Below are 41,009 nucleotides of genomic sequence, written 5' to 3'. Positions count from 1 at the left end.
GGACCGCCGCGGCGGCCGGCCGGGTGCCGTGCCGGCCGCCGCTCCGCTCGGTGGCTCGGGGGCGGTCCGCGAGGGGGGACGTCGGGAGCGCGAGGGCTGCGGGAGCGCTCCCAAGGCTGATTGTAATGAACTGGAAACGATATGTAAACGGATCGTAACCTCGGAGTTCGCCGCCGGAGGGCGGAGTGTGTGCTGCGGGTGCGGCCCTCTCGACTGCCCACCCGGCGCGGGGTGCGGCCGCCCCCGGTCGGCCCCGGAAGGGCGGGCCTGCGGGCCGCCAGGGTGGAATGTCGCGAAAACCCCTCTTGTCGCGGTACGTCACCAGACGTACACTCACCGAAACCCCCACAGGGTTCGCGGAGCGCCGTCGGGGCACCGCGGGCCACGAGCTCGGTCACCCCTCCGGCGGCACCCCGGACGCGGAAGCGGTTTCCCCTCACCCCCAGGAGACTCACATGCTGCGACGCAGATCGCTGCGCCCCCTGATCGCCGCCACCGCGGCGGCGCTGGCGCTGTTCGGCGGGACGACGACCGCCGCGGCGGCGACGGGTCCGGCGGACCCGGCGGCGGCCCAGGCGACCACCCTGTACTACGACGACAGCCAGGCCGCCGAGTTCCGCTCCGCCGTCGCCGCCGGCGTCCAGGTGTGGAACGACAACGTGAGCAACGTGCACCTGGTGCGCGCCCCCGCCGGGCAGCGCGCGCAGATCGTCATCCTGGCCAGCGACGGCTGGCCGCAGGCCAACCTCGGCCCGGTCCGCCCCGGCGGACAGGTCCGGGTCTGGATGGGCCGCCAGGGGGTCGAGGAGGGGTACGACCCGGTCCGGATCGCCGCGCACGAACTGGGCCACAGCCTCGGGCTGCCCGACATCAAACCCGGCCCCTGCTCCTCGCTGATGTCCGGCTCGACCGCCGGAACGTCGTGCACCAACGCCGTCCCCAACGCCACCGAGCGCGCCCGTGTCGAGGCCAACTACAGCGGCACGCTCGCCCACCGGGAACCGGCTGACGGCCGGGTGCTGGTCGACGCCCCGTGACAGCCTGACCGGCCGCGTCCGGGGCGCCCGCCCCGGATATGACCTCGGGGGCCGCGGCGGTGCGCCGCCGCGGCCCCCGCCGGCGGACCCGGACCGGCCGGTCCGGGCCCACGGGCGGCTCACTCCACGGCCTGCGCCGCGGTCCGCAGCAGTTCGGGGAGCGCGCCGGTGAAGTCGGCGGCCAGGTGGGTCACGAGCGCCCAGGCGTCGGGCCGGCCGGCCAGGTGCTCGCGGACCAGGTCCGCCACCTCCCGGCGGGCCGGGGCGTCGAGCGGCACGGCGGTGAGGGCGGCGCCGGCCGGGCGGGCGTGCCGGACCACGTCGGCCGGCGTCAGGAGCCCGGCGCGCAGCGCTTCCTCGACCCAGCTCTGCCCGCCGCGCACGGTCAGCGGGGTCGCGGCCAGCACCTCCGCCGCGGGCCGGCCGCCGGCGAGGTCGCGCACGGCCGTGCGCTGCGCCCGGCTCAGCCGGACCCAGGGACGGCCGGCCAGCCGCTCGGGGCAGAGGTCGTCCCCCACCAGTTCGCCGGCCCGGCCCGGGTCGAGCGCACCGCGCTGGAACGCGGCGTAGAGCTCGTCCCACTCCAGGACGAACCCCTCCGTCTGGATGAGGTAGAAGTCGCTCCCCGAGGTGCGGAAGCGCTCGAGGAGGCCCCGCGTGGACTCCGCGTCGGCGACGGCCGCGCGCAGCCGGTCGAGCGCGGCGGACTCGTCCTCCTCCGCCAGGAGCTCCGCGACGAGCGCGCGCACCTTCTCGTCGAACGAGCCGGGCAGCCACCGGCGCGGCTCCTCGCGCAGCGGGGCGGTGCCGTTGCGCTCCCACAGGCCCAGGACGATGCGCAGCTGCAGGGCGGGGGAGCGGTCGGCCCATCCCGACTGGATGCAGTGGGCCGTCAGCTCGGGGTCTCCGGTGCCGAAGGCGGGGAGCAGGTCCGTCCAGGAGGTCGGCGGGTCCACCAGCTCGGCCCGCAGGTCGGCGTCGAGCGGCAGCCGGTCGGCGGGGCCGGGGCGGAGCCTGCGGCCGGTCAGCACCGCGTCGCGCAGCGGCCGGGGGAGGAGCGGCTGGTAGATCAGCGCCGCGTTGACCGCGGGATCGTCCAGCGCCGCGAGCTCGGCGGCCGCCTCCGCCGGGAGGAGGCGCCGCGGCAGGCTTGTGGCCATGCGGTTGCGGCTGACGACCTGCTGTTCGAGCTGGTGGCGCGCCACCAGCACCCGCTCCCGGCCGCCCGGCCCGCTCTCCCGCGCCCAGTCCAGCCACTCCGGCCGCCACTCGCCCAGCGCCAGCAGGTCCGAGGCGGTCTGGTCGTCGACGTGCCGCAGCAGCTGCCGCTGGACGGGGGTCGCGGCGGCGTTCAGCAGTTCCACGAACGCGGCCCGCTCGCCCTTGAGCACGCGCCAGGGGCCCGTCAGTGTCGGCATCTCCTGGGCGTCGGGCCACGGGGCGCCGACCGCCGCCTCCCCGCCGGCGGCCCGCGCCACCGCCTCCTCGACCAGCTCGCCGATGCTGCCGGGGAACTCCGCGAGCGCGGCGCGCAGCGCCCGCCAGGCCGCGGCGTCGGAGCCGAGCCGCTCCGCCACCAGCTCGGCCAGGCCGGCGCGGAACGCCTGCCACTCCCGGCGGGCGGGCTCCTCGGGGGCGCGCAGCCCCTGCGCGGTCTCCAACACGACCCGCGCCGGGCGCACCCGGTGCAGCAGGTCGGCACCGGTGAACGTGCGGCCCAGGCCGCGGTCGACCACCGCGATCAGGGTGTCGACCCGCAGCCCGTCGGCGCGCAGCGCACCGAGCAGGCCGGGCGGGGCCGGACGCTCCAGGCGGGCCAGCAGCACGTCCGGCTCGGGGTGGGAGGCGCCCAGCGGCGCGAAGGCCTCGTCCGGGCAGTCCGCGCGCTCGACCAGCGTTTCGACCATCCCGGGCGGCAGCGGACGCTTGGCGTGCGCGGCCAGCAGCGCGGTCCAGTCGAGGTCCCGCCACGGGTTGAGGTAGTCCTCGGCGGTCCCGCCCGGCGTCCCCTCGGCCTCCGCGACGGCGGCCCGCAGCTCCGCCGCGCCGTCCGGACCGGCGAGGAGGCGGGCAGCGAGGTCGGCGCAGCCGTGCCGCCGCAGCTCCCGGTCGGTCGCGGGGTCGCCCAGCGCCGCGCGCAGCTGTGCCGGACCGCCGTGGTCGTGGAGCGCCAGCAGCCCGCGGAGCACGTCCGCCCGCCCCAGGATCCCGTCAGTGGACAGGGCGCTCCGCACGAGACGCGGGAACGGCGCGGCGACGGCCGCGCGCAGGGTGTGCGGCTCGCCGTCGCGCTGCCCCGTGGTGTACTCGGCGATGAGCTTGCGGATCCGGCCGAGGCGCGCCTTCCAGGCCGGGTCCGCGGGGTCCGCGGCCGCCAGCAGCACCCGCATCTCGTGCGCCCGCCACGGCCACAGGCTCTCGAACACGGCCCGCGCGACCAGCGGATGCCCGGTGCCGGCCAGCCGCATCCGGAGCGCGGCGCTCGCCGCGACGGCCTCGGAGTTGCGCGCCAGCGCGCCGATCCACTCGTCCCCGGCGGCGAACACCGCGTCGACCAGCGCCGGCGGGACCTCGGGCGCGGTGCGCACGACCCCGGCCAGCGTCCCCGCGTCGCGCTCCAGCAGCTCCGTGAGGTCGTCCCGCCCGCCGAACTCCAGCAGCCGCTCGATACCGGGCCCGCCCGTCCGTCTCGCCATTGCCCCGCCCCTTCCGCCATCGGCCAAGGGACCGTACGGTAGCGGGCCATTGCGACGGCGCGGCCACCGCCGCAGCCGGCCCCCTCACAGCCGGCGGTGCATCACGTGCAGGCCCACGAACCCGTGCACGGGGTGCCGGAACGCCTCCGGGACTGTGGCCAGCACCGCGAAGCCGAGCGAACGCCACAGCGCCACCGCCGGGGTGTTGGTCGCCACGACCGCGTTGAACTGCATCGCGCGGTAGCCGTCGGCCCGGGCGCGCGCGATGACGTGCTCGCCCAGGGCGCGGCCGATCCCGCGGCCGGCGTGGTCGGGGTGCACCATGAAGCTCGCGCCGGCCACGTGCGCGCCCGGCCCCGCCTGGTTGGGGTGCAGCTTCGCCGAACCCATGACGGTCCCGTCGTCGGCGACGGCGACGACCGCGCGCCCGGGCGGCTCCGGCAGCCACAGCGCGCGGGCGCGGTCCTCGGTCACGTCCGGGTCCCAGGTGTAGGTCTCGCCGGCCGCCACGATGCGGCGGAGGAACGGCCAGATCTGCGGCCAGTCGGCGGGCAGGGCGTCTCGGATCAGCATGGACGCCAGCATGCCCGATCCGCGCGCCGGCGCGCCCGCGAGGAGGGGCGGCGGCAGGGGGCGCCGCGCCCGCTCCGGCCGCCGCGGGCGCTGAGGAGGGGCGGTCGCCGATGGAGGAGAGGGTGCCCATCGGCGACCGCCCGCGGACGGGGTCAGACGGTCGCGCAGGGGGTGCCGTTGAGGGTGAAGTAGTCGGGTTCGGTGACCGGCCGCTGGGTGTCGGCGTTGAACCCGAAGCCCACCGACGCGCCGGGCGCGATGGAGCCGGTACCGGAGACGGAGACACGCTTGCCGGACTGGGCGAACGTGCCCGACCAGCCGCTGGCCACCCGCTCGTCGCCGAGGAAGTACCACTCCAGGTCCCAGCCGCTGATCGCGCCGCCGCCGGTGTTGGACACGGTCACCTGGCTGGAGTAGCCCTGCGACCACCGGCTGGTGACGCGGAAGTCCACCGAGCAGTAGCCGGGGTTCGGGGCGCCGCCGGTGGTCACCGCGACCGGCGCCGAGGGCGCGGACCGGTTGCCGGCGGCGTCCCTCGCCACCACGGTGAACTCGTAGTCGGTCTCGGGGGTGAGGCCCGTGACGCGGGCCGAGGTCTGGGTGGTCGAGGCGACGACCTTGTCGCTTTCGGCGTCGCGCACCTCGTAGCCGGTCACCCGCACGTTGTCGCTGGCGGCCGGCCACTGCAGCTGGACGCTGTCCGCGGTGGGCCCGGTGGCCGTGGGCGCGCCCGGCGCGTCGGGGGCCTCGGCGTCCCCGCCGCCGTCGCCGCCGGTGAACACCACGTCGGAGCAGTTGTAGAACGCCTCCGGGCTGTCGGAGCGCTCCCAGATCGAGTAGATGATGTGCCGGCCGCTCTTCTCGGGCAGCGTGGCGTCCCAGGTGTACTCCCGGCCGTGCGGTCCCTCGCCGTCGATGGGCGGGTTGGTGACCTCGTCGAACGGCACCGGCTCCAGGTCGTCCCAGGTGAGCGGCTGGTCCGGGTCCCAGCCGTCCTTGGTGACGTACTGGTACCAGGTCCCCGGGTGCGGCGCCCACGCGTTGTACCGGAAGGTGATGCCGGCGCCGGACTCCAGTTCGGTGGTCGGCCACTCGTCGTGCGGGGCGTTGAAGGCGTCGAAGCTGTCGGAGGGACCGCACAGTTCGCCGTCGGCGATGACCTCGCGGTGCCGGCCGGCGGCGTCGCTGATGAGGTTGCCGAACCAGTTGTAGAAGGCGTACTGGCCGCCCTCCCGCAGCGCCTGGGCGCAGGCCGGGTTGGTCGGGTTCAGCGCGCCTCCGCTGCCGCCGCCGACGGCGTCGACATAGCAGGCGTAGGTGCGGGTGGCGGGATAGGTGAGCCCTCCGTGGGCCAGGGCCTCGTCCGCCGGCGGTGCGGTGACGAAGAGCCCGGTGAGCCCGGCGAGGGCGCCCGCCAGGGCGAGGCGGCGTCCGAGTCGCACGGGTCTGCTCCTTCCTGTGGTGGGGGTGCGAGCGTTCGGATGGGCCGCGCGGCCGGTCGGGGCGGCGCGGAGAGGGGGACGGGGGCTTCGGCCGGGCGCGGCGGGCCGCGCCCGGGGCCGCGCGGGCGCGGTCCGTCCGCGCGGCCGGTCGGGGGTACCTCGCTTCCGGAGCGCCGGGGCGCTCGCTCGACGGGGGCGGCGGCCGCTGGGGAGCCGCCGTCAGGACCCGGGTTCGCCGTAGACGATCCCGCGCCCGTTGGTGGACACGTAGACCCGCCCGTACACCCGCGGGTCGCCGGTGATCGCGGCGCCGGTCCACGCCCACTGGTGCTGGTCGTCGTTGATCCGCACCCAGGAGGCGCCGGCGTCGTCGGAGCGGAAGATGCCCCGCACGCCGCCGATCCTGGCGCTGGTGTAGAGGGCGGGGTAGGAGCTGCCGGGTGCGGCGCGGCCGAAGCCGATGCTGTCGGCCTCGTCCACACCGGCGACCCGGGTGAAGGAGGCGCCCCGGTCGGTGGAGTGCCACAGGCCGTACGTGCCGCCCTCGGTGCCGCCGGCCAGCCAGATGTCGCCGGCGGAGCCGGGGAGCGCCTTGAACCGGACGTCGCCGGAGCCGGGCAGCCCGGAGGCTGCCGTGGCGGTGAAGCTCCGCCCGCCGTCGGTGCTGACGTAGAATCGGCCGCCCGAGAACCCGTAGAAGACGCTGGGGTCCTCCCGGTCCGCCTCCACGACCGCGCCGGCCGGGATGCCCTGCGACGGCTGCCAGGAGTTGCCGAACCCGGCCGTGTGGTGGACGCCGGTGCCCTGCGGCGACCAGACGAACCGGCTGCCGTCGGCGGCGGCCGCCACGGTCCCCCCGCCGGTGACCCCGCCTGGCTCGGAGCCCTGGAACCAGTTCGACCCGCCGTCCGTGGAGAAGGCGACGCCGCGGTCGTTCGGCCGGGCTGATCGGTCGAAGTTACCGGACCGGACCAGCACGTTGGGGCTCTTCTCGGCGAAGTCGAGGCTGGTCGTGCTGTCGAAGTTGGGGCTGGTGAACATCCGGGCGGGCACCCGGCCCAGGTCGTCGTGCCGGAACCCGCCGATGTCGCCGAGCGCGCTGACCAGGGGAGCGCCGGCCGGCGGGCTGACCAGGTCGTTGACCGCCGTCTCCTCCAGCCCCTGGGCCATCACCTCGATGGTGATCTGCTCGTCCCGGTCCCAGGCGGTCAGGTCCCGCGAGCCGTAGACGGTGGCGCCGGTGCCGTACATCATCCGGTCGGAGTCGAACGGGTCGATCTCCAGCGACTCGGTCATCCAGCCCAGCTTCGGGGTGGTCTCCGGCGGCGCGGGGTGCTGCCCGAACGTCAGCCACGGGGCGCCCGACACGTCCATCCGGTAGCGCATGGTCCGGTTGGGGTAGTCGGCCCACTCCCAGATCGGGGACCAGGTGGCACCGCCGTCGGTGCTGCGGAAGAAGATCACGTCCGGCCACCAGGAGATCTGGGTGGCGACCATGATCGTCTCCGGGTCCTGCCGGTCGATGGTCAGCCCGCTGTAGCCGAAGTAGTTGTCCTCGTCGTCGGAGGGGACCGGGCTGATCCGGGTCCACTCGCCGGTCCCGGTGGCGAACTTCCACACGTCGCCGGCGCCGCCGTCGTAGGGGCCGCCGGTGTCACTGGTGGCGATGTAGAGGAAGCCGTTCTCGTGGTCGAGCACCCCCTTGTGCGCGAGGTACCCGGTCGGCTGGCCGGGGATCCGCTGCCAGCTCGCCCCGCCGTCGGTGGAGCGGTAGACGGTGTTCTCCTTGTCGGCGACACCGACGTAGATGTCCTGGCTGGCCCGGCCCTCCGCGCCGCTCTCCGGGTCGAAGGCGACCCAGATGACGCCCTGCCGGTCGGAGAGGTAGCCGCTGGAGTCGCCGGGGTCCTGCACGTAGTCGCCGGGGTTGGGGAAGGAGGTCACCTTCGACCAGGTGGCGCCGTGGTCGGTGCTGCGCCACAGCCCGTTGCCGCTCGGCGCGCCGAGGTAGAGGATCCGGTTGTCGTTGGGGTCGACGGCCAGCCGCTCGCCCATGCCGCGGCCGGGCATGTTGCCGCCGAGTTTGAACGGCAGGTCGGTGCGCTGCCAGGTGGCGCCGCGGTCGCTGGACCGGAGGATGGCGCCGTTGTCCGACGTCCAGTCGTTGGTGTAGGTGCCGGCGGCGGCGTAGACGCGGTCGGTGTCGACCGGGTCGGTGGCCAGGCTGACGATCCCGGTCAGGTTCCAGTCGTCCCAGCCGATCCAGTCCAGCAGCGGGACCCACCGGCCGGTGCCGGGGTCCAGCCGGTAGGCGCCGCCGATGTCGGTGCGCGCGTAGACGAGGTCGGGTTCGGACTGGTTGAAGACGATGCCGGGGACGAAGCCGCCGCCGACGATCTCGACGTTGTTCCACTCGTAGTCGCCGGCCGACGCCCCGACGGGGTCGGCGTGGACGGCCTGCACCGTGCCGGCCAGGGTGGCGACCAGGAGACCCGCCACCATGGCGGCGAGTCGCGGTCGGGTTCGCATGTGCGCCTTGCTCCTTCGTGCGCCGCCCACCACGGCCGCCGCCAGGGTGTCGTGCACCGCGTGGTAGGCGGGCTTGGGCTGGTAGGCGGTGTCGAAGGGCAGCGCCGCGCCGTAGCCCGGGAACCAGTCGGGGATCCACGAGTACTTGTCGGTGATGCCCCAGATGGTGACGCCGGTGCAGCGGCTCACCGCCAGGCAGGCCGACGTGACGGCGGCGTAGTCGCGGGCCTGCTGCTGGAGCTCCGCGGAGTCGGCCGGCGTGGGGATCCGGACGTCGAGTTCGGTGACGGCCACGTCCACGCCCAGTTCGGCGAACCGGCGCAGGTTCGCCTCGAAGGTGGCGGGCACCTGTCCGAGGATGAAGTGCGCCTGGAAGCCGACGCCGTCGATGGGCACGCCCTGGGCCTTCAACCTGCGCACCAGGTCGTACATGGCGTCGCTCTTGGCGTTGAGGCCCTCGATGTTGTAGTCGTTCAGGTAGAGCCGGGCGTGCGGGTCGGCCGCCCGCGCCCACTGGAAGGCGTCGGCGATGTAGCCCTCCCCGAGGTTGCGCGACCAGATGGTGTCGCGCAGGCTGCCGTCCTCGTCGAACGGCTCGTTGACGACGTCCCAGGCGTAGAGCTGGCCGCTGTAGCGGCCGGCGGTCACCCGGATGTGGTTCTCCAGGATGCCGCGCAGTTCGGCGGAGGTGAACTGGCCGTTGCTGAGCCAGGACGGCTGCTGGTTGTGCCAGACCAGCGTGTGGCCCCGGACCTGCTGGCCGTTGGCCCGGGCGAAGGACACGATCTGGTCGGCGGGGCCCCAGCGGTACTGGCCGCGCTGCGGTTCCAGCGAGCCCCACTTCATCTCGTTTCCGGGGGTGACGGCGTTGAACTCGCGGGCCAGGGTGTCGCGGTAGGGGGCCTCGTCGGCGAGGGGGCCGGCCTCGATGCCGGCGCCGATCTGCACGCCGCGCGCGGCGGCGTGCTGGCGCAGCGCGCCGCCCGCCGCACCGGTGTCGGCGTGCGCGGCGCCCGGCGCGAGCACGCCGAGCGCGCACACGAGCGCGGTGAGCAGGATGCCGTGCCGGCGGGAGCGGGTCCGCGGCGCGGGGGTCTCGTCGCTGTGCATCGGTCCGTCCTTCTCCGGTGCTCTCCGGTGGTGGCGGGGGAGCGGTGTGAATGTATGGGAACGCTCCCATCGGTTGCCGACGAATGTAACATTCGTTAACCGAACGTGAAAGTGGTGTTTCGCGGCGAATTCCCGCGCGGTGCGGCGGTCCGCCGCATCGGCGCCCGTTCCCGATTCCGGTTCGCGGGCGGATAGGGATCGATTTCCGGTTCCGGGCATCGAGTGCTCGGTGCGCCGTCCGAATTCCGGGTGATTCGACGGTGGAATCCGTCCCGGGAAGATCGCTGGCGGGGGTCGCGGGCGGGTCGCCAGGTGATCGGGAAATGTGCTGTTTACAGGTTGTTGCAAACTGATTACCATCCATGGAAGCGCTCCCATGACGAAGATCCGTTCCCGTTCCGGGCGTCCGCCACGGCCCGCTCCCGGTCCGAGCGACCCCCGGGAACGCCCCCGCGTCCCGTCAACCTCGGGAGGTTGTCCGCACCATGAGACCCCCACTGCCGGCGCTGCCGGCCCGGCTGCTCCGCACGGGGCTGCTGCCGGGCGCCCTGGCGGTGGCCCTGACCGCCACCGCCCTCCCCGCCGCGGCCGCCGCGGCCCCGGCCGACGCCCCGTCCCGGCCCGCCGCCGACGCCGCCCGGGACGCCGAGCCCCCGGTCGCCGTCTCCGCCTACGACGACGCCTTCCTGGAGCAGTACGAGAAGATCAAGGACCCGGCCAACGGGTACTTCCGCGAGTTCGACGGGCTGCTCGTGCCCTACCACTCCGTCGAGACCCTCATCGTCGAGGCGCCGGACCACGGGCACGCCACCACCTCCGAGGCGTTCAGCTACTACCTCTGGCTGGAGGCCGCCTACGGCCGCATCACCGGTGACTGGCAGCCGTTCAACGACGCGTGGGCGGCGATGGAGGCGTTCATCATCCCGGGCACCGCGGACCAGCCCACCAACGCCTCCTACAACCCGGCCTCGCCGGCCACCTACATCGCCGAGCACGACACCCCGCAGGGGTACCCCTCACCGCTGGACAACGGCGTGCGCGTCGGCCAGGACCCCCTCGCCGACGAGCTGAGCAGCACCTACGGCACCGACGAGATCTACGGCATGCACTGGCTGCTCGACGTGGACAACACCTACGGGTACGGCTTCTGCGGCGACGGCAGCGACGACGCGCCCGCCTACATCAACACCTTCCAGCGCGGCTCGCAGGAGTCGGTGTGGGAGACGGTGCCGCACCCGTCCTGCGAGACGTTCGACCACGGCGGCCCGAACGGGTTCCTCGACCTGTTCACCCGCGACTCCAACTACTCGCAGCAGTGGCGCTACACCAACGCCCCCGACGCCGACGCCCGCGCGGTACAGGTGGCCTACCTGGCGCACACCTGGGCCGGCGAGCAGGGCAACGCCGACGCCGTCGCCGGTCCGGTGGCCGACGCCGCCAGGATGGGCGACTACCTGCGCTACGCGATGTACGACAAGTACTTCAAACGCGTCGGCGACTGCGTGGGCGCGACCTCCTGCGCTCCCGGCAGCGGTAAGAACAGCGCGCACTACCTGATGTCGTGGTACTACGCCTGGGGCGGCGCGCTGCAGAACGCGCAGTACCCGTGGGCCTGGCGGATCGGCGGCAGCTCCGCCCACCAGGGCTACCAGAACCCGCTCGCCGCCTACGCGCTGTCCGAGGTCGACGCCCTGGAGCCGGAGTCGGCCACCGGCGCCGCCGACTGGGCGGTCAGCATGGACCGGCAGCTGGAGTTCCTCCAGTGGCTGCAGTCGGCCGAGGGCGGCATCGCCGGCGGCGCGACCAACAGCTGGGGAGGCGACTACGGCCAGCCGCCCGCCGGCTCCGCGCAGTTCTACGGGATGTACTACGACTGGCAGCCCGTCTGGCACGACCCGCCGTCCAACCAGTGGTTCGGCTTCCAGGTGTGGGGCATGGAGCGCGTGGCCCAGCTCTACCAGACCACCGGCGACCAGCGTGCCAAGGACATCCTCGACAACTGGGTGCCGTGGGCCATGGCCAACACCACGGTCGGCACCGGCGGGGACTTCCAGGTGCCCGCCGACATGCGGTGGAGCGGCCAGCCCGACACCTGGACCGGAACGCCCACCGGCAACTCCGGACTGCACGTGGAGGTGACCTCCCACGGGCAGGACGTCGGGGTGGCCGCGGGGCTCGCCAAGACGCTGCTCTACTACGCCGCCGGCTCCGGCGACGCCGACGCCCGCGCCATGGGCGAGGGGCTGCTGGACGCGCTGCTGGCCAACCGGGACGCCATCGGCATCGCCACCGAGGAGGTCCGCGCGGACTACCAGCGGTTCGACGACGAGGTCTACATCCCGCAGGGCTGGTCCGGCCAGATGGCCAACGGCGACCAGGTCCGGCCGGGTGCGACCTTCTCCTCCATCCGGTCGTTCTACGAGGACGACCCCGACTGGCCGCAGGTCGAGGCCTACCTCAACGGCGGCGAGGCACCCACCTTCACCTACCACCGCTTCTGGGCGCAGGTCGACGTGGCGACGGCCTTCGCCGTCCACGACGAGCTGTTCGGCTAGCGCGGCGGCGCAGCGGCGGCGGGCGGGCGCGCCCCGCCCGCCCCTGCCGCCGCGGCCGTACCGCCCCGCGCCCGGCACGCCGGGTGGCGGGCGCGGAAGGCCCGGAAAGTGGAGGGTATGCGGAAAATGCGAGAAGTACGATAAGTGACACCAATTCGGGTGAGATGTCGGAAGGGAGGGTCGGCCCGCGGTCCGGTCGCGGGAAAGGCGCGCCGCCGGGCGGAAACGCCGCCCGGCGGTATTCCGGTGTGTTTTCGTAAAAACAGCCGCCGCGGGGGCCTCCTACCTCATCCGCCACCGCGCTGGGAAGTCCGGTGCCCTGAACCGGCCAAAGGTTGGCACCCCGGTCCCAGCGATTGGCATTGTGTGGTGATGACCGCCGCCCAACCGGCGTACCGAGCACTCGCGAGGTGCCGCCCCGGTCTCCCAGGATCTGCCCCGTGACCTACCCGTGTCCCCACGCGGCCCTGCACGATCCGCGGTTCCACGCCGATCCGCAGGCCGTCTTCGAGCGCCTGCGCGACGTGCACGGCCCGGTCGTGCCCGTCGAGCTGGAGCCGGGCGTCCGCGCCTGGCTGGTGATCGACTACACCATGATCACCGCGTGGTGCCGCGACACCCGCTCGTTCAGCAGGGACGCCCGGCGGTGGCGGGACTGGCGTGAGGGGCGGGTCCCCGACGACGCGGGCGTCATCCCGATGCTGGCGCACCGCCCCAACGCGATGTTCGCCGACGGCGACCAGCACCTGCGGCTGCGTCGCGCGGTCACCGACGCCCTCGGCGGGGTCGACGGCCACCGGGTCGTCGCCGACGTCCGCGGGTTCGCCGGCCGGCTGGTCGACGGCTTCGCCGCACGGGGCCGCGCGGAGCTGCTCGACGACTACGCCCGCCGGCTGCCGCTGCTGGTGCTCACCCGCATGCTCGGCTTCGGCGACAACGCGGGCCGGCGGCTCGCCGCGGCACTGCGCGGCCTGTGGGACGGCACGGACGCCGAACGCGCCAACGCCGCCTACGAACGCACCCTGAGCGAGGCCGTCACCGCCAAGAGCGCGCACCCCGGCGACGACGTCCTCTCCCGGCTGATGGCCCACGACGCCGGCCTCAGCCGCGAGGAGGTGCTGCACCACCTGGTGCTCGTCTTCGGGATCGGCGACGAGTCCACCGCCAACCTCATCGGCAACACGGTGCGGCTGCTGCTCACCGACCGCGACCTCGCCGCCGACCTCGCCGGCACCCGGGTCAGTATCGACGACGCCGTCGACCGCTCGCTGTGGCGCGATCCGCCGATGACCAACTTCCCGGTCCTCTACCCCGTGCGCGACATCGAACTGGCCGGCGGCCGGACCATCCGGGAGGGCACCCCCGTCCTGCTCGGCCTCGGCGCGGCCAACCGCTTCCTGGCCGACGAGTACCGCGAGCGGATCCAGGAGACGGCGAACCGCGCGCACCTGGCCTGGGGCGTGGGGCCGCACCGCTGCCCGGCCCAGGACATCGCCCGCCTGATCGCCACCACCGGGATCGAGACGCTGATCGACCGGCTGCCCGAACTCCGGCTCGCCGTCGCGGAGTCCGAGCTCCGGTGGCGCAACTCGCCGTTCTCCCGCGGACTCACCGCGCTGCCGGTGCTCTTCACCCCGCGGCCCCCCGACCGGCTCACGGGGTACGAGAACGGGGCCGCGCCCGCCACCGCCTGGGACGCGGGGAGCGCCGGCCCCGAGGTACACGGCTCCGCTGAAGGGGAGGGGCCGGGCCGCTCCGGCTTCCTGGACCGCTGGCTGCGCGGGCGGTGACGCCGCCGGACGCCCGGCGCTGACCCACCGCCGCCGCGGCGGTGAGCCGCGGGCGGGACGAGCCGGCCCGGCCGACCCGGCGCGGCCCTCCGGCAGGCGGAGCCGCAGACGCGGTCGCGTCCGAGCGGGCGTGGTCGGCGGGGTGCGTGAGGGGCGTCGTGGGCATACGGCAGCTGCCCGCCGCGCCGGCAAGCGGCGAGGGCCCCGGCGCAGCGGCGGCCCCGAGGCCCGGCACGGTCCGCGCACATGGCCCCGGGTACGCTGGGCAGCGGCGCCGCGCGGACGGCGGCCCGGCCGCCGGGGCCCGGAGGCCGGCTCCGCGCCGGACCGCCCCGGACGCGGCGTCCGCGGCCGCCGGAGCGCGGGGCGGCGTCTCGGAGGGGAGCACAGGGTGCAACGTCCACGGACCGACCGCGTCCCGGGCACCGGGGCGCCCGTGCGCACCCTGCTCGTCGACAACTACGACTCCTTCACGCACAACCTCGCCCACTACCTGGCCGAGGTGAACGGCGTGCCGCCCGTCGTCATGCGCAACGACGACCCCGGCTGGCACCCGGACCTCCTGGCCGACTTCGACAACGTCGTACTGTCGCCGGGGCCGGGCACGCCCGAGCGCGCCCCGGACGTCGGCGTCTGCCGCGACCTCGTCCGCGAGTGCCGGCTGCCGCTGCTCGGCGTCTGCCTCGGGCACCAGAGCATCGCCCTGGAGGCCGGCGCCACCGTGGCGCGGGCGCCGGAGCCGCGGCACGGCCGGCTCTCGGCCATCCGGCACCGCGGCACCGACCTGTTCGCCGGCCTCCCCGACCCGCTCGACGTCGTGCGCTACCACTCCCTCGCGGTGTCCGGCGTCCCGCCGTCACTGGAGGTCACCGCCTGGACCGAGGACGGCGTCGTCATGGGCCTGCGGCACCGCGACCGGCCGATGTGGGGAGTGCAGTTCCACCCCGAGTCCATCCGCACGTCGCACGGGCGCGAGCTGCTCGGCAACTTCGCCGACCTCACCCGGCGGGCGGCGGGCGGGCGCCGCCGCGCCGTACCGCGTCCCAGCCCCCCGGCCGCCCCGCAGCCGGCCCGCGTGCGCCGCCTGCGGGTGCTGGCCGAGCGACTGCCCACCAGATGGGACGACGAGGTCGTGTTCGACCGGCTGTTCCGCGGCGCCGCCGAGGCGTTCTGGCTGGACGCCAGCCGCCGCGACGCGGGCGCCGGCCGCTTCTCCGTCATGGGCGACGCCGGCGGCCCGCTCGCCCGCCTGGCGCGGGGCGACGTACGGCGGGACTCCGTTGTGGTCCGCGGCTCCGGGGGCGTCCGGTTGGTGCCCGGCGGATTCCTCGACTGGCTGGACCGCGACCTGCGCTCGCTGAGGGTCGAGGTCCCGCCGCTGCCCTTCGACTTCGCCCTGGGGTGGGTGGGCTACCTCGGCTACGGCCTGAAGGCCGAGTGCGGCGCCGACCCCGCCCACCCGGCGGAGGAGCCCGACGCCATGGCGGTCTTCGCCGACCGCGCGCTGGTGTTCGACCACGAGACCGCGACCACCTACCTGCTCGCCCTGGCCGAGGACGGCGATGAGGCCCCGGCCCGCTCCTGGATCGCCCGGACCAGGCACGAGCTGCACCGCCTCGCCGGGCAGCGTCCCGCTCCCGCGCCCGGGCCGCTGCCCGCCACCCCGGTGCGGCTGCGGCACGACCGCGACCGCTACCTCGCGCTGATCGCCGAGTGCCAGGAGCTCATCGCCGCCGGCGAGACCTACGAGGTGTGCCTCACCAACATGGTCGAGGCACGCCGCGCGGTCGACCCCTGGCATGCCTACCGGTTCCTGCGCCGCACCAGCCCCGCGCCGCTCGCCGCGCTGCTGGACTTCGGACGGCTGTCCGTGCTCAGCGCCTCACCGGAGCGCCTGCTGCGGGTGGACCGGCACCGCGTCGCCGAGTCCCGGCCCATCAAGGGCACCCGGCCGCGCGCCAGCGACCCGCGTGCCGACGCCGGCCTGCGCGGGGAGCTGGCCGGCGACGAGAAGGAGCGCGCCGAGAACCTGATGATCGTCGACCTGGTCCGCAACGACCTGGGACGTTGCGCCGAGGTCGGCTCCGTCGAGGTGAGCGGCCTCTTCGAGGTGGAGAGCTACGCCCACGCCCACCAGATGGTGAGCACCGTCCGCGCGCGGCTGCGCCCGGACGTCTCGACGGTGGACTGCGTCCGCGCCGCGTTCCCCGGCGGCTCCATGACCGGTGCCCCCAAACTGCGCACCATGGAGATCATCGACCGCCTGGAGGCCGGCCCGCGCGGCGTGTACTCCGGGGCCATCGGCTACCTGTCGCTGAACGGAGCGGCGGACCTCAGCGTCGTCATCCGCACGGCGGTGGTCACCCCCGACCGCGTGCGCTACGGCGTCGGCGGCGCGATCACGGCGCTGTCCGACCCGCAGGCCGAGTACCACGAGACCGCCGTGAAGGCCGTACCGCTGCTCCGGCTCCTCGGTACCGCCTTCCCGGGACTCCCCGCCGCGGCGGAGCAGCCGGCCTGACCACCGCCCCGCGCCGCCCGCTCCCATGGCCCCGCGCCGCGGACGGGAACGCCCGGCCCGGCGAGGCGGCCGCAGGCGGACTCGCCCCCGTCCTGCGTGCGCCCGCCCCGCCGCCCTACCGCGACGCCCCGTGCAGCGGCCCCTCGAAGGGCCACCCGCACGGCTGTGGAGCAGCGCCCCGGAGCGGTGTGCCGCGGGCGAGGTTGTGGTTCTCGGTTCGGCTGCGGTGGGCGGCCCTGCTGGTAGCCATGGGCGCGGTGCGCTGACACCAGATCACCGATCGGGTTTGGGGGCGGATCGCGCCGCGGCTGCCGGCCAACCCCGGACGCGGCGGCCGCAGGCACGACCACCGCAGGAGGCTCAACGGGACGATCCGCAAACCCGCGACCGGGTGCTGCGGGCCTGCCCGGCTCGAACGCTACGGCCCGCGGTACGGCGTCCGCTGCCGCTACCGCCGTGGGGCCGGCGACGGCACCATCGACACGATCCTGGAGACCCAGGTATGTCACCAACCCCAATGGTCCATACATCTCGGGCCGATCGCCGCCCCGGTCGGCCCGAGTGCGCAGCCGTGCGGCGGTCACGCTGCTCGCCCGGCCCCCCGGGAGGTGCGGGGCGCCGGGCCGGCGCGCGGTGGAACCGCGTCCGCCGGGAGAGCCCGCCGGGACCGGCGGGCGTTCCGGGCGCCGCCGCCGGGGTGCGGCGTGCGGGCTGGCCGACTCGCCCCCACGCGGTCCGGGCGGACGGTTGCGCCGCCACCACGGGACCGGCACCGCCCACGGGCGCCGCTGGGCGCCGGCGGGCGGGACACCGTCCGCGCCACCGCCCACCAAGGCGGCGCGGCGCACCCGTGCGGCGGGCGCGGCAGTGCCGCGTCGGCCGGGGCTCGTCCGCGGCCGAGCGTGGACGGCACCGGCCGGCCAGGTCCCGCTGGTGCGGCCCTGGGAGGCCGGCCTCCCGGGGCGGACTCACCGTCCCGTGCCCCCGGCCGCCGGATCCAGGTGCCGGTCGAGGTACCGGTCGAGGTGAGCCGCCAGTTCCGCCACGGTGGGGTGCGCCCAGATCGCGTTCACCGGTATCTCCACGCCGAGGCCGGTGCGCAGCCGGTTGCGGAACTCGACGGCCATCAGGGAGTCGATCCCGAGGCTGCGGAACCCCGCCGACGTCCGGATCGCCGCCCGCGGGGCGTTGGTGATGGCGGCCACCAGGCCCGTCAGGTGGGTGCGCAGCAGTGCGCGGCGCGGTGCGCCCGTCGCCGCGGCGCGGATGGCGGTGATCTCGCCGTGGCTGCCCCCGGAGCCGGTGCCGCCCCGGGGCACCAGCGTCGAGAACAGCGGCGCCGCGGCGGTGTGCGAGAAGCCGCGGAACCATACGGCCGGCTCGAACGGCCCCATCGCGGTGTGCACCCGGTCGTGCGCGACCAGGGCCTCGAAGGCGGCCATCCCCTCCTCGGTGCTGATGGTGGCGGCACCGCGCTCGGCGAAGTCCTGTGCGAGTCCTGTCTCGCCCCACGGGCCCCACGCGATGCTGAGCGCGGGCAGGCCGCGGGCCCGCCGCCAGCCAGCGAAGGCGTCCAGCCAGGCGTTGGCGGCCGCGTAGTTGGCCTGCCCCGGGTTGCCGATGAGGGTGGACATCGAGGAGAACGTGACGAACCAGTCCAGATCGCACCCCTGGGTCGCCAGGTGCAGCTGCCACGCGCCGTCCACCTTCGGCCGCCAGACGCGCTCCACCCGGGCGGCGTCCAGGGCGGAGACCGGGGCGTCGTCGAGCACCACCGCACTGTGCAGCACCCCGTGCAGGGCCGCTCCCGCGGCCGTGGCCGCCGCGACCAGCCGCGGCGCGGTGGCCGGGTCGGCGATGTCGCCCCGCACCACCTCCACCTCGGCCCCGGCGGCACGCAGCTCGGCGATGGCCGCCCGGGCCTCGGCCGACGGCTCGGAGCGGCCGTTCAGCACGATCCGGCCGGCGCCGTGCCCGGCCAGCCACCGGGCCGCGGCCAGCCCGAGGCCCCGCAGGCCGCCGGTGATCACGTAACCGCCGCCGGGCCGCACGGCCGGCGAGCTTCCCGGCTCCGGCGCCACCCGGACCTCGCCGTCCCGCGGCATCCGCACCACCAGGCGTCCGACGTGCCGGCCGGCCGCCATCACCCGCAGCGCCTCGGTCAGCCGGCGGAACGGGAACACCCGGACCGGCAGCGGGGGCAGCCCCCCGGACTCCGCCTCGGCGAGCACCGCCTCCAGCCAGGAGCCGGCCTCGTCCGGGTGCCGCTCGATGAGCGAGGCGAGGTCCAGGGCGCTGTAGGTGGCGTTGCCGCTCAGCGCGCGCAGGCCGATCGGCGTGTTGGCCTGCAGGTCGCGCTTGCCGAGCTCGACGAACCGGCCGCGGGGTGCGAGCAGCTCCAGGCTCGCGAGCATCGCCGGGCCCGCCAGCGAGTTCAGCAGCACGTCCACCCCGCGACCGCCGGTGGCCTCGCGGACCCGCGGCGCGAAGTCCAGCGTCCGGGAGTCCAGCACGTCCCGCACGCCCAGCCCCCGGAGGAAGCCGCGCTTCTCCTCGGTGCCGGCGGTGGCGATCACCCGCGCGCCCGCGGCCCGGGCCACGTGCACCGCGGCCAGGCCGGTGCCGCTCGCGGCGGAGTGCACGAGCACCGTCTCCCCGGGCCGCAGCCGCGCCCGGTCCCGCAGCGCGGCCCACGCGGTCAGGTACGGAACGCCGAACGTCACCGCCTCCTCATCGCCGAGGCGGTCCGGTACCCGCCGGGCCAGCGCCGCGTCGACCAGCCGGAACGACCCGGTCATCCCCAGCGCCATCGCCAGCACCCGGTCGCCGACCGCGACGTGCCGCACGCCCGGTCCCGCGGCGGTGACCGTGCCGACGCAGTCGATCCCGATCGGCGAGTCCTCGCCGGCCTCCTCGGGCAGCAGCCCGAGCACCAGCATGGCGTCCCGGAAGTTCACCGACACCGCGCTCACCCGCACCTCGACCTCGCCCGGGCCGGGCGCCCGGCGCGGCCGGTCGACCAGCCGCACGCCGCCGAGCGTGCCGGAGCCGTCCGGCACCGCGATGAAGCCGTCCCGGCCGAACGCCCGGGGCGCCGTCCGCGGCGGCCGCCGCTCGGCCGCCCCCAGCGGGGCGCGGGTCACCCGGGCGACGTGCCGCTCGCCCTTGCGCCAGGCCACCTCGTCCTCCGCGGTGTCGGCGCACAGCTCGGCGACGAGCGCGTCGGGGTCACCGTCGACGTCGACCAGGCAGGGCCGCAGCTCGGGATGCTCGGCCGCCAGCACCCGGACCAGGCCGCGCAGCGCACCCTGGCCGGGGTCCGCCGGCCCGTCCGGACCGACGTCGCGCCCGCCCTGCGTGACCAGCCACAGCCGGGGCAGCGACGCGCCCTCGGAGTGCGCCCGCACCAGCGCCACGCAGGAGCTCACCCGGCGCAGCGCGCCGTCGCGGTCGGGCTCGGCGTCGGCGACGGCCGGCTGCACGCACACGACCACGCCCGCGAGACCGGCGCCGGAGCCGTGCTCCGCGGCCCCCGCGGCGACCGCCGCCGCCCAGGCGTCCGGGGCGAGGCCGGGGCCGGGCCGGACGGCGGCGGCGCGGCGCCCGGCCGCGGCCAGCCCCTCGACGAGCGCGGCCGCGAAGTCGGCCGCGCCGGGTTCGGCCACCACCAGGTATCCGCCGGTGGCCCCCTCCGCGGGCCGGGGCGGCGCCGTGGACCGCCAGGTGACCTCGAACAGGCGCTGCGGGAGCAGTTCGGCCGCGGAGGGCCGCGGCAGCCGCGCCAGCGTGATCTCGTCCACCACCGCCACCGGGACCCCGTCCTCGGCGAACAGCGCGGCCCGGCCGCGGCCCCGCTCGCCGTCGGTGTCCACCACCTCGGTGCGGCACCAGCGGATCGGCGCACCGTCGCGCAGCAGCCGGAAGCCGTCGATGCGCTCGGGTACCCAGGGACGGCCGGACGCCCCGGGGGCGCCGCCCCGGGACGCGCCGCCGTCCAGCCCGAGCAGCAGCGGCTGGAGGCAGACGTCGAGCAGCGCGGGGTCCAGGTGCACGCCGGCGCGGTGCCGACCGGCGTCGGGGACCTCCACCCGGCCGAGGAAGACCGTGCCGCCCTCGGAGGCGGCGACCCCCGAGGTGCCGGTGAAGGCCGGGCCGTAGTCCGGGCCGATGGCGGCCAGCGTCCGGTACAGCTCCTCCCGAGGCACCGTCACCGGCGCGTGCTCCGGCGCGGTGAGCGGCGGCGGCTCGGCCCGGTCGGCCGCCGCCACGCGCCGCACCCGGCCGTGGGCGTGCCGGGTCCAGCCTCCGTCGCCGCCGCGGGTGAGGATCTCGACCTCGCACGCGTCCGGCCCCGCGGACGCGGCGCAGGTGAAGACCTCGACCCGCTCGGCCAGCGCGAGCAGCCGTTCGATGCCGACGTCGTGCACCGCGACCCCGGTGGGCGCGCAGCCGAACGTCTCGCACCCGGCCGCCAGGATCATCTCCAGGAACCCCGCCCCGGGGAAGATCGGCACCGAGCGCACCCGGTGGTCGGCGAGCCACGGGTGCGCCGCGGTCCCCACGTCACCGCGCCACACGAGCCGGACGCCCCCCGGGGCCGAGGGCACGGGGACCTCGGCCCGCCCGCCCAGCAGCGGGTGCGCCCCGGTGGGCGCCGGGTGGTCGGGCGCCTCCAGCCAGTACCGCCGGCGCTCCCACGTCGTGGCGGGGACGTCGGCCAGCCGGCCCGGGAAGGCCCGCCGCTGGTCGATCCGGCCGCCGGCGCAGTGCAGCGCGGCCAGGTGCGTCGCCACCGCGGCGGCCTCGCCGCGCCCCCGGAGCAGTGTGGGGAGGGCGGTCACGCGGTGACCGGCGGCCGCGGCGGTCTCCTCGACCGCGCCGACCAGCAGCGGGTGCGGCGAGACCTCCAGGAAGATCCGGTGCCCGTCGTCGAGGAGCGCCTCGGTGGCGCGGGCGAACTCCACGGGACGGCGCAGGTTCGCCGCCCAGTAGCCGGAGTCGAACCGTGCGGCGCCGCGCGGATCGTCCAGGACGGTGCTGTAGAAGGGGACGGCCGCGGGGGCGGCGCCGAGGTCGCCCAGTGCGTCGATCAGCTCGGCCAGCACCGGCTCCACGCTCGGCGAGTGCGCCGCCACCGGCACGGCGACGGGCTGCACCTCGACCCCGGCGCCTTCGAGGTCGGCGCACACGCGCCGGAGCTCGTCCCCGTCGCCCGCCACCACCGTGCTGCCCGGCGAGGCCACGACCGCGACCCCCACCCCCGGGTAGCGCCTGCGGGCCAGCCACTCCTCGACCCGCGCGCGCGGCCACGGGACCAGCGCCATGGCGCCCCCGGAGACCTTCTCCAGCAGCCGCGACCGCACGCACACCACCCGCATGCCCTGTTCGGCGGTGAGCATCCCGGAGGTCACCGCCGCCGCGGCCTCGCCCATGGAGTGCCCCACCACGGCCGCCGGGCGCACGCCCCGCGCCCGCCAGACCGCGGCCAGGCCCAGCTGGATCGCGAACACCAGGGGCTGCACGACGTCCATGCGCGAGACGGGCGCGCCCGCGGCGATGACGTCGCGCAGGTCCAGCCCCGACTCCGACCGCGCCACCGGCCCGACCTCGGCGATGGCCTCGGCGAACGCCGGTTCCGCCGCCAGCAGCTCGCGGGCCATCCCGGGCCACTGCGACCCGTGGCCGGAGAACACCCAGACCGGGTCGGCGGCCGCGTCGGCCTGGCCGGTCAGCACGCCGTCCGCGGAGCGCCCGGCGGCGAGCGCCCGCAGCCCCGCCGCCAGCTCCGCGCGGTCGCCCGCGACGACCGCCGCGCGGCACGGCGCGTGCGAGCGCCGGGCCGCCAGGGTGTGGGCGACGTCGGCCAGCGGCGCCGCCGCGCCGCTGCCCTCCAGCCACCGCGCGACGCGCTCGGCGGTCCGGCCCAGGCCGCCCGGCGAGACGTGCGACACCAGGAACACCCCGGGCCGCGCGGCCGACGGCTCCGGGAGGGCGGCGGCCTCCGCCGGGTCCGGTGCCTGCTCCAGCACCAGGTGCGCGTTCATCCCGGTGATGCCCAGCCCCGCGACCGCGGCCCGGCGCACGCCCGGCACCGGCCACGCGGCGGCCGAGGTGGGGACGAACAGCCGCGCGCCCTCGGCGGCGCCAGCCCCGATGTCGGGGTTCCAGGTGCGGAAGTGCAGATTGGGCGGGACGATCCCGGCCCGCAGCGCCAGCACCGTCTTGATGAGGCCGATGACCCCGGCCGCGCTCTCGGTGTGCCCGACGTTGGTCTTCACGGCACCGAGGGCGCACCCCCCGCTGCTTCGGCCGTAGACGGAGGAGAGCGCCTCGAACTCGATGGGGTCGCCGGTGGGCGTGCCGGTGCCGTGCGTCTCGACCAGGCCGATGTCCTCGGGGCGCACGCCCGCGCGGCCGAGCGCGGTGCGGATCACCATGCGCTGGGCGGCGGCCGAGGGGTGCATGATGCTCTGCGACGGTCCGACGTGGTTGATCGCGCTGCCGCGCAGCACGGCGAGGACCCGGTCGCCGTCGCGCCGGGCGTCGGCGAGCCGCTTGAGGACGACCACGCCGCAGCCCTCGCTGCGGACGAAGCCGTCGGCCGCCGCGTCGAAGGCGTGGCAGCGGCCGGTGGGGGAGAGCACGCCCGCCTCGGTCAGCCCGGTGGTGCTCACCTCGTCGAGGGTGATGTTGACGCCGCCCGCCAGCGCCATGTCCGTCTCGCCGGCCTGCAGGGCGGCGCAGGCCAGGTGCACCGCGATGAGCGAGGCCGCGCAGCCGCCGTCCAGCGCGACACTGGGGCCGTGGCAGCCCAGCAGGTAGGAGAGCCGCCCCGCCACGCCGCTGAGCATGGTGCCGGTCGCCGAGTAGACCTCGGCCCGCGCCCGCGAGGTGTGCAGCATGTAGCCCAGCTGCGTCATGCCCATGTACACCCCGGTCTGACCGCCGCGCAGCCCCCGCGGCGGGACGCCGGCGCGCTCCAGCGCCTCCCACGCGACCTCCATGGCCAGCCGGATCTGCGGATCGATGAAGGCCGCCTCGCGGGGGCTGATGTCGAAGAAGGCGGGCTCGAAGTCCTCGATCCCCTCCAGCCATCCCCCCGCCGGCCGCGCGGCGGCGCCCGGCGGGTGCCCCGGCCGCCGGCCGCGCGCGTCGCACTCGGCCACCAGGTCGCGGCCGGCCAGCAGCCCCTCCCACAGCGCCTCCGGGGAGTCCACGCCCGCGGGGAGCCGGCAGGACATGCCGATCACCGCCACGGGCTCCCACGGCGCACCGGAAACACCGGGATTGTCCGAGATGCGGCGTTGCGAGGACTCCGCCGGGCGGGAAAATGGCATGGATATCGTGCTCTCTCTTGTGGTGGTCGGCTCCCACCGCGAATTTATCGATGAAAAGAGAGCGGGATGGATGAAACTTCAATTTTGCGGCTGAGGAGGCCCGAGAAAGCGGCCCGGTGGATATGGGACGCGTGCGGTGAACGCGCGGAAACGGCCGCCGGGGTCCCGCCCCGCGCGTGCCCCCCCGGGTCGCGAGCGGCCCCGGCGGTGCGCACGCGGTGCGGACCGCCGGGGCCGGTGGCCGGGTCAGCCCCGGACGCCCCCGGTGGCGGGCAGCGGGCGGTTCGCGCGCAGCAGCCGCCACAGGCCGGCGGCCCGCAGGCCCACCACGGCCTGCTTCGCGGCATCGGCGGCGCGCCCGGGCAGCAGCCGTTCGGCCGCGAGCGCCACGCGCGCGTCCACACCGACGGCGTAGCGGGCGCGCGGGCGCGGGTCCGTGAGGGCGCGCCGCACCGCGCGCGCCACCGGCTCGGGCGACGACGGCAGGCGCCCGGTCACCCACGGCCGTACGGCGTCCAGCAGCCGGTAGCAGTCGGCGTAGGCGGACGGCCCGATGGCGGCCATGCCGGTGAACACCTCGTTCCAGAGCTCCGTGGGGTAGCAGCCGGGCTGGACGATCACCACCCGGACGCCGTCGCGCTCGGCCTCCATCCGCATCGCGTCGCTGAGCGCCTCCAGGCCGTGCTTGCTCGCGCAGTACCAGCCGATCATCGGGGTCGCCACCCGCCCGGACAGCGACGACACGTTGACGATGCGGCCGCCACCCTGGTCGCGCATCACCGGCAGGGCCAGCCGCGCGAGCTGCGCCGGCCCCAGGAGGTTCAGCTCCAGCACGTCGCGGGCGGACTGCTCCGAGACGTCCTCGACCGTCCCGCTCATCGCCATCCCGGCGTTGTTCACCACCGCGCGGAGCCGGCCGCCGCTCAGCTCCAGCGCCTCGCCGAACGCCCGCTCGCGCGAGGCGGCATCGGTCACGTCCATCAGGACGGTCCGCAGGGTCACCCCGTGCCGCCGCGCGCTGGCCAGCAACTCCTCCGCGCGGACCTGGTCGCGCGTGGTGCCGATCACCCGCCAGCCGTCCCGGGCCAGCCGCATCGCGATCGCGCGGCCGATGCCGCCGGTCGCGCCGGTGACCAGAACCGCACCGCTCATCCATGCCTCCTCGCCTCGGGCCCGACACGCCGGCCGTGCGCACCGGTTCGGCCGTCGGGCGCACGACGGGCACGGGACGCGGGCGCGAGTGGTGGCGCGGGGCCGGATCGGTTGCCAGGTGAGGCGCGCGGGGGTGGAGGAACGCGACCTCGGTCACCGAGTATCGCAAGCGCCGTGCGTTTTGTGAATCGCTTTCCTGGCGCTCATCGGATTTCCTGGAAAGGCGTCGGAGAAAGAATTTTTGCTATCGGGTGGATTCTGTGGAATCTGCTGATTGTTCGCGAAGTGTCGGCGATGGGGAGTGAAAAGAGCGTACGGAGCCCCGGATTCCCGTCGACCGGGCCCGCTGCTCCGAGCGGGCGGGGTACGTGCGGCGCGGGGCGCGGGCCGAATCGGTGATCCGGGACCCGCACCCCGCGGCGGTCGGGCTACAGCAGGACGTTCACGCAGGCGAGCCGGTCGCCGGCCTGGCCGGCGTGGCCGGGGTCGGTGTGCGTGTGCTCGGCGTGGATCACGATCGAGCGGGCCTCGCCCGACCGCGGGACCCAGTCCACGGTCGTCTCCGACTTCGCCGCCCCCTGGGAGTCGGTGGTGAAGTCCAGCCACGCCTCGTTCTTGTCGTTGGCGTACTTGGGATCGGTCGACGGCTGGTGCGAGTCGGGGTCGTTCTGGTAGTGCGGCCCGGAGTCGTCCGGGTTGGGGCCGCACGGCTTGGTGTGCAGATGCGCGCCGTAGGCCCGGTCGGGCTGCAGCCCGCGCACCCGCAGGACGAACTCCGTCCGGTCGCCGGCCGCGTGGACGTCCACGGCGACGTTGGCGCCCTCGGGGACCGCCTCGTCGTAGGTCACGGCCGGTGCCCCGCTGGCGTAGGGCGCGAACTGCCCGGTCACGGCCGCCGAGCCCGCTCCCTGGCCGGGAGAGGGGGAGGTCCCCGCCGGACTGGGCGAGGTGTTCGGGGACGGCGAGGCGTGGTGTTGGCTGGGCGTGCCTCCCCCTCCTCCGCAGCCGGCGAGGAGCAGCGAGGTCAGGGCGAGTCCGACGGCGGTACGCGTCGTGCGCATGGCGAGCACTCCAAGGTAGGAACGACACTGGTTGGGTTCTCCCCGCCCCGGGGGCGGGGAGTCCGGCTGCCACCGGCCGGGCGCCCGGCCCGTCGCCGGGCGCGGACGGCGACGCGCCGTCCGCCGCCGGCCGCGGGCGGCCGCCGAGGGCCCGGTGGTCAGGACGGTCCCGGCTCGGCCGGAGCCCCGGAACTGCCGGGCTCGGCGGAGCGGGCACGTCCGGTGCCTCGTGCGGGGACCCGGCCGCTGGGTGGCCGCGGCGGTCTCCTGCTGGACGTACGGCCGCCCGCGCTCCGCCGGCGGGCCCGCCGCTCGGCGGGCAGCCGGTTCCCCGGCGGGTCCACCCGGCACTTGTACGCCATTGTCACGCCACGGATCTTACCGACTGTCTCCGCGTGAACACTCACCGTGGTCGTTCGGCGTGGCACGTGTCCCCGTGCCGGCGGGGCGGCACCGACCGCGGCACCGCCCCGGGACGCCTGTGGGCGCGGCCGCGCGTCACCCGGAGGTGAGCACCTCGAAGACGTGCCCGTTGGGATCGTCGAAGTAGACGGTGCGGCCGCCCCGCTCGGTGTTGATCTCCCCGTAGCCCTTCGGCTCGTGGGGGCGGGCGTAGTAGCGCAGGCCGGCCGCCACGATCCGTTCGAAGATCTGGTCGAACTCCTGCTCGCCGACCTCGAACGCGTAGTGGTGCGGGGCCAGCCGCATGGGGCCGGACTCGCCGCTGTCAGCGAAGTCCAGCGTCACCGAGTCCCCGATCTGGAGCGGGACGAAGGGCCCGACCGGGCGGCCCACGGGCAGACCGAGGAGGTCCGCGAGGAAGGCCGCGGCGGCGTGCTTGTCGCGGCTGGGAACGATGGTGTGGTTGAGCGAGATCGCCATGGAGTCCTCCCGCTGGGCGGATGTCCGAGTTGCCGGAGCACCGCCGGCCGGTCGCTGCCCGGCGGGTGCCCCTCCCCACGTTAGTCAGCGGGGGGAGGCGGTGCCGTCCCCGGAGCCGGGCAACACTTTCCCAAAATCCGCCAACGGCTGGCCGGGAGGCCGGCGCCGGGGCGGTGGCCCTACCGTTCCGGCGCCGCCCCGGACGCGGGACTACTCCTCGCTCTCCTCCGGCTCCTCGGACTCCTCGTCGCCGTCGAAGATCTCGTCGACGACCTCCGCCGCGACGTACCCGGCGGCCAGTCCGCCGGCCACTCCCAGCGCGACCCCGGCCGCCCCGCTGAGCATGCCTCCGCGCTCCTCCTCGTGGTGCTCGTAGCCCGGGTGCCCGTATCCGTGCTGCCCGTATCCGGGCTGGCCGTACCCCGGGTGTCCGTAGCCCGGCTGGCCGTAGCCCGGCTGGCCGTAGCCCGGCTGGCCGTATCCGGGCTGGCCGTACTCGGAGTGGCCGTACTCGCTGTAGCCGCCGTGCCCGAGGTAGCGCCGGTGCGCCTCCAGGGCCTCGGCGATCCAGGCGTCCAGGCGCGGCGCCCAGTCGGGGCGGTCGGCCTCGGCGTGGTCGGCGCGGAACCGGCCGTAGACGTCCTGGCCCTCGTGGAACATGCTGCCGCGCTTGTCGAACTCCAGAACCACGTCGACCCCGTGCGGGGCGGCGACGAAGCTCACCTCGACCTCTTCCACCTCGTGGGCGTAGCGGGGCGACGGGTAGTACTCGATCTCCTGGAAGACCGGGAGCTGCTGGCCGGTCCCCGCCAGGTGACCCGGGTGCAGGTCGGCGTTCTTGAGGGTGAAGCCCAGGTGCGCGAACGCCTCCAGGATGCGGTCCTGCACCGGAAGGGGGTGGACCCGCAGCGGGTCGATGTCCCCCTTGTCGGCGGCGTTGCCGATGATGACGTCGGTGCGCACTCCGAGCACCATGCCGGGCAGCGTGCCGCCGCCGGCCTCGGTGATCGGCAGCTCCCACGGCAGCGGGAACCGGAACGGCAGCGAGGTCCGCTCGCCGGCGGCGAGCCGGAAGGCGTGGCTCACCGTGATGCTCGCGAACTCCACCCCGGCGGTCTGCTCCTCCTCGCCGAATCCCCCCTCGTGCTCCACCCGGCCGACGAGGGTGAGGACGACGGCGTCAACGTGGGCGTCGTCCGAGCCCCCGGAGAGCTCCACGTGCCCTTCGAGGAGTGCGCCGGGACGCACGTCGGGGTTGGCCAGGATCGTGTCGACGCTCGGGCCGCCGACCCCGAATGCGGCCAGTACGCGTTTGAAGACCATCGTTTCCTTCCAAGTGCGTGTCGTGGGGCGGAGCCGCCCCGTCCGGGAGCCGGTCCGCCGGGCTCGCCCGACACACGTCGGGAGCCGGCCCGCAGACGGCTCCGCTGGGGGCAACGGCGACCTCGGGCGGGTGGTTCCGCCGGATCACGCGCGGCCGCCGGGCACTCCGCCGCACCGGCGGACCTGCGGCGGGCCCGTCGGGTTGAGAGGGGGCCTGACCTGCGTGGACAGCGGGAACCGGGTGGCCGGCGGGGGTCGGGCCGGTGCGAGGAGCGGACCCGCACCCGGCGGTTGCGGACGGGCCGAAGCAGGGGATGCGTCCTGGCCCCCTCGCGGCCCCGCCGACCGGGCCGGCCGCACCGCGCGGTCCGGGACGGCGCGGCGCCGGCGGTGCGGTCCCGAACACGCGCGGCCGGCCGACTACCCGATCACACCGGTACGAAATTTCTGTAGGCTCGCGATCGTGAGGACGGTGTTCGAGTGGCCGGCGGATCGGGGACCCGCACAGGCGGCCCCGCCGGCCCGCCCGCGGCCGTACCCCGCGCCCGGCGCGGCCCTCGTCGGGCGGTGCCCGCGGACCGGGAGCGCGCGGGCGTCCACGGCCGTGCTCGGGCGGCCGGTGCCGGGCGGGCACCGCGGCACCCCGTGCGGTGAACGCCTCGGCACCGCGGTGGACGTTCCGGTGGGCGGTCGACGACTCGCGTCCGCCCCGGAGCCGGCACGGTGGCGAGGTCCCTGCCTTCCGCGGTCGGCGGTGAAGCAGGAGCGCCCGCGGCAGGCGCCGCGGGGTTCCCTCTCCGTGAGGAAGTCAAGCCAAGGAGTTCCGTCATGGTCGACAACGTTCGCCCCCTGAGCTCGGCGCCCAGCGCGAGGGCCCGCGCCGAGGCGGCACGGCTGAGCGCCGACGGCGAGTTCGCCGACCTGGTAACCCGTATCCTCGACGCTCTGCGCCACCGCTCCTGGGCGAAGATTCCGGCGGTGGACGCCGAGGAGCGCTCGCAGGTCCGCAGGGCGGCGCGCGCCGCCGCCGCGGAGCTGGGCCGCCGTGTGACGACCAGTATGACCAACGACAACGCGCTGCTGATCGTGCTCGCCGACCACCACCCCGAGGCGGCCCCGCCGTCCGGCTGACCCACGGCCGCGCGACCGTTGCCGGCGGTCGCGCGGCCGTCGGCGGAGCCCCGGAACCGGCCAACGGGGCCGTTCCCCCCGTTGAGCGACAAATCGGTCGCGTCCGGTCCAGGCCGGTGCCGTTCTGCCCCATAATCGAGCTTCGTGATGACGGAATGCGCGATCTATCGCGGCGACGACCGGATCGAGGTCGAGGGAGACATCAGCGACGCCCTCGACGCCGCCCTCTCCGCGGACGAGGAGGCGTTCTGCTGGATCGACCTCCACGAGCCCACGGCGGAGGAGTTCGCGCTCGCGTCGCGGGAGCTCGAACTCCACCCGCTCGCCGTCGAGGACGCCCTCAGCCCCCACCAGCGGCCCAAGCTGGAGCGGTACGGCAAGGCCGTCCTCGTGGTGCTGAAAGCGCTCACCTACGACCCCGGGGCCCGTGACGTCCGGGGCGGCGAAATCGTGGTCTGCCTCGGCCGCAACTACGTGGTCACCGTGCGCCACGGCGACGTGGACCCCGTCAAGACGGTGCGCCGCCGGCTGGAGGGGGACCCGGAACTGCTCCGTTTCGGCGCGCCCGTCGTGCTCTACGGGGTGCTCGACGCGATCGTCGACGACTACGTGGACATCGTGGACGCGGTGCAGCAGGACGTGACCCGCATGGAGGAGCGGGTCTTCGTCGAGCGGGCCCGCAGCCTTGCCGGCGACATCTACGCGTTCAAGCGCGAGGTCATGGAGATCCACAACGCCACCCAGCCGATGGTGCCCGTCACCCGGGCGCTGGCCGCCGGCGACACCGTGCGGGTCACCACGGAGGCGCGGCCCTACTTCCGGGACGTCGCCGACCACTCCACCCAGGTCGCGGCCCGCGTCGAGGCCGTCAACGAACTGCTCGCGCAGGTGCTGTCCGCCTACCTCGCCCAGGTGAGCGTGCAGCAGAGCGAGGACGGCCGCCGGATCAGCGCGTGGGCCGCCATCATGGCGATCCCGACCATGGTCGCCGGGGTCTACGGCATGAACTTCGAGTTCATGCCGGAACTGCAGACCAGATGGGGCTACCCGTCGGCCATGCTCTTCATCGTCGGCGCGTGCACGCTGCTGTACGCGCTGTTCAGACGCAGCCGCTGGCTCTGAGCCGGCCCGCGCCAGGCCCGGGCGCCGCAGGACACCGCCAGCACGCCGCCTGATGAGGCCGCGCGCCCCGGACAGGGGCGCGGCCGGGGCTCCATGACGGGAGACGGCCGCGCGGCCGTCTCCGCGGCGTCCGGCCGTGGGACCCGGCCGTGGCGCGGGCGCGCCCGCGGTGGACCAGCGCCCCTACCAGCCCAGGGGCGGGTGCCCGTGCCGCGGCCCACTACGCGTCGGCCCGGCCGCGCGTACCGGTCCGCTCACCCTCCCGGGCGACGCCGCCCGCGCGAGAACGAGCGGCCACGCCGGCCGCGCCCGCGGTACCGGCCGCGCCGCTCGCCGCTACCAGCCGAAGGCCCCGCCCTCGATGAGGATGAGCAGGCCGATACCGATGAGCACCACCGGCAACAGGATGTGCCCCCACCGGCTCAGCGCCCGAGCCACCACTGGCCGGCTGGTGATGACCCGCCCCGCCACGCACCACACGCCCACCAGGAGCAGGAACACGGTGGCGTACACGCTCATCCCGCCGGTCCCGGCCGTGGCGAACACGGGAACGTACACCCCGATGTTGTCGCCGCCGTTGGCGAAGGTCACCACCGCGACCTCCAGGACGCCGGGGCCCCTTCCCCCGGACGGCCCGGCATCCGGCCCGCCGTCGCCGCCCGTGCCGCGATCGCGCCAGGCCTCCCACGCGGCCTTGAACCCCAGCAGCAGCGGCAGCAGGCCCAGGTAGGGGAGCGCCGCCTCGGGCAGGAACGTCGCCCCGAACGCCGCCGCCATGGCCACCACCAGGATGGCCCCGAACCCCAGATACTGGCCCGCCACGATCCGCGCCGCGGAACCAGGACGCCCGGCGCCCTTGGCGAAGAACAGCGCCAAGATCACGATGTCGTCGATGTTGGTGACCGCGAACAGCCCGGCTGCCTGCCCGATCAGCCCCGAACTCGTCAAGCGTCCCCGCCCTCGCCCCGCTGTCCCCGTAGCCGGACAAGCCTATGGGGCGCCTGCCGGCCGATGACGCCCAGGCGTCCAGGCGGGACCGGCCTCGCCCGCCGGGCGGGGGCGCGTCTCCGGCTCCGTCCACGGCCGCGCTTCGCGGCGGGCCCAGCGAGCCAGGGACCGGCCGGGAAGAAGGCGGGGGAAGCGAAGGCCGCCGACCTCGCCACCGAGATCGCGGACCTCCGCCCCTCCCGCCGCTGTCGGGCGGACGTGTGCGCGACCTTCGTGTGCTCCGTGAGAATTCCCGGGCGTGGTCCGGACGGGCGCTGTGGCCTGCTGACGCCGCCAGCGGGACTGCTGCGCGCGGGGATGGCCCCGGTCCCGCGATCGGGTGGAAGCTGACGTCCTCGCGCTCCCCGACGCACGCGGGTAATGGCCCCGTCGCCGCGGAGAACGGCGGTGTGCCGCTCCCCGCGCGACCGGGGACGCCCCACGTCGCCGATGGCACGACCACTTGGCCGCCCTGCTCCCCGCGCGCGGGGATGGTCCTACCGCCGGAATCCGCCGCGGACACGGCGCCGCGCGTTCTCCGGTGCCGTTCGTCCGCTGAGTGGACATGTGGGCGGTTCGGCGGTCCGCTGACTCGCCATGCGGGCCATAGGCAGCGGCTTCGTCAGCCCCGGAGAATTGCCGGAATCATCCGCAGAGGAAATATCCGCAGGTCCGTCCCCGCGGGTCCGCGGGCCGAGACGCGTTTCCGAGGAGCCGCATGCCCGCACAGCACGCCGCAGCCGCCCCCGCCTCCGGTCGCCCCGGCGCCGATCCGCTGCCCCCGCGCCGCTTCGAGCTGCTCGGCGCTCCCTTCGACGGCGCCGCCACCCTGGGATGGCCGGGCAGCCGCTACGCGCCGGAGCGGATCCGGGCGGCGCTGGGGTGGATGCTCCAGCGCCGGGAGGACGGCCGGATCTACTGCCTCGACCACGGCACCACCCACCCCTTCCCCGACGACCTGCTGACCGACGGCGGCGACGTGCACACCGTCGCCCACGACCTGGCGGCCACCCTGGACGCCGCGGCCGACGGGGTCCGCGGCGCCGTCCGGGCAGGCCGGATCCCCGTGCTCCTCGGGGGTGACGACTCGCTGCTGTACCCCGCCGCCCGCGGACTGGCCGAGGCCGCCGACGGAACGGTGGCCGTCATCCACCTCGACGCGCACCTCGACCTACTGGACCGCAACGAGCAGCAGGGTACCCACAGCCACTCCTCGGGCATGCGGCGCGCCGCCGAACTGCCCAACCTGGATATCGCCTCCTCGATCCAGCTGGCCTCCCGGCACTTCAACTTCCCCTCCTCGCTGCGGTTCCGGGAGGAGCGCGGGCTGCGCAACATCCCCGCCACCGCCATCCACGAACGAGGCGTCGACGACGTCGTCGACGAGGTGATCGCGCACGTCAGCGGCGCCGACCGCGTACTCTTGGCGTTCGACATCGACGCCGTCGACCCGGCGCACGCCCCGGGGGCCGGCGCGCACGAACCCGGGGGGCTCACCTCCTTCCAGGCGGTCCGGCTGGTGCAGCGCCTGGCGCCGCACGTGCACGCCATGGTGCTGACCGAGGTCAACCCGCTGACCGACCTGCGGGACCAGACGGCCAACCTCGCCGCCTACCTGGTGGCGCACCTGGTCGTGCACGGCGCCGCGGCCGCCGGCGCCGCGGCCGGAGAGGACGACTGACGTGATCGACAAGCTCGTCATCGTCGCCTACTTCGCGGCGATGGTCGTGGCCGGCTACATCGGCATGCGCCGCAGCCGGACCGCGCAGGACTTCACCGTCGCCGGCCGCCGCCTGGGGCCGTTCATGTACACCTCAGCGATGAGCACGGTCGTGCTCGGCGGCGCCTCCACCGTCGGCGGCATCAGCCTCGGCTACCAGTACGGCGTCTCCGGCATGTGGCTGGTGCTGTCGCTCGCCCTCGGCATCGCGGCGATCGGGGTGTTCTTCGCCGGCAAGCTGTTCCGCGGCGGCGTCTACACGGTCCCCGAGGCGCTGCACCGCAGGTTCGGCGCGGAGTCGCGCGTGATGAGCTCCGCGGTGGTCGTCTTCTACACGCTCATGGTCGGCGTCAGCCAGATCGTCGCCATCGGCACCGTGCTCACCGTCGTGTTCGGCATGTCCACCGGCGCGGCCGCGCTGGTCGGCTGGGCCGTCATCATGGTGTACAGCGTGGCGGGCGGCATGTGGTCCATCACGCTGACCGACGTCATCCAGTTCCTCATCAAGACGGTCGGCATCTTCGCGGTGCTGCTGCCGCTCACGGTGCACGCGGTCGGCGGGCTGCCGGCCATGCGCGCCGAGCTGCCCGACTCCTACTTCTCGCCGACCGGCATCGGCCTGGGCACGATCGGCGCCTACTTCCTGCTGTTCTTCTTCGGCTTCATGATCGACCAGGGGAACTGGCAGCGGCTGTTCACCGCGCGCTCGGTGGCGGTCGCCCGGTGGGGAGCGGTGGCCTCGGGCGTCTACTGCGCGCTGTACGGCCTGGCGGGCGCGCTCGTGGGTGCGGCCGGGCGGGTGCTGCTGCCGGACCTCGCCAACCCCGACGACGCCTATGCGGGGATCGCCGAGGCGGTGCTGCCCGTCGGCGTCTTCGGCCTCGTCATCGCCGCCGCGCTCGCGGCGTCGATGTCGACGGCGAGCGGGCTGCTCATCGGCTCCTCCACCGTCCTCACCAACGACCTGCTGCGCCCGCTGGCGGGGGAGCGCGCCTCCACCGTCCGCGCGAACCGGATCGCGCTGCTGGCCGTCGGCCTGGTCGCCCTGGCGATCTCCTTCACGATGAGCAGCGTGGTCGGCGCGGTCACCGTGGCCGCCGACCTGCTGGCCGCCGGGCTGTTCGTCCCGGTGGTCGGGGCGCTGTTCTGGCGGCGGGCCACCAGGGCGGCGGCTCTGGCGTCCATCGCGGCGGGCAGCGCGGTGTGCCTCGTCTTCATGGCGGTCTCGGGGCTGTACGCCAACGAGCCCGTCATGTACGGCATGCCGGCCAGCCTGGTCGTGTTCGTGGGCGTGACCCTGGCGGCCCGGCGGGGCGGGCCGGGCGGGCAGGTCCGGCCCCCGGCGTTCGAGGACCTGGCCCCGGGCGCCGATCCGGCGGCGAACGCTCAGTCGGCGGAGTCCGCGCGCAGCGCCTGAGCCTGCAGCGCGATCGCGAGCTCCAGGCGCACGTAGGAGGAGTCGAGGTCCCGGCCGAGCACCTGCCGGACGGCGTCCAGCCGCGACCGCAGCGTGTGGCGGTGCACGCCCAGCTCGGCCGACGCGTCCGCCACGGACCCGTTGTGCTCCAGGAAGGCCCGCACCGTCGCGACGAGGGGGACGCCGCGCTCCTCCTCGGCGCGGCGGAGCGGGTCGACCAGCCGCCGCACCAGGGTCTCGGGGATGGAGCGCTCCGCCGACGCGAGCAGCAGCTCCACGACGCTGAGGTCGCGTACCGACGTCACCGTCCGCCCCTCCTTGCGGCCGATCGCCAGGGCCTGCCGGGCCTGCCGCAGCCCGTCGGCGAGCTCGGCGGCGGTCAGCACGTCGCTGACCCCGACCCCGCCCGAGAGGTCGCGCCCCCGGCGCTCCGCCGACGCGCGCAGGGCGTCGATCACCAGGTCCGCGCGGGTCGTGAGCAGCACGGTCTCACCCCAGTCGGTGGAGCAGGCCAGCGCCGGCACGTCCTGGTCGGCCAGCACGTCGTGCACGTCCTCCGCGTCCTCGTCGCCGGCCTCCGGCGCCCGGCCGAGCAGGATCACCACGACGCGCTCGGGGTCGATACCCCACGAGGTCACCAGGCGGGCGGCGGTGGCCGGGGCCGCGCCCTCGCGCAGCACCTCGCGCACCGCGTCCGCGCTGGAGCGCCGGGCCCGGGCGAGCGCCGAGCGCTGCAGCTCCAGCTCGTAGGTCACCAGCGAGGCGGCCGCCGCCACCACCCCGTGGTCGGTGCCGGCGAACGGGCTCTCCCGCCATACCAGCAGGTGGCCGCGGGTCCCTTCCGTACCCAGCGGGTAGCCGAGCAGGTGCCGCCGCGGCCCGGCGACCGAGAGGGAGCGCCGCCGCCCGTCGGCCGGCCGCAGCCCGTCGAGCAGCCCGCCGACCTCGCCGGCGGCGTCCTCGGGCCCCGCGGCGAGGCAGCGCCCCGCGCGGTCGACGACCGCGGCCCGCCCGCCCAGCTCCCGGGCGAGGACCCGGACCGCGCCGGGCGCGGCGCCGTGGTCGAGCACGGCGCCGGTGAGCCGCCGGTGCACGTCCAGGGCCCGCTGCAGCGCCGCGCGCTCCTCCTCCGCGACGCGGCGCGCCACCGCGCGCGCGATCGCGACGAACGGGGTCGCGTAGGGCACCACGAGGACGGGCAGGCCGGTCGAGTCCCCCGCGCGGACGACCTCCTCGGGGACGGCGGTGTGCACCACGTCCACGCCGATGCCGAGTCCGGCGGCGCCGGCGGCGTCGAGGCGCCGCGCGAGGGTGGCCAGGGACGCCGGACCGTCGTGGCCCAGCCCCGTGGTCAGCACCAGCGATCCGGGGTCCAGCCACGGGGTCGGATCGGGGACCTCGCTGGCGTGCACCCAGCTGATCGGCCGGTCCAGGCCGGCGGCGCCGGCCGCCACGGACAGCCCGAGCTCACCCCGGGAGACGAGTTCCCGCACGGTCAGCGGCATGGTCGGCCTCCCCTCCGCCGCACCGGCCGGGGCGGCCCGCGGCGGTGTTCCTGCGATCATGCCACGCCGTCCCGGCGGCCCTGCCGGGCCGGGCGGCGCTCACACCAGGTCGCCGCGGGTATGCCCGGCCGGCCGAGCCCGTCCGGCCGCGCCCCGGGAGGCGGCGCCGACTCAGCCGCCGCCGTCCTCCTCGGCGATCTCGCGCATGCGCCGGCCGGTGCGCACCGACTCCGGCTGGCTGCGCACCGGGCGCCGCCGGGCGTCGGCGGCCTCGTCGGCCTCCTTGACCAGCAGCCACGCCTCTTCGCGGCCGGTCCGGAACCGGCTCAGCGCGTAGCCGCCGGTCAGCTTCTCGCCCGCCAGCCGGAACGAGACGTGGCCGTGCTCCAGCCCCTCGGCCATGCTGAGCGCGCGGCCGCCTTTGTGCGTGGTGTTGGTGTAATGGCCGCGGTCCCAGAGCAGGACGGTGCCGCCGCCGTACTCGCCGGCGGCGATGGTGCCCTCGAAGTCGGCGTACTCCAGCGGGTGGTCCTCGGTGGGCACCGCCAGCCGCTTGTCGCGGGGGTCGGTCGAGGGCCCCTTGGGGACGGCCCACGACCGGAGCACGCCGTCGACCTCCAGCCGGAGGTCGTAGTGGTCCGTGCTCGCCTCATGGTGCTGGATGACGAACAGCGGGCGCTCCGGGGACCCGCCCGATGCGGTGTCATCGCCGGCCGGCTCGGCTGTGCGGTCGAAGCGCCGCCGTCGACGGTAGGTCCGCAGCTTGTCGTCGACCATGGGCTCCTCCTCCGGCGTGTGCTCCTGCCGGTCTCCTGCCCGGCGCCGGGCCGGGCATGCCCGGGGCGTTGACGGCGCGGCGGGAGCGGCCGGGGGGAGCGGCGGGAAGCGGCCGCGGCGCGGTCAGCCGGCCGCGGCGATCCACTCCCGCAGCGCGGCGGCGTCGCGCAGCAGCGCCTCGGGGTCGTCGTCCGGCACGAACTCCAGGGTGGCGTGCCGGTCGCGGCCGTCGGCGGCGAGCAGCTTGAGCGCCGGGAGCCAGAGGTCGGCGCGGTCGGCTAGGGGGAGCCGGTCGGTGAAGCCGTCGTCCCCCCAGGAGAACACGTGCACGGCGGCCAGGTTCGGCAGCAGGGCCTCGATCTCGCGCAGGCACGCGGCGGTGTCGGGACTCTCGCGCGGCTGCCAGTGGCCGGCCAGCGCCGGGGAGGCCACGGCCGCGTAGAGGTCGAGCGCGGAGCCGAGGTCGTCGGTCAGCGACTCCACGTGGTACTCGGGGCTAACGGCCATCCCGCGCCCGGCGGCGAGGCCGGCGCAGCGTGCCAGGTCGGCGGCGACCCGCCGCCGGTACGGTTCGTCGGCCTGCTCCGAGCCGAGGACGCCGGCCCACACCCGCACCCGCGGTGCGCCGAGCGCCGCCGCGGTGTCGAGCACCGCGGTGAACTCCTCCGGGTCGCTGTGGCCGGCCTTGTAGTAGGAGCCGTAGGCGGCGATGCCGAGCCCGGCGAGCAGCGTGCGCCGCCGCACCTGTTCGGCGACGTCGGTCCGCCCGGCGGGCACGTGCACGTCGCCGCCCCATTCGACGGCGCCGAGCCCCGCGGCGTGGGCCAGTTCGACGATCTCCTCCGCCGCCAGGCGCCGGAACGTCACCGATGCCAGTCCTGCGATCAGCACCCGCTGCCTCCCTCGCACTTCGTCAATGAGTATGAAAATCATTCTCGAATGAGCAAGGAAAAACAAGGCCCGGAGCGGGCCGGGACCGGGGACCGCCGGTCGCCGCCCGCTCCGGGCGCCTTCAGCCGGACCGGTCGGCGGCGCTGGGTCGCCGACCGCCGCCGCTTCGCTCAGCCGATCACAGGGCGGAGACGTTGAGCAGCAGGTTCGGGGTGCCGGAGCGGACCCCGCTCAGGACCCCGCTGCTGGCGTTGCTGCGCAGCCAGTTCTGGATGGTGGACTGGGAGTTGTCGCCGACGGCGTCCTTGTACAGCGCCGCCGCTCCGGCGACGTGCGGGGAGGCCATCGAGGTGCCGCTGATCGACCGGGTGCCGGTGATCCAGGTGGAGGTGATGGCGCTGCCCGGGGCGTAGATGTCCACCGCGGAGCCGTAGTTGGTGTAGGACGCCGAGGCGTCGGTGCTGGTGGAGGCCGCCACCGTGGTCACGCCGGACGCGCGGGCGGGGGAGACGTTGGAGGCGTTCTGCGTCTCGTTGCCCGCGGCCACGGCCACGAACACGCCGGAGGCGGAGAGGGCGTTCACCGCGTTGTCGAGGGCCGTGGACGCCGGCCCGCCGAGCGAGAGGTTGGCGACCGAGTTGGCGGGCGCGTTGCCGGCCACCCAGTCGACGCCCGCGATGACGCCGGCGGTCGTGCCCGAGCCGCTGTTGCTGAGCACCTTCACGCCGTAGAGCTCGACCTCCTTGGCGACGCCGTAGGTGGTGCTGCCGATCGTGCCGGCGACGTGCGTGCCGTGGCCGTTGCCGTCGATCCCGTTGCCGCCGTAGGCGTCGTAGGCCACCTGCGCCCGGCCGCCGAAGTCGGGGTGGTTCGGGACGATGCCGGTGTCGATGATGTAGGCGGACACGCCGGCGCCGGTGTAGTCGTAGGTGTAGGTGCGGCTCAGCGGCAGGTTGGTCTGGTCGATCCGGTCGATTCCCCAGGTGGCGTTCTGCTGGGTGTCGAGTGCGTGCACTTCGGCGACCTGCTCGACGAAGGCCACCTCGGAGCTGGAGCGGACCGCGGTCAGTTCGGCCGGGGTCAGCTCGGCGGCGTAGCCGTTCAGGGCGTCGTCATAGGTGTAGGTGACGTCGCCGGCCTTGATGCCGATCTCGGCGGCCGTGACGGAGCGCGGGGAGAGGTCGTCCTCCAGGACGACGATGTACTGGCCGTCGACTCCGGCGGCGCCGGCGGTCGTCAGCGGGGCGAGCTCCTCGGCGCCGGCCGAGCCGGCTCCGAGGACCACGAGCGGCAGCGCGAGCAGCCCGGCCGCGGTCGCCGCGACGGTCATCCGCTTCCCAGACGATCGATCCACGTCTTCTTCCTCCAGGGGGGATGGGTCCACGGCGGCCCATCGTGTCGGACGCCGTGGTGCGCGGCGCGGGTGTGCGCCGCGGTTGACCGAACCTTAAACAGATGTTGACGGAAATGGGAAGGGTCGTCACTTTACGTAAATGTTTCGCGAGCGATCACGGCTGTCCAGGTATGCCTACTTCACAGGTAGGGAAAGTGTGATGAGTTACGGGGTGTCCGGATATGGTCACAGATGCCACATGATGGCCACTATGTGTGACGGCGTAGCTGATTCCGGCACCGGAACCCCCTGCGGCTGGGGCGTCGGTACGATACGAGCGTGATTTGCCCCAAGTGCCAGAGCCGGATGAACACCTACGACCGACAGGGCGTTCGCATCGAACAGTGCGAACGCTGCCGGGGGATCTTCCTCGACCACGGGGAGCTGGAGCAGATCCTCTCCGCCGAGCAGCGCCACTACGGCGCCCCCGCCATGCCCTACGGGCGCCCCGACTCGCCCGCGCCCTACCGGGGGCGGCCGGACTCGCCCGGCCCGTACCGGGGGTACCCGGACTCCCCGCCCCCGCACGGCGGCTACTACAACGCCGACTCCCCGCCGCCGTACGGGCACCACAAGCGCCGGCGCAAGAGTTTCCTCGAGGACCTGTTCGACTGACCGGTGAATCCGCTCATCTGCGACGCGTGCGGCGGCCGCACGGACCAGCCGGCCGTCGCCCCCGGGGAATCCGTGGTCGTGTGCTCCGACTGCGGCGCCCGTCGGCGGTTCCGGCGGCTCCCGCTGTACTGCGTCACCGGTCCGAGCGGGACCGGGAAGTCCACCGTGGCGCGGCGGCTCGCCGACCGCCTGTCGGAGGACTACGTGGTCCTGGAGCAGGACGTGCTGTGGGTCGCCGGTCTGCGTGATCCGGCCGGTGACCACCGCGCGTTCCGGTCCGCGTGGCTGCGGATGATCGCGATGATCCACCAGAGCGGGCGGCCGGCGGTGCTGTGCGGCACCGTCGTCCCGCCCGAGTTCGAACGGCTGCCGGAGCGGGCGCTGTTCCGGGACGTGCACTACCTCGCGCTCGTCTGCGAGTCGGAGGAACTGGCCCGGCGGCTCCGGGCCCGGCCTGCCTGGCGGGAGTGGACCGAGCCGCGGATCGCCGAGATGCTCCGCTACAACGACTGGGTGCGGGCCGAGGCGGAGTCGATGGATCCGCCCATGGCGCTCCTCGACACCACGCGGGCCCGGCTGCCGGACACGGTCGACGCCGTCTGCGACTGGATCTCCGCGACCGCCGCGGCCGACGACGGCCCGCTCGGCGAGCGCCCGAAGAACATGGTGTGAGGGAAACGCCGGGAAATACGGGAGAATACCCGGCAATACGAAGAATGGCGTGCCACCTGGAATTCCAGGTGGCACGCCATTCGCGTGCATATGTCGCGGCCGGGACCGTCGACGGCTTCACGAACCGCGTGGATGCGGCTACGTTGAGTCAGGCCCGAGGCGGCCACCTCGGGTTCGGAGCGGCGGTGGGGCGGACGCCGAGGGGGCACCGCCGCTCCTCCACTCATGCCCGAGACTACGGAGCGGCATCGGGCAAGTCAAAGAATTTCCCGATCTGGTATTCCAGTTAGGGAATCCGCATAACCGTGGGGATTCGGAGCTTCCCGTGGTGCCGGCGCGGTGCTCCTGGAATGCGCGTTCGCGGGCGCCGGAGGTCGGTGCGGCACCGGCCGCGGGGAATTCGACACGGATATCCCCGCCGCCGCGGGACGGCGAAGCCGGGCGAATCCGGCGGGTGCGGCCGGGCAGGTCCTGTGTCCGTCCGCCAGCCGCGCGCGGCGCGCATCGGGCGCGTCGGGCGGCGCGGATCCGAATCCGCGGCCTGCGGCGCCCGAGGGGCCACGAGTCGTGCCCGCTCCCCGCCTGCGGACCGGAATTGCGCAGTCATGTGACCTATGTCACTCGATGGTGCGATGCCGTGGGGGAACCCACCGCGGCGGCCGGGCACCCCGATGCCCCGGGTCCCGGGAATCACGGCTCGGAAACCGCGGACCGTGCCGGGGCGGCGGATCCGCCGCCCCTCTCCGGGCGCCGAACGGCACCGGACCCGCC

General features: G+C 75.2%; 24 protein-coding genes and 2 pseudogenes. 11 read left to right on the top strand and 15 right to left on the bottom strand.

Annotation, left to right across the window (positions count from 1 at the left end):
* Positions 1 to 455: 455 nt before the first annotated feature.
* Positions 456 to 1,037 (top strand): snapalysin family zinc-dependent metalloprotease, encoded by a 582-nt coding sequence (locus DEF28_RS09910; protein WP_114400371.1) that lies wholly within the window; start codon positions 456 to 458, stop codon positions 1,035 to 1,037.
* Positions 1,038 to 1,156: 119 nt separating this feature from the next.
* On the opposite strand, the gene DEF28_RS09905 is transcribed toward DEF28_RS09910, so the two are convergent.
* The 5 genes and pseudogenes from DEF28_RS09905 to DEF28_RS28030 form a co-directional block, all read right to left on the bottom strand.
* Positions 1,157 to 3,733, bottom strand: coding sequence for a hypothetical protein (locus tag DEF28_RS09905; protein ID WP_114400372.1), 2,577 nt, complete (start codon positions 3,731 to 3,733; stop codon positions 1,157 to 1,159).
* Positions 3,734 to 3,817: 84 nt separating this feature from the next.
* A complete protein-coding gene (locus DEF28_RS09900) occupies positions 3,818 to 4,306 on the bottom strand; it encodes a GNAT family N-acetyltransferase (RefSeq protein WP_181874437.1) in 489 nt (162 codons plus the stop codon).
* A gap of 152 nt (positions 4,307 to 4,458) precedes the next feature.
* Positions 4,459 to 5,748 (bottom strand): lytic polysaccharide monooxygenase, encoded by a 1,290-nt coding sequence (locus tag DEF28_RS09895; RefSeq protein ID WP_199493194.1) that lies wholly within the window; start codon positions 5,746 to 5,748, stop codon positions 4,459 to 4,461.
* A gap of 231 nt (positions 5,749 to 5,979) precedes the next feature.
* A pseudogene (locus DEF28_RS09890) lies at positions 5,980 to 8,277 on the bottom strand (xyloglucanase); the annotation flags it as partial.
* Positions 8,278 to 8,337: 60 nt separating this feature from the next.
* Positions 8,338 to 9,387: pseudogene (locus DEF28_RS28030) on the bottom strand (endo-1,4-beta-xylanase); the annotation flags it as partial.
* Positions 9,388 to 9,872: 485 nt separating this feature from the next.
* On the opposite strand from DEF28_RS28030, the gene DEF28_RS09885 reads away from it, so the two are divergent.
* The 3 genes from DEF28_RS09885 (at position 9,873) to pabB (ending at position 16,253) form a co-directional block, all read left to right on the top strand.
* Positions 9,873 to 11,942, top strand: a complete 2,070-nt coding sequence (locus DEF28_RS09885) for a glycoside hydrolase family 48 protein (protein ID WP_199493192.1) — start codon at positions 9,873 to 9,875, stop codon at positions 11,940 to 11,942.
* 440 nt (positions 11,943 to 12,382) lie between these two features.
* Positions 12,383 to 13,732 (top strand): cytochrome P450, encoded by a 1,350-nt coding sequence (locus tag DEF28_RS09880; protein WP_233515207.1) that lies wholly within the window; start codon positions 12,383 to 12,385, stop codon positions 13,730 to 13,732.
* Between the two features lie 391 nt (positions 13,733 to 14,123).
* Positions 14,124 to 16,253 carry an aminodeoxychorismate synthase component I gene (pabB, locus tag DEF28_RS09875; protein ID WP_309485836.1) on the top strand — a complete coding sequence of 710 codons (2,130 nt, stop codon included), beginning with the start codon at positions 14,124 to 14,126 and terminating at the stop codon, positions 16,251 to 16,253.
* Between the two features lie 968 nt (positions 16,254 to 17,221).
* On the opposite strand, the gene DEF28_RS09870 is transcribed toward pabB, so the two are convergent.
* Positions 17,222 to 23,494, bottom strand: a complete 6,273-nt coding sequence (locus DEF28_RS09870) for a type I polyketide synthase (protein WP_233515209.1) — start codon at positions 23,492 to 23,494, stop codon at positions 17,222 to 17,224.
* Here DEF28_RS09870 and DEF28_RS27260 point away from each other — a divergent pair.
* Positions 23,493 to 23,684, top strand: a complete 192-nt coding sequence (locus DEF28_RS27260) for a hypothetical protein (RefSeq protein WP_147280198.1) — start codon at positions 23,493 to 23,495, stop codon at positions 23,682 to 23,684. The two genes, DEF28_RS09870 and DEF28_RS27260, sit on opposite strands and share 2 nt — an antisense overlap.
* 152 nt (positions 23,685 to 23,836) lie before the next feature.
* On the opposite strand, the gene DEF28_RS09865 is transcribed toward DEF28_RS27260, so the two are convergent.
* From DEF28_RS09865 to DEF28_RS09850, 4 genes are all read right to left on the bottom strand, one after another.
* Positions 23,837 to 24,742 (bottom strand): SDR family oxidoreductase, encoded by a 906-nt coding sequence (locus tag DEF28_RS09865; protein WP_114399436.1) that lies wholly within the window; start codon positions 24,740 to 24,742, stop codon positions 23,837 to 23,839.
* Positions 24,743 to 25,170: 428 nt separating this feature from the next.
* Positions 25,171 to 25,803, bottom strand: a complete 633-nt coding sequence (locus tag DEF28_RS09860; RefSeq protein ID WP_114399440.1) for a superoxide dismutase family protein — start codon at positions 25,801 to 25,803, stop codon at positions 25,171 to 25,173.
* Between the two features lie 498 nt (positions 25,804 to 26,301).
* Positions 26,302 to 26,685, bottom strand: coding sequence for a VOC family protein (locus DEF28_RS09855; protein ID WP_114399435.1), 384 nt, complete (start codon positions 26,683 to 26,685; stop codon positions 26,302 to 26,304).
* Between the two features lie 210 nt (positions 26,686 to 26,895).
* The gene (locus DEF28_RS09850) at positions 26,896 to 28,008 is read right to left on the bottom strand and encodes a sporulation protein (RefSeq protein WP_114399434.1); all 1,113 of its coding nucleotides are present in this window, start codon (positions 28,006 to 28,008) and stop codon (positions 26,896 to 26,898) included.
* An 828-nt stretch (positions 28,009 to 28,836) separates the two neighbouring features.
* Between DEF28_RS09850 and DEF28_RS09845 the strand changes: the two genes are divergently transcribed.
* A complete protein-coding gene (locus DEF28_RS09845; RefSeq protein WP_114399433.1) occupies positions 28,837 to 29,139 on the top strand; it encodes a hypothetical protein in 303 nt (100 codons plus the stop codon).
* 147 nt (positions 29,140 to 29,286) lie between these two features.
* On the top strand, positions 29,287 to 30,261 hold the full coding sequence (locus tag DEF28_RS09840) for a magnesium and cobalt transport protein CorA (protein ID WP_199493195.1): 975 nt from the start codon (positions 29,287 to 29,289) through the stop codon (positions 30,259 to 30,261).
* 336 nt (positions 30,262 to 30,597) lie between these two features.
* Here DEF28_RS09840 and DEF28_RS09835 read toward each other — a convergent pair whose 3' ends face one another.
* On the bottom strand, positions 30,598 to 31,209 hold the full coding sequence (locus tag DEF28_RS09835; RefSeq protein WP_199493190.1) for a cadmium resistance transporter: 612 nt from the start codon (positions 31,207 to 31,209) through the stop codon (positions 30,598 to 30,600).
* Between the two features lie 757 nt (positions 31,210 to 31,966).
* On the opposite strand from DEF28_RS09835, the gene DEF28_RS09830 reads away from it, so the two are divergent.
* Positions 31,967 to 32,929 carry an arginase family protein gene (locus DEF28_RS09830; protein WP_114399431.1) on the top strand — a complete coding sequence of 321 codons (963 nt, stop codon included), beginning with the start codon at positions 31,967 to 31,969 and terminating at the stop codon, positions 32,927 to 32,929.
* A 1-nt stretch (position 32,930) separates the two neighbouring features.
* Complete coding sequence (locus DEF28_RS09825) at positions 32,931 to 34,385, top strand: sodium:solute symporter (RefSeq protein WP_199493188.1); 1,455 nt, start codon at positions 32,931 to 32,933, stop codon at positions 34,383 to 34,385.
* Here the strand turns inward: DEF28_RS09825 and DEF28_RS09820 are convergent.
* From DEF28_RS09820 to DEF28_RS09805, 4 genes are all read right to left on the bottom strand, one after another.
* A complete protein-coding gene (locus DEF28_RS09820) occupies positions 34,355 to 35,890 on the bottom strand; it encodes a PucR family transcriptional regulator (protein WP_158562786.1) in 1,536 nt (511 codons plus the stop codon). The genes DEF28_RS09825 and DEF28_RS09820 overlap by 31 nt on opposite strands.
* Before the next feature lie 171 nt (positions 35,891 to 36,061).
* Positions 36,062 to 36,667 carry a DNA polymerase ligase N-terminal domain-containing protein gene (locus DEF28_RS09815; RefSeq protein ID WP_114400512.1) on the bottom strand — a complete coding sequence of 202 codons (606 nt, stop codon included), beginning with the start codon at positions 36,665 to 36,667 and terminating at the stop codon, positions 36,062 to 36,064.
* Between the two features lie 123 nt (positions 36,668 to 36,790).
* On the bottom strand, positions 36,791 to 37,558 hold the full coding sequence (locus tag DEF28_RS09810; protein ID WP_114400511.1) for a sugar phosphate isomerase/epimerase family protein: 768 nt from the start codon (positions 37,556 to 37,558) through the stop codon (positions 36,791 to 36,793).
* Between the two features lie 178 nt (positions 37,559 to 37,736).
* A complete protein-coding gene (locus tag DEF28_RS09805; RefSeq protein WP_374058241.1) occupies positions 37,737 to 38,912 on the bottom strand; it encodes a S8 family peptidase in 1,176 nt (391 codons plus the stop codon).
* 318 nt (positions 38,913 to 39,230) lie between these two features.
* Between DEF28_RS09805 and DEF28_RS09800 the strand changes: the two genes are divergently transcribed.
* Together DEF28_RS09800 and DEF28_RS09795 are read left to right on the top strand one after the other, a co-directional pair.
* Entirely contained in the window at positions 39,231 to 39,566 is a 336-nt protein-coding gene (locus DEF28_RS09800; RefSeq protein WP_114400509.1) for a TFIIB-type zinc ribbon-containing protein, read from the top strand.
* 3 nt (positions 39,567 to 39,569) lie between these two features.
* The gene (locus DEF28_RS09795) at positions 39,570 to 40,238 is read left to right on the top strand and encodes an AAA family ATPase (RefSeq protein WP_114400508.1); all 669 of its coding nucleotides are present in this window, start codon (positions 39,570 to 39,572) and stop codon (positions 40,236 to 40,238) included.
* Positions 40,239 to 41,009 lie beyond the last annotated feature (771 nt).

This window comes from Marinitenerispora sediminis (assembly GCF_003336425.1).
Classification (GTDB): domain Bacteria; phylum Actinomycetota; class Actinomycetes; order Streptosporangiales; family Streptosporangiaceae; genus Marinitenerispora; species Marinitenerispora sediminis.
The sequence above is the reverse complement of the archived record's forward strand: the minus strand, read 5'-3'. Positions and strand labels throughout refer to the sequence as shown.

What these genes read in the sequence shown, in the direction of transcription:
- DEF28_RS09910 (WP_114400371.1), top strand. Translation starts at nt 456, where the DNA reads ATGCTGCGACGCAGATCGCTGCGCCCCCTGATCGCCGCCACCGCGGCG.
- DEF28_RS09905 (WP_114400372.1), bottom strand. Translation starts at nt 3,733, where the DNA reads ATGGCGAGACGGACGGGCGGGCCCGGTATCGAGCGGCTGCTGGAGTTC.
- DEF28_RS09900 (WP_181874437.1), bottom strand. Translation starts at nt 4,306, where the DNA reads ATGCTGATCCGAGACGCCCTGCCCGCCGACTGGCCGCAGATCTGGCCG.
- DEF28_RS09885 (WP_199493192.1), top strand. Translation starts at nt 9,873, where the DNA reads ATGAGACCCCCACTGCCGGCGCTGCCGGCCCGGCTGCTCCGCACGGGG.
- DEF28_RS27260 (WP_147280198.1), top strand. Translation starts at nt 23,493, where the DNA reads ATGCCGATCACCGCCACGGGCTCCCACGGCGCACCGGAAACACCGGGA.
- DEF28_RS09870 (WP_233515209.1), bottom strand. Translation starts at nt 23,494, where the DNA reads ATGTCCTGCCGGCTCCCCGCGGGCGTGGACTCCCCGGAGGCGCTGTGG.
- DEF28_RS09865 (WP_114399436.1), bottom strand. Translation starts at nt 24,742, where the DNA reads ATGAGCGGTGCGGTTCTGGTCACCGGCGCGACCGGCGGCATCGGCCGC.
- DEF28_RS09860 (WP_114399440.1), bottom strand. Translation starts at nt 25,803, where the DNA reads ATGCGCACGACGCGTACCGCCGTCGGACTCGCCCTGACCTCGCTGCTC.
- DEF28_RS09855 (WP_114399435.1), bottom strand. Translation starts at nt 26,685, where the DNA reads ATGGCGATCTCGCTCAACCACACCATCGTTCCCAGCCGCGACAAGCAC.
- DEF28_RS09850 (WP_114399434.1), bottom strand. Translation starts at nt 28,008, where the DNA reads ATGGTCTTCAAACGCGTACTGGCCGCATTCGGGGTCGGCGGCCCGAGC.
- DEF28_RS09845 (WP_114399433.1), top strand. Translation starts at nt 28,837, where the DNA reads ATGGTCGACAACGTTCGCCCCCTGAGCTCGGCGCCCAGCGCGAGGGCC.
- DEF28_RS09840 (WP_199493195.1), top strand. Translation starts at nt 29,287, where the DNA reads ATGACGGAATGCGCGATCTATCGCGGCGACGACCGGATCGAGGTCGAG.
- DEF28_RS09830 (WP_114399431.1), top strand. Translation starts at nt 31,967, where the DNA reads ATGCCCGCACAGCACGCCGCAGCCGCCCCCGCCTCCGGTCGCCCCGGC.
- DEF28_RS09820 (WP_158562786.1), bottom strand. Translation starts at nt 35,890, where the DNA reads ATGCCGCTGACCGTGCGGGAACTCGTCTCCCGGGGTGAGCTCGGGCTG.
- DEF28_RS09815 (WP_114400512.1), bottom strand. Translation starts at nt 36,667, where the DNA reads ATGGTCGACGACAAGCTGCGGACCTACCGTCGACGGCGGCGCTTCGAC.